We start from the raw sequence: 57,671 nt of genomic DNA, 5'->3' as shown, positions 1-57,671 counted from the left end.
AGGTTTCCTCTGAGCGACAATCATTTCGGAAACGACGGCTACAGCCAATGCGACTTTCTCCGCTGATTGCTGTAACGTCTCATGGAACAGTTCAATATATTGCTCTGTTGGCTGATATTCAACAGGAAGCATCTCGGAATAATGTGTACCGGATTGAATCGCTTCCTCCCGTTCTGCCGTACCTCGCTCCAGTGTAACCGCGCTAAGATCCTTTAACAGAAATGTAACATCTGACGAGGGATAGCTACCCAAGGGAACTGGTGAGGCTATTCTTCTGTTCAAAATCTCTTCTATGCCTGTTCCCTTCATCTCGCTGCATCCTCCACTTCTGGTTCTTTCGGGCTTAACACAATAAGATGTACTTTATGCCCTGCCAGCTTCTTCAGGATATCCGTCATCGGCTCTATTCGCTGCCGTGGAACATCACGCTCAATTAGCACGAATATATCATCATATTGACCAGGATCAACATTATAAATAAAGTTGGTAATTTCCGGGTCTCCTGCAGATGGATAAGCTGCAGCGCTGTGCACACCGTAATCGGATCTACGCTCAGGATGGATTGGACTGCGTGTAGAAGACTGATAAACGATGCCTTCACCCATTTCGGCGGCGACCCGCATCGGCAGATACATAAACTCACCCACACCCATGACCAGCGCCTGTGGCCCTTCACGCAACTCACGCAACTGAGCAGCAATCCTGGTTACACCTTGATCAATCTCCTTATGATCACCTGACTCCAATCCAAAGCGCCCGCTGTATTTCACGTAAGGAGCTTTGTTGATGTCCCCATATGAATCTCTAGAGCTCACTGCCAGCCGCTCTAAGCCATCCTGCACATAAGTAGTCACAACTGGAACATTAGCAGAAGGTGCCGCATCCTGGTTATCTCCAGCCCTTAGAAGAGGTGTGCCCGTCACTTCTATACTGCCCTGGAGCAAGCATAATGAAGTGATGCGGATTCCCAGCTCCTGCTCTAAATCATTATAAGTCTGAACGTTCTTCCCAGTCCTCCAATCAAGAATAGAAGCAACTACATATTCCTGCCTTGGGAACTTGGAGTGGATATCACGGATCGTATTGATTGCTGTATTCCCGGTAGTAATCTCATCATCAACCAATATGATCGGCTCGGTGCCTGATAATAACCCGGGGTTTAGGGCATAACATAAATGATCTACCGCATGAGAGTGCTCTTCTTCAAAACTCACAACCGATTCCAGATCAGGAATGTCTTCACGAGTAGTATGAATATATGATGCACCAGCGGCAAACATGTTGAACATACTGTGACCTAGTGCAGTTGCTGTCTCAGCAAAGCCGATAAAGACAACCGGATGAGGTAGAATCAACTGTGCGGATAATAAATCATGGTACGCTTGCTCAGCCTGATCCGAATGAATCAGCCCGTGTACTGCTTTGTTCAGCAGTTCCTCCATCTGTCCAGTATCTACTGTGTCTTTGTTCATTTCCTGATACAACAGCAGCCCCAAAGCAGCTCCACTTAATAGTGGGGTAAACGGATTTACTGGGATATGCTTGCCGAGCACCTTGCTGACGAACAAAAAGGAGCGCTTCTTATTAATACGTGCCGCCATGGAGAATAACGAATCAAACGGCATATTAAAGGGGTTAAACGTTTCGGTTACAGTAACTTGCAGGTTCTCGACAATGTTATACGTGTGTGTATTCGTTCTCGGGCAATAACCCGACAAAATGCTGTTGTTCATGTAACACCCCGTATATTTGAGATCGTAGTAAAATACGTCTTGCCCAGTTCAAGTGCGGCTTAATTTCATTCATCTTATTATAGTATTGGCTCTTGAACACTCCGCGGCTGCCATCATTGCTCTCTACGATACTTAGGGCGTCAATATACTCCTCGTGCATGACTGTATACATGGCCTGAACAGGTCTGAGGTGAGAAGGGTGTATAATCGTTTTGCCTATAATTCCATTTTCCTTATCCAAAATGACTTCACGAATAAGTCCGTCTATTGCACTGGAAATATAGCTGTTGCGCATCACACGCCCTTCACTCTTACCATAGGTATCCTCGAACGGGGTCTGACGCAACTGCGGACGGAGCACCCGGTGTCCTTTATTCGTGAAATACTCCCAAACCGGTCCAGAGATGACATATCCCTCTTCTACCCGACCAAATATATTAATAATATCCGACATGCAGTCCCGGATAGGGGTCAGATCATAGATACTGATATCAGGACTCCGACGCAATCCGAACAGACTGGAGAAATCCGTAGCGCCAATTCTGACGTTCAGCACATAATCGCGGTAGTCTCCTAGTAAATCACGGATCGCCAACAAGCTCTCCATCCGACTCTCCCGATAAATTATAGAAGCACTTTCCAGAATAGGCATCCCGTAGAGCACTGGAGCCGAATAGCTGCGCGAGCTATTGTAATCGGCAATTGCTTCAAAATACTCCACACCATTCTCTGCTGTAAACTTAGGAAAAACGAAACCGGTCAAGATCGAAATTAAAGAGCCCAGCCGGAAAATCAGCTGCTGTAATTGATATGGATTGCGTACACGAATAAAAAGGAGTGGAAGGCTGTTATCCCCATCCGTATTGTTCTCTGCATATGCGGCCAGAAAGGCAAGATGTCGGACGATAGACTGTTCGGCGTGGTCAACCTCGCCATCTCCAATAGCATCCTCAAGATCAATAATTACGGTTACCAGACCGGAGCTCTTAAGCTTCAGAATATCTTCAGCAACACTGACACGGGTAGCAGGCATATAAAGGGCTGCTCCAACAGCATTGGCCAGCAGCTCCTTGCGAGTGTTATTATCAAACGTTATAGGCAGAGAGTGAAATAAAGATGTTTCTTGCTCTTGTGTCAGGTAATCGAAGTATCTCAAGGCCCTTCCCCCTTATAGTTTTGCGACGCAAAACAAGCGCAGACTCTCTTCATAGAGAGTTGTAGAACCGACTATGCCGTCCTCTCGGGGACGGCATCCGGCTCTCTCAATTACAAGCAAAGGCCTACGCTATAAAATATACGATTAACTTAAGAGGAATCTCCTCTGTAAAGTTCCCCTAAATATTATGCTTTCTTATCGGCCGCTCTTTTCTTCTTTCTGGAGCTGTAGAGAATTGTTCCTACGAAGACAGCAATCAGAATGGCGAAAAATGCAACTTGCGGCAATTCGTATCCAAAAGCACCCGCAAGCATCTTACCGGCAATAATGGCAATAAGTAGGAATGCAGCCTGCTCCAGTTCAGGGAATCGTTCAATGAGTCGCAGGAACAACTGTGCTACTCCTCGCATCATTAGAACACCCAGAATTCCACCCATGAAGAGCACCCAGACCTGATTACTCAATCCAAACGCAGCAATTACACTGTCAATACTGAAAGCAATATCCATTAGTTCAACAAGCAGTACGGTTTTCCAAAAGGAGGTGCCTCTGTTCTTAATTTCTTCTTCGCTGCCGCCTTTAAATAATCCTTTATAAGCGATATAAAAGAGATACAACGCACCCAGAACCTTCACCAAAGTGAATCCAATCAGATAAGTTCCTAATCCAATGGCAATAAATCTGAATATATATGCCCCTAGAATCCCGTAAAAGAGTGCTTTTTTCTGCTGATCCTTAGGCAGATGCTTGACCATAACCGCAAGTACAAGGGCGTTATCCGCAGAGAGCAGACCCTCCAGCAAGATCAGACTTCCGATGATACCCCAGCTGACTGGGTCAGAAAGCGTATTGACAACATCGCTCCATGAGAAAAAATGCCCGTAATTCTCGCTAATACTACTAAAAAAATTAGTCAACCAGTCCATTACAATTCGCGCCTCCGGTAATATAAGTTTATTTACTGCCTGCTACCCAGCGCAGCCCCCACCCGTATGCCTGATCCATCTCCCGATGGCCGCTGAAATATTGTACAAGCCTTTCAATACTGAACGTTTCATTACTCACATTCTGGAATAGGGCAATCGCACACATCCCTTTGTGATTGTTATGCTCGTCCATATGCACAATAATATCCGGCCCTCCACTCTGTTTAATAGTAACCATACCATCAGCTTCCGACCAGTTAGTAACACCTTTATAAATAAAAGCAAAGATCAGAATCCGTTCAATTTCTGCAACCATAGTACCGTTAATACGCAGATTTTCACCCGTTGTTACGGTTCCTGTACGATCATCGCCATCGAGAAAGACGTAAGGAGGCTGACTCAACGAACCAAATGAGTTACCCAGCGCTTGAACTACTCCCTTACTTCCGTTCTTTAGCTCATATAAACAGGCGAGGTCCAAATCCACCCCATTCTTGCGGCCGAATAGGCCTCCACCTTGCTTCTGATTCCAGTTCAGGTTGATCAAGACTTCACCGAGACCACCCGCTGATTTCTTCAGGTTGATGGAATCGCCTTTCTTCTTCAGCTCGATCTTATTCAGATTGAGATTAACTACCGGAGCTGGAGGAATCTCTTCTTGCCTCACGGGCAAAGGAGTAGCTAAGATTCGTGGTGGAATCTGTGGCTTAGGCTCTGGAATAGGCTCCGGCAATTTGGGTATAACCTCAGGATGCGGAGCAGGAGGGACTGGCTCATCGGCAACCTCAATTCCAAAGTTGCTACATAGCTCCTTCAGTCCGCCAGCAAAACCTGCTGCAATGGAGTTGAACTTCCACTCCGTATTGTATCTATATAATTCTCCTACCACAACGGCCGTTTCCACAGAGAAATGATTTCCAAGGTCACATCGGAGGATTTCCACCCCCGTCACCTGATTCAGAATACGAAAATAGGCCTCTTGGACTTGCCCAAAACTTTGGCCCCTCTTCTCCCCATCATAGATTGTCGTCGTAAAGGCGATTTTTATAATGTCAGTTGGAATCTTATCCAGTTCAACTTCGAATTGCTTGAGCCCGATCGTAGCAGGCACATCCTTATATCTGATATAAGGCGTGGATGGATTATTATAGAAGATTAAATCATCATCGTTTCTTACTTTGCCTTGCGAGCCAAGCAGAAAAGCAGAGGTATCTATCTCTAACGTCGCTGGCGATTTCCAGCCGATCTCTACGGTTAGTTGGTTAATTCCCGGGTTTCCTTTGGTTAGGTCAACCTTTTGTCCTTTGACAACTTCAATGCTCATTCTTACGCCACCTTTATGAATGGAGTAATTAAAGGAGCCCTACAAAGTTTGAGACTTCATCCAAACTCCTTGCGGGACTCCAAAATTTTTAGAAAAAGGGCAGAGTCGGTAAAGACCCCGCCCACAGGATGCTATTGCGCGTCCAATCCGTAGTTCTTGGTTAAAGCGCCCAGCCCACCAGCAAAACCACTGCCAATCGCCTGGAACTTCCAATCCGCACCATTGCGATAGAATTCACAGAATACAACGGCCGTTTCCGTAGAGAAATCTTCGCCCAGATCAAAACGCATGACCTCACGGTCGGATGAAGCATCCACGACCCGTACAAAGGCATTGGAGACTTGTCCAAAGTTCTGCGCACGTGCGGCATAATCATAGATCGTTACCGTTATGCCAATGCGTTGAATATGAGCCGGAACTTTGCCGAAATCAACAACGATCTGCTCGTCATCTCCGTCACCTTCACCTGTACGGTTATCTCCCGTATGGGTTACGGAACCGACACCGCCGGTCGGATTGTTGTAGAATACAAAATCATCGGGGCCTTTAGCTTTGCCGTCCTCATGCAACAGAAACGCTGAAGCATCCAGATCAAAATCCTGACCACCGCTATATTTGTTCGTATCCCAGCCCAGTCCTACTACTACCTTCGTCAGACCCGGATTGGTCTTGGTAAGATCAATCCGCTGTCCTTTGGAAAGACTGATCGTCACTGGCGAAACCTTCTTTCATGAGATATTCACATGTTCGTAAAGATACAGAATTAATTCAGTCCGTACTCGCGAGTCAAGCCGCTCAAGCCGTCCTTATAGCCACTGCCAATAGCATTGAATTTCCACTCTGCTCCGTTACGATAAAGTTCACCGACAACAACGCCAGTTTCAATTGAGAAATCCTCACCAAGGTCAAAACGAATCAATTCTTCAGTGCTCTCATCATTTACGATTCGAACATAAGAACGGGATACTTGACCGAAGTTCTGACTTCTAGCCTCAGCTTCATAAATTGTAATAGTAAAGACAACCTTATCAACATCGGCCGGAATGTTCTTCAGATCGATTTCAACCTGCTCATCATCCCCATCGCCTTCACCAGTTCGGTTATCACCCTTATGGACAACGGAAGCGTTCTCGTTCTGCTTGTTATTGAAGAAAATAAAGTTAGTTTCTTTATCTACTTTACCGCTGGCATTGGTCAAGAATAGAGAAACGTCCAAGTCGAAATCTTTACCACCATCATATTTATTGGTATCCCAGCCCAAGCCTACCGTGATTTTGGAAAGACCCGGATTCGTTTTCGTTAAATCGATCTTTTGACCTTTAGATAAATTAATTGCCATGTGTACAGACCTCTCTTCTTCAATTTGAATTAGATATAACGTTCTGCCAATTGACTGATATGTGCTGCGTGACTGCCTTCACCAATAGCGGCGAACTTCCATTCCCCACCATTGCGATAAAGCTCCCCGCAAATTAGTGCCGTAAAGCCTGTGTAATTGTCCGACAGATTGAACTTGATCAATTCATTGTTACCGGCCGCATTCATTACTCGAATATAGGCCGATTTGATCATTCCGAAATCCTGTTTGCGGTTAACGGCATCATAAATGTTAACGACTACCACAATCTTGTGTACATCTGCAGGAACAGCGCTCAAATTGACCGTAATTTGCTCGTCATCTCCATCGCCTTCACCCGTTAGGTTGTCCCCTGAGTGAATAACTGAATTGCAAGGACTTTGTTTGTTTGAGAAGAATATCAAATTACCTTTTTTCGTTAACTTGCCATCCTCGCTCAGCAATAGCGCCGATGCGTCGCAATCAATATTAGCCTGCTTCTTGGCGCCGAAGAAACCCCGCGCTGGTTCGGCAGGGTCCCACCCCAAACCTACGATCACATTGGAAAGTCCTGCATTACCTTTTGTGAGATCAATCTTCTGACCTTTTACCAGATTAATTCCAGCCAAATTCACATACCTCCATCTCCAAAAAGAATCACAACCTGTAAGTCTAACTCTTGGATGTTATACCAGTGATACGATAGAGAAGCAATTATGTTTCAACCGATTTCCGGATAAATGCATACCTTCTATTATAGACTGAATTCGCCCGGGCTTAATCCTAATACACTGCAAATATTTCGTACTACCGCTTTCTCATGCTCGTCAAAGTCACCATCAGCTGCTCCAATAGCAGAACAAACACCCACGATAACACGTCCTACTTCCGGTTTGCCACTAAATTTAGAGATACTCTTCAGCGCCTCTTGCTTACCGATTTCTGGCGAGAAATCAAAATTACTCACGTAGAAGTTGAATTGATTAATGACTTCTTTCATGTCAAATACCTTCAATTCATTGCTTATGTTCATATATCCAGCCATTTTGTTCTTCTCAGCTTCCGTAATTTTACCGTCGGCAGCAGCAACCAGCGCGCAGCCCGCAACCACCGCATTCATGAAATCCTTATTTTTGAATTTCTTTACTTGATCCGTCAATCCACTTTTCGTTGTGTTCAACCAATTTTTAAATGTGCTCATCGTATTCTCCCTCTATCACTGTGATTTATGATAATAAAAGATATCCCAGAGCCTCCTCTCCGCATATCCGACAAATGTTAACATATGGGTTCCATTCATGCTTACTACTCTAATATACCCGATTAAATCACAATATTCTACTTTCCCAGAATTCTACAGTACTTTAGAAAGAAAAGCTTGGGTACGTTCCTGCGTCGGATTCCCAAACAATTGCTCCGGACTGCCTTCCTCCACTATAATTCCCTGTTCCATAAAAAGAACCCGGTCCCCAACCTCACGTGCAAAGCCCATCTCATGTGTAACCACAATCATCGTCATGCCTTCACGGGCCAGGTCCTTCATCACCGCTAGCACCTCACCGACCATTTCCGGGTCCAGTGCAGAAGTCGGCTCATCAAACAGCATAATCTTAGGCTCCATAGCGAGCGCCCGGGCAATCGCTACGCGCTGCGCCTGACCGCCGGATAAGGACGCTGGATACATCTCCGCCTTCTCACTCAAGCCTACTTTTTGCAGCAGTTGCAGCGCTTTTTCCCGTGCTTTTTCCGGAGACCATTTACGGACCTGAATCGGCGCCAGCATGATATTCTCGATAACCTTCTTATGCGGGAACAGGTTGAATTGCTGAAACACCATTCCAAGCTCTGTGCGGATATCGTTAATTTTTGTGCTCTTATTCATCAAGGAAATGCCCTCGATAATGATTTCTCCACTCTGCGGTTGTTCCAGCAAATTCAGACAACGCAGAAAGGTAGATTTCCCCGAACCGGAGGGTCCGATGACCACCACAACCTCTTGGCTATAAATATCAACGTTAATATCGGTCAGCACCGTATTCGCTCCGAACGATTTATGTAAATTTTTTACTGAGATAATAGGTTCCATAGGATGTTTACACCCTCCGTTCGAGATAATTCAGCAGCTTGCTGAGGGAATAGGTAAGAATGAAGTAGATTAATGCAGCCGTCAAATACGGCTCCCAGATCCGCAAATATTGCCCTTTCATGGTGTTGCTCCAATACATAATTTCCGGTGCGGCTACAATAGCCATGAGTGAGGAATCCTTCACCAATACGATAAATTCGTTCCCAAAAGCTGGAACCATCCGTTTGATGGCCTGTGGAAGAATGATAAACCGCATCGCCTGCCTGCTACTCATACCCAGTGAAATAGCCGCTTCCTTCTGCCCCCGATCAATAGACTGAATTCCCGCCCGAAAAATCTCAGCAGAATAGGCAGCAGAATTTAGTGATAGAGCCACTACTCCAGAAATAAGAGCATTGGTCTTGCCGTAAATAGGAGGTACCACGCCGAAATGGACTATCAGAATCTGCACATAAAGCGGTGTCCCGCGGAAGAAGTTAATATATAAATGAAAGGGCCAGCGAAAATACCAACGTGGCGCCATTTTTCCGAAGCCAATGCCTAGTCCGAGAATGGAACCAATTATTATAGAAACGATAGAGAAGCCGATCGTCAGCATTGTTCCTTTAAAAAGGACTGGCAAATAATGAATAATAATGTCGAATTTGAAATCCATAGTACTCTTCCCTTCTCTTCTGCTATTAAAAAAAAGAAGCATGCGCAATAGCTATCATTACGCATGCTTGGTTATTTCTTGGCTTACTGCGCTTTTAGAAGGTTATCCATGTTAGGCTCTTCGCCGAACCATGTTTTGTAGATTTCTGCGTATTTCCCATTCTCCAGCACCTTCTTGATCGCCGGGTCAAGTTTAGCCTTCCATTCACTGCCTTTAGGATACAGAATGCCATAATACTCTGATCCGAAGTTCTCAGTATCCAGAATACCTACCAGTTTCTGATCGGGATTATTCTTCATATATTCGCGTACGATTGCGATATCCGCTACAACGGCATCGGCGCCGCCGCCGTTCAATTCCATTAGTGCTACAGCATTGCTGTCAAAACGTTTCAGATTCGTGTTATCCACACCCATAATGCCACTCATCAGATCATCAGCCGTAGTAGCTCCCTGAATAGCCACGACCTTGTCCTTCAGGTCAAGTGCACTCTTTATGTCGCTGCCTTCTTTAACCATGATCATATTCGTGGATTCAAAATAAGGAATGGAATAGTCATAAGTTTCCTTGCGTTCATCCGTAATCGAGACTGAGGATAATCCGGCTTGATACTCCGTACCTTGCTTCACACTTGTAAGCATTGTATCCCAGCCCGTATTCTTCACTTCATAATCGATACCAGCTTCCTTCATTACTGCAGCGATAAAATCGATATCGAAGCCTTTGATGGTGTCAGTATCCATATATTCCATTGGTGCATAACTAGCATCGCTAGCGAACATAATCTTCTCTGCCCCATTACTTCCACTTGCAGAATTGTCATTATTCGAGCTACAACCCACCATTGCCACTACTAAAAATGCTACTAAAGCTGACATCGCCCATTTTTTTCTACTCTTCATGCTCCAATCCCCCTACTTATTTGTAAATAACTTAAGGAGATTTTAACAGATTAAAGTGATGATGACAATTAACTTTTCCTCAATGTGTCATGTTATATAACATAATATCAATGTATTGTAACATTTATTGTGCAGTCCAGCCTCCATCTACCAAAAGAGTGGTCCCCGTGACCATGTTGCCCGCAGATGAGGCGAGATAAATAACAGCTCCGGCTACATCCTGTATTTCGGCTACCCGATTCGCAGGAATCCGGTTAACCACGTTGCTATAATATTCCGGGTCGTCCAAGCGCTCGGCAGTACCCGGTGTATAAGTATCGGATACGATCGTTCGGTTATATAAATAAACCATTTCGCAAAAAAACGGGTACAGACAAGAGATCGTTAGCATCCTTGGCAGTACCCGTTGTTATTCTGACTAATATTAAACTAAAAGGTTAAGTCCCCATCATAGGAAGAAATCAATCTGTACAGCTCTGGCCGCCGGTCGCGGAAAATTCCCCACTCCAGCCGTCCAACCTCCAAGGCATCGAGATCAAATTCACTCACCAGCACTGTCTGTTCATCACGTCCAGCCTCGACAATCTTATTGCCCTGAGGACCTGCAATGAATGAAGATCCATAGAAATTAATACTGGAGTCTTCATCGATCTCCTCGCCGATCCGATTGGAAGCAACGACTGGTATCAGGTTCGCGGCCGCATGGCCGAGCATACAGGTCTGCCAGTGATCCTTGGAATCAATGGAACCATCCTGCGGCTCTGAACCGATAGCTGTAGGATAGAAGAGGATTTCTGCGCCCATCAGACTCATGACTCTGGCCGCCTCTGGATACCACTGATCCCAGCAGACGCCGACACCAATCTTCGCATAACGGGTATTCCACACCTTAAATCCGGTATCGCCCGGATTGAAATAGAACTTCTCTTCATAACCTGGGCCATCAGGAATATGGCTCTTGCGGTATTTGCCGAGCACCGTTCCGTCAGCATCGATTACAGCCAGCGAGTTATAACGGGCATAATTCTTCTTCTCATAAAAGCTGATGGGCAGCACTACCTGCAGCTCTTTGGCTATGGCTTTGAAATGGTTGACCGCTTTGTTCTGCTCAAGCTCCGTTGCATAGGCGTAATAATCCGCTTTCTCCTTCTGGCAGAAATAAGGGGTCTCGAACAGCTCCTGCAGCAAAATAATCTGCGCCCCCTGGGCCGCTGCTTCTCTGACCAATATTTCGGCCTTGCTGATATTCTCATCTATGTTGCTGGAACAGCTCATTTGTGTCGCAGCTACTTTTACTTTTCTCACGGGTACTGTCCTCCTTGTAAATAGATGTCTGCTCTATAACTTGCCTGCTCGATTATCCCGATTAAATAGAGACTGGCATTTGCTGTGTGGTGCAGTGTACGTTGCCGCCTTCGGTAATGACCGCCATTCCGTTCACCGTACGAATTCTACGGTCTGGGAAGAGATCAGCAAGCACTTGCTCGGCGAGTCTGTCAGTCTTTGCTGCTGTTCCGCCGAACACCGGCAAAATGATACCGCCATTCACAAAGTAAAAATTCAAATAGCTGAGCGTCAGCCGGCCATCCTCTCCATCCACGCGGGGCGGCTGCTGAATCTTAATAATCTCCAGCTTCCGGCCTTGGGCATCGGTGGCATTCTCCAGAATACGCAAATTCTCCGCTGTAATCTCATAGTTCTCGTCCTGTGGATCCTCACAGACCTGAATAATGACTTTACCTGGTGCAGCGAAGCAAGCAATATTGTCGACATGGCCATCGGTTTCATCCCCGCTTAACCCGCGTTTCAGCCAGATGATAGATTCTGTACCCGTATATTTCATTACATAATCTTCAATATCTTCCCGTCCCAGCTCCGGGTTGCGGTTCATATTCAGTAGGCATTCTTCTGTTGTTAACAACGTACCCTCTCCATCCGTATGGATAGAGCCACCTTCCATTACAAGCGGCGCATCAAAACGGGTAATCTGCAGCTGCTCCAGAATCTGTGGAGCTACCTTATCGTCCAGATCCCAAGGCGCATATTTACCACCCCAGGCATTAAACTTCCAGTTCACTCCTGCCACTACACCTTCTTTGTTCACTACAAAAGTAGGTCCGTTATCACGCAGCCAAGCATCACTGTGCTCAATAGGGAGCAGCATTACATTCGTTCCACCGACCAGTGACTCTACGTTCTCCAATTCGTCAGGATTCACAAGCACCGTTACCGGTTCGAACTCAGCCATAGCGGCGATGATGTCAGCATACCCTTGGCATACGGAGACGTGGTTGTCCGGAAAACACATGGAGGATTGCACGGGCCAGGAAATAAAAGTCCGCTGATGTTTGGCCCACTCTGCGGGCATTGTATAGTTCAAATCTTTAGGATACATTCGTTAGCTACCTTTACTGTTATATTTGAAGCCAGCTTGCCTTAAAGCTCCTTACCCATCATACAATAATATGTTGCAGGGCTCAATTCCTTATGGGATCCTGATTAAAGTGTAATATTTCTAATCGTGTTGCCTTCAAAATCCTTAACAGTGAACTCCCCATTCTGCAGGACTGCATAAGAATTCGGGTTGTTCTCTTTAGGGAGTGAGATTGAACCCGGGTTGAGGACATATATCCCTTCTTTAACCTCTGCCACCGGAACATGGGTATGCCCTTGGATGAAGATATCCTTCTCCGAAAGCTGCGGCAAATGCTCCATACTAAAGCCATGCCCGTGCGTTGCATAAATTCGTCTGCCTTCATGCAGAATCAAGACATAATCGCCCATCATCGGGAATTGCAGCAGCATCTGATCCACCTCAGCATCACAATTGCCGCGCACAGCGACGATGGTCCGGTGATTCGCGTTATAATCGTTCAGTCTGCTGGCCACACCCTGCGGGTCATAACCATCCGGCAGCGGATTCCGTGGTCCATGATATAAAAAGTCTCCTAATATAACGAGGCAGTCCGGCTGCTCCTCGGCAACTTTCTCCAACGCCCGGTCCAACCAGTATAACGATCCGTGAATATCGGAAATAAACATCAGCTTCATCGTACATTCTCCCCTTTTCAAATTTACTGCTAGTCTTAATCTACTGCTATCTTAGCTTCCAATGGTCCTATAACGCAAAGCGGACGCCCCTATGGGGCGCCCTGCTCTTCTGAATACTACTTCAATACTTATGGCAAATTCGATGAACCCATGAGGAAGCGATCCACTTCACGAGCGGCCTGACGGCCTTCGTTAATGGCCCACACAACAAGACTTTGTCCGCGGCGCATGTCGCCTGCTGCAAATACAGCTTCTACATTCGTAGCCTGTGCTCCGAATTCCGCCTTGGCGTTAGAGCGTTCATCACGTTCTACTCCAAGCTGTCCCAGCACGGTCTCTTCGGGACCCGTAAAACCCAAAGCCAGCAGTACCAGTTGTGCCTTCAGGATTTCCTCACTGCCCGGAACCTCAACCGGAACGATTCGCCCCTGTTCATTGCGGGTCCATTCTATACGTACAGTATGCAGCTCCTGCACCTGTCCACCATCATTGCCGACAAAACGTTTCGTCGAAACGAGATAACGGCGCGGGTCCTCCTTATATAAGGAAGCCGCCTCTTCCTGACCATAATCAACCTTCAGCACCTTCGGCCATTCAGGCCAAGGATTGCCAGGCTGACGTGTTAATGGAGACTGTGGCATAATCTCCAGCTGGGTCACGCTGCGACAGCCGTGCCGGATCGAGGTTGCTACACAGTCCGTACCCGTATCACCGCCGCCGATGACCACTACATCCTTGCCTGCCGCCGACAGATATTCCCCATCCGCTAGATTGGAATCCAGCAGGCTCTTAGTATTCAGCGTCAGGAATTCCATCGCCTGATGAATGCCCGCCAGCTCACGTCCTTCTATAGGAAGGTCGCGTGCCTGAGTAGATCCGCCGCATAGAACCACTGCATCATGCTCATCCTTGAGTTGTGTTGCGGTAATATCCACTCCGATTTCTGTGCGGGTTACGAAGGTAACGCCTTCAGCCGCAAGCAGATCCACCCGGCGCTGCACCGTTTTCTTATCAAGCTTCATATTCGGTATCCCGTAGGTCAGCAGTCCGCCAATACGGTCCGCCCGCTCATACACGGTTACGCTATGTCCAGCCTTGTTGAGCTGGGCCGCACAGGCAAGACCTGCCGGACCCGAGCCTACTACAGCAATTTTTTTGCCTGTACGGGTCAACGGAGGCTCCGGAATAATCCAGCCCTCTGCAAATCCTCTATCTACAATAGCCTTCTCAATGGATTTAATCGTTACAGGATTACCGTTAAGCCCTACAGTACAAGCGCCTTCACATGGAGCTGGACACACACGTCCTGTAAATTCCGGAAAGTTATTGGTCTTGTGTAGACGTTTCAGTGCAACCTCCCAGTTACCACGATATACCATATCATTCCATTCTGGAATCAGGTTATGCACGGGACAGCCAGAGGCCATACCCGACAGCAGACGCCCTACATGACAAAACGGTGTGCCACAGTCCATGCAGCGAGCGCCTTGCTCCTGTAGCTTCTCTTCATCCATCTTCACTGAAAATTCATTCCAATTCTTAATTCGCTCCAGAGGCTCACACTCTGAAGGCGTTTGCCGTTGATATTCCAAAAATCCTGTTGCTTTACCCATATCTGTCATCCTCCGAGTCTATCTGATTGGCCGCCGAAAAAGTAAGACGGCATTCTTGCCTTAATTCGGCTCCAAAAGACAAATACTCTCTGTTGCCGACTATCATTCTGTCACTGTAAAGCAGCGAAGTGGGAAGCTGCGACAAAGCAACAATTGCCTGCAGTACAACCCCTCCAGCAAGGGTTAATAAGGGGAATAAATGCTTTTATATTAACATCGAATTCCCTGTCCGAACATGAGTAATGTCACCTTTTACAACAAAACACTGGGGTTATACGTGAATATAGATGTGACAACAAGCGCTGTTCTCTTTTAAGTAGAGTATACAATATTCAGACAATGTTGAGGGAGGGTAATATTTATATAATTAGAAAATAATTCATAATTTAAACTTGTATATATTATTAACCGCTGTTATATTTTGTATATTATCGAAAGCTAATATTTTCTTTATTTTGATTCAAAGCGAGAAAGGTGGTTATGACTTGGAACCTACACCTACGATTCTGGCTGAACTGGACAATTACTTAAAAAGAGAAGCTTTGACGATCACACAGTTTGCTGAGCGCTCCGGCCTTCATACGGGAACACTCAGCAATGTGATGCACGGAATCCGTCCCATCGCGATGCAGCAGCTTGACCAGATCACAATGGCGATGGGGCTGGCGGAGGGTTATTTCTATGACTTGTACATAGATAATTACATCATTGACCGTTCTCCGGACTGGAGGCGAGTTGGGCCATTATTGCATCGATGTGCGGAACTCAACAAGCTGGACGCAGTCCAACGTGTCCTTCTGCATATTATGGACAAGCTGATGTATTTACCCTTGCTGTTTGACACAGCGGAAGAGTTATTTGCACAGGGCCGCTCAGCTGCGGCAATCCTGCTCTACGAGAGTGTTGCTGAAGGAGAGAAATCCCAGCATTCCGAACGCTTGGCGCTTTGCCGATATCGATTGTTCACACTGGGTTTGAGTGATGACCAAGACACTAACTTACTGGCTGCAACTCATTTCGAACCCTTCTTAGAGCGGTTGGATGAAGCCTATCAATTGGATGCACTTAATGAATTAATTAATGTGAATGCATCACTTCAACGCTGGAGTAAGGTTGAACAGTTGGCCGAGAAAATGGAGCATAAAGCTACCATACAATACGAACAAGGTAGTAAGCGAGAGAGGGCACCGGGAGAACTGAAAAAGCCACTTATTTTCTACATTCTGTATGCTTATTTAGCACGGGCCAATGCTTGGCGTGAATGCGGAGATTATATGAAGGGATTATATTATGTGTCTTTATATGCCGATGCCAGTTGGGTGAAGAAACCTAGCGAAGAAGAAGAACGGGTTATTAAACAGTTTAGCGAATGGGCCGAAGCCAATCGGTATATGTATCATTTAATGGCCGGACAGGTTGAGGTATTGGTCGATTATGTGAATTATATAGCTGCCAGAGAAAACGAGATTTTTCCAGGGTTATGCAAAATCATCCTGGCAGCCAACAAATATCACATCAATATTGATTCCATTCTTGAACGTTTTGAAAGTTATCTGAGCTTCAAAGAAGAGCAGAGCCAAATTGGAAAAATCAGCCAACAAGTCACAGCAGAACGCTACACACGTGTACTGGCCGAATTGGCAGTCTATTATTTAAACGCAAAGAAATTTAATAGAGGACTTTGTCTAGTATTGGAAAGTTTGGAATCATCTATTAGAATTAACTGTGATAGTGCTATACTCAGATGTATAGGGTTATTTGAACAGTTTCGTCCATTTGCATCTGATCAAGCACTAGAGAGATATAAAATTCTAATCAGAGAGGTGCAAACATTAAATGAAAAGAAAATTGGTTTTTCTACTCGCTACATGTAGTATCGTAGGGGCTATCGCTGCTCCATTTGTGCCAGGCGTTTCATACAGTATCAAAGAACCTGCTGCAATAATAAGCCCCATGGATCATGGGATAGGAAGCTAAAGAACAACCTGATGGCACTCGATTAAATGAGAGGCGTTCCTGGAGTGATCCAGGAGCGCCTCTTTCATTCCCGCAGATTATCTAAAATCCTATTTTTTGTCACCTTATTCTAATATATTACATATAGGAGGTTGTACCACGCAGAGTAATATTAGATGTGACTTTGCTTAGATTTAAAATTCTAATCAGAGAGGTGCAAACATTAAATGAAAAGAAAATTGGTTTTTCTACTCGCTACATGTAGTATCGTAGGGGCTGTCGCTGCCCCAATTATTCCAGGCGTATCATATAGCACCAAAGAACCGGTTGTAATAATAAGCCCCATGAATCATGGTTTTGGAAGCTAAGAATAACCTGATGGCAATTAAAGGAGAGGCGTTCCTGGAGTGATCCAGGAACGCCTTTTTTGCGAATTGCAAATCAGTCAGAAGCTGCGCTTATAGCGTTGCTCTTTTTTTTCGCCGCAGATCATCTCAAATCCTATTTTTTGTCACTTTATTCTAAAATATGACACATAGGAGGTTGTGCCATGCAGAATACTCAAGGTGTGATTTTGCTTTCCGTAGAGAGAGCCCGGCAGAAGCTGTACCGAACTCAGAAAAGGTACGGTGTGCTTAGCCACCCCAAGGTCATTGAGCAATCGAAAATACTGGATGAACTATTAAATCAATACTATTGTAAAAAAGCAGTTTGCCAATAGTGTTATAGATTAGAACCTGGATTAGAACCTGGATGAGACTATGGCTGCACAGCCAAAACGATCATCCCAATGCCGGAGGCCGCAACTTTCCCACCATCCAGCTTCTGCACGAGCTCTTTGCCGAACAATATCTTCCATTCACCCAACTGTGGCAAATCAAGTGTAGTCAGGTCAAGGTTAGCGTTATAAAGAACATATATGGATTGCGCGGGGTCGCCTCCGGCATGGTTCCGAAGTGTATACGCTACCGCACCAGCAGGTGCCTTCTCAAATATTAGATGCTTGCGGATATCTTCGGCATTGCGCAGGCGGAAAGCCGAATGGGCTTTGCGCAGCGAAATCAGCTGTTTCATATAGTCGACATCGTTCTTGTGAACGGCGCATCGTTCCCAATCCATACAGTTGAGCTCAGCTGAAGATTTGAAGCTGTTCTCTACACCTTTTTTGGTACGCATAAATTCTTGACCGGCATGGAGAAAAGGAATTCCCTGACTCGTCAATACCATTGCCGAAGCAAGTCTATGCATGGCGCGCCGCCGTTTCTCTGTCTGTCCTTGGCTGGATAATACAATTTTATCCCAGAGAGTATGATTGTCATGACACTCCACATAGTTCACACATTGTTGTGGCTCGTCAGCAAATTGGCCGATTTCTTGACTGTGAACAATACCTCCGGCGATTCCCGTCTTCACTGCCTGCTCCAGACCAGATTTCCCGCCGATAAAGCCGGGCTGATCATACAGAAACAGATTTCCTTTAATCGCATCCCGAAAGCCATCATTAAAATGTCCGATTCCTGGCAGCACATCCGCATTAGTCTGATTCGCAAGCTGTTCCATCGGCAACTCTGTCTCCATAATCCAACCTTCTCCGATCGTTATAAGCGACGGATTGACTTCGTCCAGACGGCGCCGGATTTCTTTCATTGTGTCAATATCCATAAGTCCCATCAGATCAAAGCGAAAACCATCGATATGATACTCCCTCGCCCAATATAGGACGGATTCCACGATAAAACGGGACATCATCACATGCTCGGTAGCGGTGTCGTTACCGCAACTACTGCCGTTTGAGAGACTCCCATCCCGCTTATAGCGCAAATAATAACCAGGTACGAGCTTCGTAAAATTGATAAGGTAGCCATCATAAACATGGTTATAGACGACATCCATAATGACGCGCAAACCCCGATCATGCAAGGCCTGGACCATTGTTTTGAGCTCCTGAATCCGTAGGCCCGGAACATAAGGATCCGTAGCATAAGAGCCCTCGGGAACATTATAATTCTTCGGGTCATATCCCCAGTTGTAGTGAGGCTCATCCAGCTTGGTCTCATCAACACTTTCTGTTGCATAATCGAAAATAGGCAGCAATTGTACATGGGTAACTCCGAGAGCAGCGATATGATCCAGACCTGTGAGAATTCCTTCAGGCCCACGGGTACCCTCTTCAGCCAAACCGAGATATTGCCCCTTATGGATAATGCCACTTGCCGGATGAATGGACAAATCACGCAGATGAAGCTCATAAATAATGGCATCTACCACGTTATCGAGAGGTGGTTTATCTTCAGTCCACCGCTGCGGGTCCGTCTTGCGCAAATCTATAATTACGCCGCGATCCCCATTCACTCCGACGGCACGTACATAAGGATCGACCGCTTCGTTCCATTTATCACCGATACGCACCCGATATGTATAATATTTGCCTTCCAAATCACCGTCAACCGTCAGTCTCCAAGCCCCGCGAACGTCACGGATCATAGGAACTATATGTGCTTTTTCTGCCTCCCAAGAGGCATACATTGCGACCTCTGCTTCCTGTGCAGTCGGTGCCCATAAACAGAATATGGATTGCGCTTTCGAATAGGTCACCCCAAGATCTTCTCCGTCATAGCTGAACAGGTTGTCAAAATCCTGATCGAATACCGAAATACCGCCAGTAGCAGCCGGATCTCCAAAATAAATTTTGTCTTTCATTTCCTTTTGTACAGACAAAGAAACCTCTCTCCTTTACCCTTTATTAACTGAAATTATAATAGGATTCCATCTTCAGTGCAAACGTTTGAACTAATTATTTTCCCTTCAATTCCCTAGCTTCTATGATATTCAGAGCTACCATCGTAATGATGCCCTTATTAGCAGAAAAGGGGATGCGCCGTTCTTTACTGGGAGCAAAGCCTCCATCCTTATACTTAACACCATTATCAAGAACAATGAGGATAGGATCAGCGCCTTCCACAGATGTCTCATATCCTATTCCTAGCACCCAATGATAATCGTAAGCATATCTCCCTCTCCAGCGAAAAGTGAACCACTTGTCGAATTTGATAGCTACCGGCCGCTCCGCATCAATTTCCGCTATGTATCTGTTCATATCATTGAAGGCAGTTAGCGAAAGCTGGTACCGTTCCTTCGGTGCAGAAGAAGCTCCTATGTAGTCTTTGATTCCTCTTATAAAGCCGTGCACGTTCATTCCCCAAGGAGTTCCCCCGTGTTGACTATACATGTGATTAATATGCTCCGCTTTGGAATAAAAATGACTTTTCCCGCTAATAAAATGCTTTCCCAGACGAGTACTCCAATATTCCATTAACGCCGCCATCGTTGCTGGACCGCAAGCAGAGGCGGGTGAAGCCACACCGGATTCCCATTGCGTGTAAGGTTCTACGGTCAGCTTATGATGGGACTGTCCAGGTTTCATATAGATATCTTCTCCCATCGCTGCTGTAATATCCGTTCAATCTCCGCGGCAAGAAAAGGCTTACTGATAAAATCCTGCATCCCTACTGCCAGACATTGCTCTTGATCTTCACTTCTAGCATACGCTGTCACTGCGACGATAACGGGCTGGCGTTCCTGCGGAACACTATCCCTGATTAGGGCGGCCGCCGTAATTCCACTCATTATCGGCATCTGCAGATCCATAAACACAAGGTCATATGACTCTAACAGAACCGCCTGCAGTGCTTGTTCCCCATTCTCCACTAAGTCTGCCTGATACCCCCACTTCTGCAATATTGTCAGTAGTAGCTTTTGATTAATTGGATGATCCTCAGCAATTAGAATTCGCAGCGGTCCATATTTGGCTGCAGGCGAAGGAAGGCTATCTTTAAGCAAGACTACTTCTAAATCAGTGTCTCTATCTATGATTATATCTGCCGTAGCTGTTACCTCTTCTCCGCAGTCCTCATAGTTACTTGCAGCATGGACTGGCAATGAGAAATAAAAGTTTGAGCCTTTACCTTCCTTACTCTCCACTCCAATCGCTCCACCCATAAGCTCCACGAGCTTTTTGCAGATGGCAAGCCCTAAGCCTGTTCCACCATACTTACGGTTAAGCGACGGATGCAGCTGCGAGAACGACTGAAACAACAGATTCTGCTTCTCGGCTGGAATACCGATCCCTGTATCTCTGACATTAAACTTTAAAGCCTGCTTCTTCATGTAGGGCCAAGGCTCTTTTTCTACGTGAATGCAAACGTTGCCCTGTTCTGTGAACTTGACTGCATTGCTAACAAGATTAACCAGCACTTGGCGCAGCCGCGCTGAATCCCCCCTAATCAGCAGGGGAACGTCGACAGCAATGGTGCAAGATAGCCGAATATTTTTTTCCAACGCTTTTGCCGAGAATAATTCGGTTACACTTTCTAATACCGCTTGCAGACCCACCTGTTCGTGCACAAGCGTCATTTTACCGGCCTCGATTTTACTGAAATCCAGAACCTCGTTCAGAATATACAGCAATGAATTACTGCTCTGACTAATAATATCCGTATACCCGCGCTGTTCTTCATCTAATTTCGTATCTGCCAACAGATCTGTCATACCCATAATTCCGTTCATGGGTGTCCGCAGCTCATGGCTCATAATGGCCAGAAACTCAGATTTAGTCTGGTCGGCCTGTTCCGCAGATTCTTTGGCCCGGATAATTTCTTTCTCGTCCGTTATATCGCGGAACACTACGACTGCACCAATACGCTCTCCTTTATCAAACAGCGGGGTAACCTGACATTCAGCGAGAAAGCTGGCGCCATCTTTACGCCACAGAACAGCATCTTTACTCTGGTAAGAGCTTCCAGCCTGAATGGCCTGTATAAGTGGCGAATCCTCCGGACGGTAATGAATACCGTTATGTGTAGTCTGTTGAATATGATTCAAATAGAGACGACCCATAATTTCGTCATACTCGAAGTCCAGCATGTTCGCTCCCGCCGGATTAATAAAAGTCACCTTACCTTCAATATCGAGACCGAATATGCCCTCTGATACTGCGTTTAAGATCAGCGTATAATCATTGCCTAGCTTTTCAATTTGTTCAGTATATCGTCTGAACTCTGTAATATCTCGGGAAATTCCATATACGCCTACTACTTGGCCGTCCACAATAATCGGAATATTGATGGTATTAATTTCCACCGAATCTCCATTTTTATGAATGAGGGTGAGATCGTAGCTTTGCGGATGCCCTTGCGCTGCCAGCTTAAAATGATCCAGTGTCTTGACCATATCCTTCTCATGCACAACAGGACCAAAATACATACCAATTAGTTCATCCAGAGAATACCCGGTCAACTTCTCCAGATTAGCATTCGCCGTTAAATAGTCCCCTTGTAAATTCATAGAGTACACAGCCGAGGGGTTATATTCGAATAACGATTTATAACGCTGTTCATTCTCTTGAAGCCTCGACTCGAATTGCTTACGCTCTGTAATATCTCGGGCGACAGCAATAATCTCGACGATATTGCCATCTTCATCATAAATATAACGGCTGTTCGTCTCCAACCAGATATAGGTGCCGTTCTTGCGGCGATAACGGAAGGATATAGGCGGAATAAATCCGGATTGTTCGCTTTGTTCCATAAATTTGATCAGCATAATCAAGTCATCCGGGTGAAGGTAAGTGTATGCGCTAGTTCCAAGCATTTCCTCTGGTTCATAACCAAGCAGCGCTCGACTCGCTGGAGAGCAGTACAAGAAAAGACTATCCTCCATTGCAATTCGCGAGATTAAATCCAGCGAATTCTCTGACATTAGTCTAAAATTACGTTCACTCTCCCGCAATTGCTGCTCCATCTGCTGACGCTCTGTCACGTTACGGCCGATGCCCATAATACGTGTAATTTCAAGATTCCTACCTCTTATTACATGAAAAGAAATCTCCAGCCATATATAGTGGCCTTCCTTGTGTCGGAGACGGCGGACTAAGGTATCGTTCGACAAAATAAAGGCAGAATGCTTCATTTCTTCAACGTCTTCAGGGTGGTAATAATCCAGCCGGCTCGTTCCGATCATCTCCTCCGGCGAATATCCAAGCAAAGATAGGCTGGAAGGGGATATAAAGCTGAAGATCCCATCAGGCAGCGTAAACGAAATAATATTTTGATCATCTTTTATAAATAAATCGTACAGATCACGGCTATCCACCGTTAGCTGATCGGCAATTTTGTGGTCTGTAATGTCCTGGGCATACACAATTATATTTGTAAAGGCTTGGCCCGTTTCAACTAATGAGAAAGTAAGTGAAAGCCATACCGGACGTCCTGCCTGATTAATAAAGCGTTGTTCCTTTATGCTGTTAACACCAGGAGAACGCAGTAGATCATCCATTATCTCTTTAAAGGTAAGGCCTCCCTGCTGACCTTGCTGATTATCTTTCCCACAGAAAAGAGTACCACCAAGAAGCCCGGATTCCGTATAACCGATGATATTGCAAAATGCAGGATTAACCTTGACCCATACACCTTCCGATGTTAGTACAGCCATTCCCATCGGAGACTTCATGAACGCTTGATCCAGAATACTATCGTTCTCTGCCAAGTTATCCACTTCTACCAGGCCTCCTTCATGCGCGATCCACTTATTACTTAAGCAGTCTCTTCAACTTTTCATTATCTTAACCCAGTATACGTTAAGAGAAACAAGGAAAGAAATGTGCAAATGCTCTATTAAAGTTCAACAATCAAAATTATAAATATTGACGATTATACGAGGTCGGATTATAGTATAAGCAATATATTATTCGTGACCTGTTACGCTGGAAGCACCCGTAACAAAGGCTTTTTGCCTTTGCTGCGGGTGCTTTTTTTTGTTGCGATGATATGAATGAAGGGGAGGATAGAAATGATTAAATCTAAGACTATTACCATGGTGTTGCTGTCGGTTCTGCTCATGCTGGTATCCCGGGTGCAAGTCCTTGCTTCTTCGTCTAGCATTGAATTAACACCATCTATTAAAGCGGCCTTTGATCTGACTGCGGCAAGTGCAGAGAGCTCTGTAAGGGTCAAGTTAAACGGACTCTACAGCGATTTATCCACGCTAAAGGTACAATATGACAGCCGGGAGGAACAAATCCGGACGCTGCACTACAATAATGAACAGGCTTTGATTATCGTACGTCAGCATATCAAGGAGATTGACTCCTCCAAAGTGAACGGGCTGGAAACAACAGTCAACCATACAAAGCAGCGCTATCAGCCCTTGTTTGATCAATACAGTGCGCTTAGCCGCCGCATTACCATTGCCAAAAGCCTCAAGGACAAAACCTTAAATACCGTGCTGAACGCCCAAGGAGATGCCATGAAGATCCTAGTTCAGCTAGCCCGTGAAGACATTCGTGGCAAGCAAGCCCAGCTAAAGGTAGCCAAAGATGCCCGCACTAAAAAAATCGCCGCCGCTCGTAAAACCTTAAGTGGTATTGAAAGTCCTCAAACGTCGATCAAGTCTCAAAAAAGTATAGTCACTTCACTAAATAAACGGCTTTCTGCCGACTGGAGTGATTTTAAAGCCGCTATTCGCAAGCAAAGTCCAACGTTAACCTCACAATCCCTATCCTCACTCTTGTCCGGTTATGGGCAGATCTCAGCAAGCAAACAAAAAATCATTGAATTAGAGCAAAAAGTTACAATTGTCATTTCAACTACAAGTAAGCAAATTGGCTTATAGAATTATGACTTCTTATTCTGCGCTCGACGGTAAGACATCACTTTACGGTACATGCTCTTATCGGCCAGCTGATTGAAGATGTACGGGTCAGGATTGGTATTCACTTCAATAATCCAGGGAGTCATGGAGCGGTCCAATCCCACATCCACACCAATTTGCTTAAAGCCTGGGTATTTCTTGTGATAGAAACGTCCGGCATCCCGTCCAAGCTTAGCCAGATTTCGGAGTACCTCAGCCTGCTGTGCAGAATTTAAATGGGGCGCTAACAGCTTCTCAACGGCAGTGGGTTTACCACCACTATGATAGTTAGTAACAATCTTGCCCCGCTCCGCTACTCTACCGATCAGGCCCGTTGTTTCCCATTTGCCACGCGGACTAAGTTGGACCATTACACGAATATCGAAACGCTGGCCCCCGTGCTTCAGTAGAGAAATCCCTCTTTGGATCAGGTAACTGCGTCCATGAGTCGATTTCTTTAGCGATTGATAGAAGGCTTCAAAGGCTTCAAAGTTCTTAATCTTGGTACCGCTCTGATACTTGTAGGCTGTCCTGCTCTGCTCTCTGGTCTGTTCGACCCTCATCACTCCATTGCCATAGGTACCGCATTCCGGTTTAACATAGACCATCCCGTATTTAAGGAGCATATTTCTTAAATGGGACTTAGTGAATCTTGTTGTCTCCGGAATCAGCGGCGAAATTTCCGAGCTCTGCATCAATACCTTGGTCTTAATCCATTTACTCATTACTCCTGACTTTGGCTTTGTTCCCAATTGCACTCTCTCCTGTCCCTCAATAAGTGTCTCGACCTCAGTAACCCTTAGTATTTTATGCTTCTGCTGTACTAATGGAATGAGGTGTTCGCCTGCTCCGCGCTCCAGACTGTATCTTCAGCCTAAGAAGCCGCATATGGTGGTAATAGAGAGGGTAACTGAGATCAAGGAGGCATGAGCCATGCATATTTGTATCATTGCACCGGAACAGTTTCCGGTTCCCGGAGATGGTTCAGTAGAAATCTGCATCTGGGCAATTGCCAGAACACTCGCCCATCGGCATAGAGTTACTATTGTAAGCCGGAGAATGCCGGGGCTTCCTGACTCCACTCAGGAGGAGCAAGTAACCATCACCCGTTTGCCTGCGGACAGCCCATCCCGCTATCTATCAGCGGTGTTGAATTACATTCAGGGAGAGCAGTTCGATGTGATTCAAGTAGATAATCGCCCGTTGCTGATGGCAGCTGTTAAGAAACAGCTGCCACATACTCCGGTGCTGTTATTTCTGCATTCATTAACCTTTGTACCGGCTAAAGCCACAATCGCCGGGAGCCTCAGCAGAGCCGATCTGGTTATTGCCAACAGCCGCTCCTTACAGCAAAGGCTAGACCGTCGTTTCCCCCGCTTGAATCTGAAGATCAGCATTGTCCCTCTGGGAGTTGATCTATCCCGATTCGTACCGGCACTAGCTGCGGAGAAGCTGCGATTGCGCAGACTGTATCAGCTCCCGCCAGGTTTTGCAGTATTGTTCGTTGGCCGGGTGATTCCCCGCAAGGGCGTTCCCGTGCTAATTCGGGCTATGCAGCGTCTAAATACACGCCTTCCTGCTCATCTCATCATCGCTGGTAAGGGGAAAGCGCCGTACATCCGGCAGTTGAAGCTAATGGCCCGGCGGCTGGGCGTATCAGTTTCTTTTCTCGGAAACGTAGCCCATGAGGATATTCACGGTCTGTATCAAGCCGCCGATTGTTTCGTCTGCCCCTCCCAAGGACATGAATCCTTCGGGCTGGTTAATGTGGAAGCTATGGCCTCCGGACTACCTGTCATTGCCTCGAGCAATGGTGGGATTCGGGAGATTATCGTCTCTGGGCATAACGGCTATTTGGTACAACGCTACCGTGAGTCTCTACCCTTTGCCAGATGTTTACTGCGCATAGGCCGCAATCCCAAGCTGGCTGCAAAGATTGGGGCGCAGGGCCGGATGGATGCACTGCAGGCCTTCGAGTGGAAGTATACGACTGCACGTTTGGAGACATTGTACTTGTCTCTTTTGCCGCAATCGCAGAGCATGTCTTAATGCTTTACCGCAGCTATGCGACACTCTGTAACATCGAAATTGTGACGATATTCACATGATTCAACACTCAGAAAATTTATACTCATATTGTAAACGTTGCCATTAAGCGCATCTATTCATTTATAATTACACCTATGAAATTGGCAACCCCCATACACATATTCTTCGCTGTAGAAAGGGTGCATCATTATGTTAATGATCAAAGCAATCGTAAGACCCGAGAAAGCTGATGAGGTCATGGCTGAATTAATGCTTGCTGGCTTTCCATCCATTAGTAAGATGGATTTACTGGGTCGTGGGAAACAAAAGGGGATCCAAGTCGGAGACAATCACTATAACCAAATCTCCAAGAAATTGTTGATCATTGTCATACAGGATGATGAGAAAGAGGATGTACTCAGTATTATTATGAGAACTGCAAAAACTGGAGACCATGGCTCATTCGGAGACGGTAAAATATTCGTATTGCCTGTACATGAGGCCTATACCATTAGCAATGGTAAGAATCAGCTGTAGGCCGAATCAAAACATAAATGAGGCAACAAAAAGAAGGCATCAAAACTGTACATGGGAAAACGTCCTCAGGTACACTTCGTTGCCTTCTTTTATTCTCCATGATTAGGTTAATCCTGCATCAGAACAGTTGGACAACCGTAAGAACAAGACCTACAACAAAACCACATAAAGCTCCGTTAACACGAATCCACTGCAAATCCTTGCCCACCTTATCCTCCAGCATGTTCACCAGACTGGCATCATCCATACTATCCAAGTTCTCCTTGACCAGCAGGCCAAGTCTGAAATGGTTAGCCTCTACAAAGTTAATCAACGAAGCACGAATTCTCTCTTCCCAACCCTGAATCCACTGTTCTTCCTTGCTGATACGGCGTACAAGCATGGCATAAAGGCCGAACAGCTTACGTCCACCAGCTGCCTGGTCCGCTTCTACAATGGTGACTGCCTTGTCGCGGATTTGTTCCAATTGCGTTTGCAGAAAGCCAGTGACGGCTTCGCTTTGCAGCTCGTTCAATGCCCATTCCTTCAACGAGGCCAACCTTGTCTCATCGCTCACAAGCTGGAACAGCGCCACCCGGATTTCACGGATGACCTCCTCGCGATATGGACTGTCCTCCTCACGGAAATCACGAATAGCGGATTGCAACATCCCTTGCAGCATTCCACCTAGCATATCGTCATCCGTAAATCCGACAAAAGCCTGAAAAGCCATCCCCTTAAATCCGCCAAGCTTCACCTCAGACAGCTTCTCACTAGCAAGTTTGCCTAACATGGCCTTCGTTTCAGGACGTTCCGTCCACGTGGATACTCCCGCTAATGCATAATCGAGGACGGCTACATCTTTGCCATCATTCATTAATTTAGTCGTAATCTTATCTGCGAATATTCCAAGCTCTGCTTCACGAATGTATTCTGCCGCTGCGGCTTGAATATAAGGCACAGCCTTCTCTAACGGAAGACGAAGCACAAACTCGCTAAGCTGTTGCAGCAGTTCAGCTCTCGCCTTCTTTCTGCTGAAGAACTTTGTCAGTAGTTTGGAACCAAGCGACACTATACGAACCTTACGCAGCTTGTTTTCAATGCTCTCCTTATTCAGCAACTCATTCTCCATGGCGGAGATCAGCGACTGAATGATTTTATCCCGGTTCTTGAGCAGCAGAGAAGTATGCGGAATAGGCAGGCCCAGTGGATGGCGGAATAGCGCCGTAACTGCGAACCAATCGGCAATCCCCCCTACCAAACCGGCTTCAAATCCACCTCTGAGTAGGATAACAGCCAGATTTTCCGGCAAAAAAAGTGTGATCAGAAAGCCAATCGCCATAATGGCGAGTGAAGTCGTGGCTAAATTTCTGGATTTCATGATTATTCCCCCTTACGAATAACAACTACCAAAAAACATTGTACCACGACTGAACTCCATTCTGAAAATGTCGCCAATTAATGATAAGATACAAGGATACTTTTCACTGCCCTTGAAGGGGACAACTTTCACACGACAAGGAGATATCAACATCATGCTGATTGCTTTGGATATGGATGGAACACTTTTGAACGAGAAAGGAAATATCAGCCCCGGTAATCGTGAGGCGATCCTGCAAGCTCAGAAGCTGGGCCATATTGTGGTTATCGCAACGGGACGCTCTTACATGGATGCGGAGCGACAGCTGCGGTTGGTCGATCTGGAATGCCCTGTAATTAGTCTGAACGGGGCAGTCATTACAATGCCTGACAAGACGCTGGTGGCGAGCAAGCCGCTTAACAAGGAAGATATCATTCCAGCTCTGCGCTGGATGAACGAAATTCCGGAATTGTATTATGAGGTCTACACAGAAGATAACGTTTATGCGGAGCTGAACAAGCGAGTAAAGCTGGAGAAATTAGCGGCGCTCAGTGATGAGGAAGTACCGGAGGAGGTTAGCTGGCTGCTAAAAGCCATGATCGACCAGCAATTCCAACAGGCTTCCGTAACCTATGTGGAGAACATGGAGGAAGTGTGGAGTAAAGATGAGAATGTCATTTATAAAGCGCTGGCTTTCTCTCTGAACCGTGAGCTGCTGAAGGAAGCCTCTACTCGATTTGCCGCGATTCCCGGACTGATTATTACAGCATCACATGTAAATAATATTGAGATCAATCATAAGGAGGCCAACAAAGGCTCTGGTGTAGCCCAACTGGCTGCACATTACGGCATCCCACTGGATCATGTAGCCGTAATGGGCGACAGCTATAATGATCTGCCGATGTTCGAGATGGCCACCTATAGAATTGCCATGGCTAATGCAGCGCAGATTCTTAAGGATACTGCCGAATATGTCACTCTCAGTAACGAGGAGGACGGGGTGGCCGCCGGTCTTCAATATCTCTTTAATCAGAAATAAGGCTGCCAAGAAGAAACGGGTGCCGTCCTTTTATGGACGGCACCCGTTTCTTCTTGAAATATAAGGATAAGTTATCGTGTGAAAATTCTTATATTTTGAAAAAAGACCGGAAGTATATGCTTCCAGTCTCACACCACGGCTTGACGAGGTTTCTACCCCTCCCAGTTATCCGCTATACGCACAATATCCTCTGCGGCAGAAGAGAGGGCGATCTCTACGACAATTAATTCTAGCTGTGTCGTTGCCCGTAGGAGATGTCTTGCCCCGGCAAGTACGGTAACCATATCTCCGGCGGTAGCTGGATGAACCATCCCTTCTATGATATATTCCCCACTCCCGGAAAGCACAGACCACATTTCTTGCGCGTCCGGGTGAAAGTGGTAGCTCGTATGCCTTCCGGGCAGCAGCGTGACTTTGGAGGTCGTAATCTCGGTACCTTCGGCTGTATGGGTGCAATCCAGTATGCGGGAGCAACCCCAGCGCTTCTCTTCGATCATCGGCCGCATCACCTGGCCTTCCAGTTCCTCCTTAATCCGCTTCGCCTGCTCTTTGCCAGCAACCAGAATACCATCGGGACCCGCAGCCACAATTAAGCCCGGGGCACCAATGACATGCACCGGACAGGATAGCTCATTGACCAGATGTGTGTCCACTGAATCTGCCGATATCGTTCCTAAACCCGTGACTTCCCCATGCAAAAAAGGAGTTAGTGCATCCCAGCTCCCGATATCCGCCCACTGCCCAGTGTACGGAATGACAACGGCACGTTCCGTTTTCTCCAGCACCTCACGGTCGAAGCTTCGCTCCGACAGCTGAGTATAACGTTCCAACAACTCTTGATACACAGTTGTAAGACCTCTGCCCTCCAGACAAGAGAGCAAGAACCGCAGAGAACAAGAGAACACGCCGCAGTTCCAAAGTCCTCCTTGGGAGATGAGATAATCAGCCCTAGCCTCATCTGGCTTCTCGGAGAACTGCGCAACCTGCAGATATTCCTTACCGCTGGAAGTACCTTTGGGCAGAATATATCCAAATTGTGTGGAGGGGAATTGCGGAGCGGCCCCGAGCAGCGCCAGGTCTGCTCCGGATTCGCCCAGCACCTCGGGAAACCGCTGGAGCCTTTTAAAGAACGAAGCTTCAACATAAGAATCCACCGGAATCACAACTACGATCTCCTCCGACCGGATCTTCCGAACCGAATGCAAATAACTTGCCGCCAGAGCGACGGCCGTGAACGTTCCTCGTTTCAGTGGTTCGGCCAGCACAGGAATATCCCCACCGACAGACTTACGGGTGATTTCGACCTGGCTGCGGTGGGTCACAATACAGCATGAAGTAAGTAGTCCCGCCTCCGCCAGCCCTCTGCATACCCGCTCGATCATGGATTCCACTCCACCACCCTCTTTAGGCAGAAGCTTCAGGAAGGCCTTAGATCTGACCTCGTTCGATAACGGCCACAGCCTTTTGCCTGATCCACCGGACAGGAGTACAACCTGCAAGTCCAATCCCCCCTTACGTAAATGCTAGATTCGCCGCTTCGGTCAAATAGGATATCCTCGACAACCACATCTTCATCCGAACTCTTCACTTCGGCGTTCTGACGTAACCCTTGCGTTTATGAAAAGAAAGCGATCTATACTTCTCCGCCAGCTTGTTGCGCTGCGCCTTGGAGAGCTGGCCTACATTCATGTGGAGCCCCTTATTAAGGGCCTTCCTGATTGCCATTCCGCTACGGTCAGTGGAATACAGGTAATTGCCATAGGTCTCAAATTCGGAGAAGGCAAACTGTTTCGAACGGTCCATGCTATGCAGGATCGCCGAATACCAGGGCATATGATGTTTTGCTTCAATCTCCTTTTTCATCCGGGCCAGCTTGGTGCGCTCAAATAACATATAGTGGGTTACAAAAGAGGATTTAGATGCCGCCTTACGGCCCATCAGCTTCTTATAGGTGGCAAAATACTGAGGCTGGCTCCAGTTGCGGCTGTAAAAAAGTGTCTTCCCCTTTGTACGAAACCGATGCGGAGCAATAAGGACCGTGTCGGCATCAATGACTAGAAAATAGTCAGCCGTACATAGCTTGTCACCGTTCAGCTTCAGCAATTGCTGGAACAGCCAGCCCGAACGTTCCCAGGTCCGGGAGCGGTAATGGATATCTTTTTTGGTCAGGGGCAGAACTGAATTCTCATTAATAAATGTGCAGCCCTTGGCATGACAAAAATCCAGGATTCGTTGCTGCTTGGGAGCGACAATCAGAATACGGCCAATGGGATGTTTAACCTGTGCTCGGACAGCGTCAATAACATAGGGAAGTGTGGCCAAGTCCTTCTCAATTGCCGGGATCAGCAAATCTATAGTGGGCAAAGACATACGTTCATCTCATCTCCAGATTAATGAATTTGCTTTATAGATATGAGCCGGCAGGGTAAAGGGCATGGGCCTTCACAAAAAGAACCTTTTTAACAAGAGGAAACAGCTTCCCCGTCTGTGGTTGCAGCTCTCCTTTCTGGGCAAGATACGCACTTTATTGTGCAGTAAAAGGGCGGGGATGGTATATTGTAGATTGGCTAAATGATCAACATAAGAAATTATTGAAGGTGAATGCATTGAATAAGTTGTTATTTCATAATATCCCCCCGGGCGCGACCGGAGAACAAATACCCAAAGCAAAGATAGCCTCCGCCCAGACCAGTAGAGAACTGGTTCAGCCGGAGGAGAACGATTCGGCATATTTCCGCAGGCTGGAGGAGGGTGGAATTCTACTTAACCTTCCCCAAATTACTGCCGTACGGCACCATAAGGGGCCTCTGCTGACATTAGCAGGGGCTGGCTCCGGCAAAACATCGGTTCTGATCTGCCGAACTGGTTATTTGCTGTCTGTGCGCGGCATCCATGCCAGTCAGTTGCTGCTGCTGACTTTCTCCAGCAAGGCCGCGGCAGAAATGCGCGAACGTATTGCCTTGCTGCCTGGGGTGAGCTCAGGCGACGCTGCCCGACTGCAGGCCCGCACGTTCCACTCTTTTTTCCTGTACTTCCTGCGCAGACAGGGCTTGCAGCAGGAGATTTTCCACGAGACACGCCGGCAGCATATCTTACTGAAGCAGATTATGCGTGAGCTGGGGCTGCCTAAGGACGCCTATCCACCGGAAACCCTTTTGGCGTTGCTCTCCTCCTTCAAAATGAATATGGGCGAGCTGAAAGATCTGCCGGAAGGCACAATGGCCGAGCAAGAGATGAAAGCCATTCTGACACTCTATGAACAATGGAAAATAGATCATTTCAAAATCGACTTCGATGATGTCCTCTTAATCGCCTATCAGATGTTGCGGGAACGGCCGGAGCTATTGCAGGAATTGCAACAACGGTATCAATACGTCATGGTCGATGAATTTCAGGATACGAACGCCCTGCAATACGAGCTGGTTAAGATGATCGCACATCCGCACCATAACCTGATGGTCGTCGGAGACGATGATCAGACGATCTATTCCTTCAACGGCGCACGCAGCGAGTTTATTCTGGAGTTTGAGCAGCTTTATCCGGGAGCAAGGGTGATTACGCTGGATATCAATTACCGCTCCAGTCCCGCTATTGTTGGGCTAGGCAACGGAATTATCCGGCACAATAAGCGGAGGCGCTCCAAAACTCTGCAAGCAGCCAAGCTCGGCGGCAACCAGCCCCAGTACATGCGTCCGCAAACGGCAGACGAAGAAGCCGAGCAAATGGTCGAGCATATTCTGGGCGAAGTAGGCAGTGGCAAACGAGAATATAGTGACTTCGCTATGCTATACCGTGCTTCAAGTAGTAACCGGGCGATTCTGGAGCTGCTGCTCCTGCGCGATATTCCTTATATCGATTATGGTGCAAGCCAATTATTGTACGAGCACTGGCTGATTTCCCCGGTGGTGGACCATTTGCGTCTTTCGGTGAACCGGCGTGATTTTGCCGCTATCGAGAATATCCTACCAACCTTATATATGAACCGTGAAAAAGGCATGGAGCACATCCGCCGGATGGAGACTGCACAGCCGAAGCAAGGGCCCATGATCCATCTGCTATCAATGCCAGGTATGGAGGATTTCAAAGGCGTCAAGCTTAGAGAACGGCTCGATCTTATCAGAAATCTGCATGAATTCACACCCGTGCAAGCCATCCGGCAGATCCGTTCCCAATTCTATGATTATTTCATCGAGGCGAATGGACGCTCTCAGGCGACCCTGCATCGGGAGACTTTAAAAGAAATGCTGGATGAGCTGGAAGCCTCAGCAGAGCGCTTCGACAGCATAACCGCCTTCCTTGATTTCATAGCCAATGTTACGGAGCGAAATGAGCATAACCGCCTGCCTGGAAGCAATGAGCAGGGTAACCGGATTGCGCTGATGACGATTCACAAGTCAAAGGGGCTGGAGTTCCCGGTTGTCTTTCTAATTGGCGCTTCTGAGGGTATTCTTCCGCATAGCTCTGCACTGGAAGGCGATCGTCTGAAGGATCGAAAAAAAGCGATTGGAAGCAGCGGAACTGTGGATATGGCGGCACTGGAGGAAGAACGCAGGCTTGCTTATGTAGCCGTTACGAGAGCTCGGGAGGAGCTATTTATTAGCTCACCTGCACAGCATCGGGGCAAAAAAGTCGAGGTCTCCCGCTTTATGCTATCAGCTTTCCGTTCTGCTGCTTCTGCTACTTCCGAAACACTTGCTTATGGAAGCAGACCTGTCACAGCAAGAACATTGCCAGCCAGCAGAACCTTAGCGGTAAGAACCCATACGGTTCCTGTATGGACATGTACCGGCAAGTCCTGCCCTGGCTGGACGCGTGTCAAAGCGGGCGGGGATGAGGATCATTTATCCGTGAAGCCCTGCCCTCTCTGCAGTTCTCCTATGGAGAAGGACAGTCGAGTAGTCCCGGTATAACCTAAAAACCCCTTACAGCAACAATGCGAAGATTCATGAATCTCGAATCTAAACACTTGCTGCGGTAAGGGGTTTTAGCTAATGCTGTATAGTGTTGATATTAGGCCGGTGTTACTACTTCTGCTGCTGGTGCTGCTACTTCTTCTTCAACTTCTTCTTGTACCAGTTTGATCTGAATCATAACTGTAGTAGGATCAGTCAATACTTCAATACCGTCTACGAACACAAGATCAGAAACGAGCAGTTGTTCGCCGACTTCAAGACCACTAATGTCTACTTCCATCGAAGTTGGCAGTACATCAGGCATACAACGAACTTGTACCTCATAAATTTCTACCTGTTGAACTCCACCTGATTTCAAACCAACGGGTTCTCCAGAGAAATGAAGAGTAACATTACTGTCCATACTAACGGACATGTTCACATATTGAAAATCGATATGCATTAATTTACCTGTGAAAGTATCTTTTTGAATGTTCTGAACAATGATCGGCATTACTTTAGCATCAGATACCTTGCCTTGCAGAATCGCACGCGGATTTTTCTTAAGCATGTCCAACATTGCTTTTTCGTTAACTTCTAAAGTAAGCGTATCTTTACCAACACCATATAATACAGCTGGAATACGTCCTTCTTTTCTAGCTAGTTTCATGTCGGACTTTGTTCCAGCAACACGTTCATTTAATTGTAATAATTTACTCATTTCTTAGTTCCCGCTCTCTTTGACCATAGATTCTTGTCAATCTAATTATAACATGACCATAGAATCTAGTCAAATCAGCCACTCTCAAGCTTCATATTCGCAAAAAGGATCGGGGATCTCAATTTGGTAAGCCTCAGCATCACTAACGCCCACAGATAGCACCGCCCGGCCATTCCCCGAACGAACCAATCCACCGCTAAAAACAACATCATTAAGGTCTGGCCGTTTGCCAGGACCGATGGGAAAGTCACCTCTTGTGGCAATAATCTTGATCGGAGTAGTCTCAAAGGTCTCAGGATTCAGCGAAAAAACCATGGAGTAATAGTGCTTTTGAGCATTATGATCCAGACAAGCTATATGCCCCAGAACGCCTATATGGCCATTGCTCAATAGATGGGCTTCGTTCGCTCCTCCCCACTCCTCAGACACAAATTGATCTTGTAGCACCTCTGCCTCAATGAAGGTCTGCTCATTTAACTCATCAAGCGAAGGGATGATGGTAAAACCAATCTGCCCTCTCCCACCTCGTACACCCTGCGGTCTTGTGAATACCCCTACTCGTCCATCCCCAAGCTCGATTAGTCGTATATCCTTCATCGTACCCGGCCCAGACGAGAAGTGAATTAAGGAATCAATCTCGAATCCGCGATAAAATTGAGTAACCCATGACACAATCTTATCCGGATTATCAGTGTCCGTAATAACTTCGACTCCACCCACAATTAATTCACCCTTAATGAGGGTCATACATGGATCTTGCAGGTTGTATGTATGTGTATGTATACGGGGGCTCCACACCTCATCCTCACAGGTGAAAAAGAAGACTTGAGAGAACTCGCTATCCCGCTCTTCAACTCTGCCTAGGATGACTTCCTCCCCGCTATATTGAAACGGGGCTGTTATATTATAGACATCCCGGTTTCCAACTCCGGAGAAGGTTAGCTTCTTCACCGTCGTTTCGCGCAGGTTCGCAAAAAATGTGTCCAAAAGCTGCTCACAGGTTGCCGGCTTCAGTAGATTCGTTGTCATTGTTGTCCTCCTGACGATCGCCTGTTTCCTCTATTGTACAATCACTATCTTCATCCGCTTCGACTCTAATGAGCTCCCCTGGCTGAACATCAAAATATAAACAAAGCTTCAGCAGCAAATCACGGGGATATTGTACCATCTCATTTTTATACATCCGACGCACGGAATCGAAATGATAATTAACATCTTTCGCAAGTTTTCTTATGGATAGTTTTGGATCATGATTCAACATGACCTCATTCAGTTTACTCTTTATTACTGGCATACTTGCACCTCCAACATCAATATATATATAGAATACAAGAGAGTCAATGAAATTGACAAGAAAAAACGGTCATGATATAGTAATAAAAGGAAAACAATTGCATTTTTATCAAAAATTTTAAACAAAACCTTTCCCTAGAAAATAAAGTCCTCTTTATTTTCTTTTTTTTCTCCAAAAAATGGATTCATAGGGAGGCTCTTTGAATGGATAACATAAGTTGCAATCGTAATATCGTTTTTTTGGGCACCAGTCTGCCAAGAGAATGTGGCATTGCTACGTTCACACAAGATTTATTAGATCAATTCGCACAGATTAAGGGCTTCAACCAACCGCGTATTATTGCTATCAATAACAACAATGCATCCTATCACTATGGGGAACAAGTCCTTAGAGAGATTGACCAGGAAAATCAGGCGGATTATACAGAAACTGCCCAATATCTCAACTCTTCAAACGTGGATCTGCTTGTTATCCAGCATGAATTCGGTATTTATGGGGGCGAAAGCGGCGAGTATTTAATTCCATTCATTGAGAAACTCCGTATTCCCTATATCGCCATTTTCCATACCGTGTTAACAAAACCATCTGTCAAACAACGCTTTATCATTAATAAAGTTGCGGAACTCGCTGTTAAAGTTGTAACAATGGCGCAGTCTACCGTCAAGGACTTGACCTCTATTTATGGAATTGACACCCAAAAAATTGCCTTCATCCATCATGGCGTGCCTTATGTCCAAAGCGAATCCAGAGCAAAACTTAAAGAACAATATGGCTTTGCAGATCGTAAGATCTTGTCCACTTTTGGCTTTTTAAGTCCTGGCAAGGGAATTGAGTACGGCATTGAGGCCATGCGCGGAGTAGTCAAACAGCATCCCGAGGCTCTCTATATCATTTGGGGCAAAACACATCCGGTTGTCAAACTGGAAACCGGCGAGGTATATAGACAAAAACTGATTGATCTCGTGGAAGAATTGGATCTGCAGCAGAACGTTCTCTTCGTCGACAAGCTATTGACACAAGAAGAAGTCATTCATTCACTTGTCATGTCAGATATCTATATGACTCCTTATCTAGGTAAAGATCAGGCCGTTAGTGGTACTTTGGCATATGGAGTAGGTTATGGACGGGTCATTATTTCCACTCCTTACCGATATGCTGAGGAAATGCTGGCCGAAGGCAGAGGATTGCTGGCACAATTTCGTGACTCCATTTCCCTAGAAGCTTGTATCCTACAATTACTGAATAACCCTGCTATAGTGAAGGAAATGGAAGCCCGTACGCTTGAACTGGGAAAAACCATGATGTGGAGTGAAATTGCCAAAACCTATGCTGCTCTGTTTCAGGAAAAAATCGCGATCTCCGAGTTAGCCAATAGGAGCGTGATTTAATGAAAACCCCAACGATTCAACAGTTCAGATCCGATTATCTATACAGAATAACCGATGATACTGGAATTTTTCAGCATACGAAATTTGGCGTTGCTGACCGTTCCAAGGGCTACACCACAGATGATAATGCCCGGGCTTTAATCGCAGCCGTTCTGTTATATAGCCGTACCCAGGATTCAGCGGCGCTGGACCTGATTCATACTTATATTTCTTTCATCCATCACGCACAGAATACTGCTGGGAACTTCAGAAATTTCATGGATTATAACCGTTCCTTCATGGAGGATAATGGCTCTGAGGATTGCCAAGGACGCACGTTATGGGCGCTAGGATTCGCACTCTCACATGCAGACTCCCTGCCTGATAATTTAATGAACACCTGCCGTTACTTAATTAACCAAGCCTTACCGCATCTTGAAGCGCTTGTCTCTCCCCGTGCTCGTGCCTATGCTCTTGTCGGCCTAAGTTATTTGATAGAGACGCCTGATGCCTTAAGTTATGCTTTTCCATACCGCCACAAGACAAATACAGCGGAAGAACAAGCCTTCCTGCCCAAAGCATTTATCCTCAGCCTAATCGAGAATATTGCAGTCCGTCTGCACGAATCCTATAGCCGCAACAAAGGGAAGGGTTGGAATTGGTTCGAAGACAGCCTTACGTACGGAAATTCGATGCTGCCTTGGGCTCTCTTAAAGGCCTTCCGCATTTCAGGCAACGTTCTATTGAAGGACACTGCCAAGGAAAGCTTGGACTTTCTAGCATCGCAGACCTTTTCTATAGAAGGATATTATAAGCCGATTGGCAGCCATGGCTGGTTGCTAAGAGATGGAGAAGCCGCTCCTTATGATGAACAGCCGATTGAAGCCTGCGAAATGCTGCTTGCTTGCCAAGAAGCCGCCATTGTTCTCCAAGATCCTGCTTACCTGAAGCAGGCTGAGTTATGCTACAAATGGTATCTAGGACATAACTCTTTGAATATTTCTCTAATTGATCCACAAACCGGCGCTTGTTATGACGGCATCCATTCGACAGGATTGAACCTTAATCAAGGTTCGGAAAGTATCATTTCCTACTCTATTGCCCATTTGGTGATGCATCATGAATAGATTCGCTACCATCCTAGCTGGCGGGGGCGGAACACGCTTCTGGCCATTGTCCAGACAAGAAACACCGAAACAGCTACTCAATATCAGCGGCAACGATATTATGTTAAACGATACGATCGAACGCTTCAAAGGGATTATCCCTCAGGAGAATACGGTTATCGTGACAAATCGTTCTCAGGCCGTATTAATGGAGAGCATCATGCATAGCAGTGTGTCCAGAAAAAACATACTGATCGAACCTGTGGCGCGAAATACGGCAGCAAGCATCCTGTTCGCGGCATTCTCCATTGATAAGGCGCACGGTGACTCTTTAATGGTTGTCTTGCCTTCCGATCATTATATAACTGATGAGGACCAATTCCGTCTGACGCTGGATGAAGCCTGCACGGTTGCCATGGAGTCAGACAAAATTGTAACGATCGGCATTAAGCCTACCTTCCCCTCAACAGGATACGGCTATATCGCCTTTGATAAAGAACCTCTTTCTACGAATCCTGTCGCCATCTATGAGGTTGCGGAATTTGTGGAGAAACCGAGCTTCAAGAAAGCGCAGGGTTATCTCACATCAGGCAACTATTTATGGAATAGCGGGATCTTCATTTGGAAAACATCTGTGGTTATCGATAATTTCAAGCGTTACCTGCCTCGTCTGTATAAGACTATGCTGCCAATCAGGGATTGCTTGGGTACTGAACAGGAAGAAGAAGTGATTAACCAGATTTATCCAACGCTGCAAAGCATTTCGATTGATTATGGTATCCTGGAACGTTCTGATGATGTCGTTGTGCTGTCTGGTCAATTTGGCTGGAATGATATCGGCAGTTGGGATGCACTGGGGGCAATCTTCCCTCCGGATGAAGCAGGCAACATTATCAAAGCGAATCATGTGGGTATCGATACACATAATTCGATCATCTACGGAAACGGCCGACTGATTACAACCTTTGGCGTAGATGGGTTTATTATTGCAGACACCGAGGATGCACTCTTGATTTGCCCCAAGGACAAGGCGCAGTCTGTTAAGGAGATCGTCGATCTGCTGAAGGAACGTGGAATGACCGAATATATTTAAGGCATAAATAAGTTGAACTTAAGATTTTCCTAAATCGGTTTTAATCGTACCTGCGGTGAATGTTTGGACTTCCGGCCGCTGTTGTCTCCAGATTTCTTGATTTATTCCGCTCTTTGCGGATGAAATCCGGAGACAAAGGCGGTCGCTATCGCTCCTACAGTTCCAAAATTCCCCTCCGTTACTTTTACCTTTTCTTAAGTTTTTAGTTCAACTTATCTAGAAATAAAAAAACAGATCATCGCGGTTACGCTAATGATCTGTTTTTTTACGTCCAGGCCCACAGAAACCCATCCCGATCCCAAGCAATCTTGCCGCCATGCAGCTTTCGGAAAACCTTCTTCACATCTTTGGATAGCGAAGCATTGCCATTCTCATTCACAAATACAAATTGCTCCCCGAAATTCTCCTTAACATATTCAATCGCGGCCGTCTGATACAAAGTGCCGGTAAAGCGAATCTCCTTAACCATCCATTCTGCTACTTCTTGTGCAGTTACTTCCATTACGATACGTCTCCTTTTATTGCGCTCTAAAATGTTTCCTCATTATAACATGAATACAGCCCGATTCGGAAAACGACCGAATCGGGCTGTATAGTAATCTACCTCGGACTGTAGCTAGTCCTTAGGCCTGATATGTATTATTTCTTGCTTGACGAGGCTTCTGTGCTCCATATACTAATGATTATACAAAATCATCTTGGCTTTAGATATACATTTTTTTCGTATTTAGACATAATAATTGTATATCTCCCAGCCTATTTCGACCTATAATTGCACTGCCTCATCTTCCTCTTGGCGTGACACCGCTGGTACAAACGGAGGCAACCCCTCCTTGCTCATCGCGGCCGCAGGCTCCAGACCCAAACAATGGCACATTAGCGGAGCGAGCCGCAGCTGGGGCAGCGCTTGCACCTCTTTTTCCGGTGACAGCACACCGTCTCCAAACGTATATAATGGCACATGCCGCTCTGCAGGAGTAACTCCCCCGTGATAACCGCTCAAGGTCATTCCATGATCTGCCGTGACCAGAATTTTATAGCCCTGCTCCATCCACAACGGTAATACAGTCGCAAGCAAACCGTCTACTTTACGTACAGAATATTCGTATTCCTTGCTCTCCCCGCCATAATGATGTCCAGCATCATCAATGTTCATGGAGTGGATATACAAAAAATGCGGATCAAACGCTTGCCGTAAATACTCGGCATCTGCAAACACATGACTGTCCGGGTATTGATCCTCAAAATAAAAGCTGCCATGCTGAATCGGCTTAGTTACATTGTGCTGATGACGATCCGTAAACGGATTGAATGGCGCAGAACTGTACAGCTCACTGACCCAATGATAAGCAGCCGCGGCTGTGCGCAGATTGGCGGCAACGGCCAGATGGAAGACGCTCTGTTCATGGCTCAGCCTAACGATATGATTCGCCGTGATGCCGTTCTTCGCCACTGGTGTGCCTGTCAACAACACTTCATAAAGAGGGCGTGACAGGCTGGGCAATTCCGACTGGACTTTATAACATGATAATATCCCCTGCTCCACGAGATGCTCCATATAGCCCATATATTTACGGGCTGCATCATATCTGAGTCCGTCCAACACTACAACGATGAGCTTGTTCGTTATTTCCGTCATTGTTGTCCTGCCTCCTCTACTTTATTAAATATATTTATGCGCCTTCTCGTTCTAGATGCAGCAACTGTGAAGGGTCCAGAACCAAGGTAACTTTATCTTGTTCTCCTATTCGCAGAAAGCGCCCATCATTCAGAGAATCGACAGTCAACAAGATGCCTGCTGTATCGACTGTATAACGGATAATATTGCCCAGTACAGACACCGAATGAATGATTCCACTCACCAAAACTTTACCGTCTGCTACATCCAGGTAACCTTCGCCCTCCAGCAACAGGGATACTGCTTCTGGGCGAATGGCGAAGCTTTCGGAGGTACTCTCCACTCCGCGGAACAACGCCATAACTTCGCTTCGGGTCAAAACATTATAGCTGCCCATGAAGCGGGCGACGAACTCCGTACGCGGCGCTGTATACAACCCCTCCGGTGAGCCATCCTGAACAATCCGTCCGCCATTCATAATGCAGATCCGGTCGGAGAGAATGAGTGCTTCTTCCTGATCATGGGTGACGAATACCGTCGTCATGTTCAACCGCTTCTGAATATCACGGATTTCCGTCCGCAGGTTCTTGCGGATCTTGGCATCCAGTGCGCTTAACGGTTCATCAAGCAGCAGTACCTTAGGCTGGACTGCCAGCGAGCGGGCTAGTGCGACACGCTGCTGTTGCCCACCCGAGAGCGACTGTGGATAATCATCCCGTTTAGCTTCCAGATCGACCATTGCCAGCAGTTCCTCACAGCGGTTGCGGCGTGCGGTCTTGGATAACCCGCGCATTTTCATCCCATACTCAATATTCTGGCTCACACTCAGATTGGGAAACAGTGCATAGGATTGGAACACCATCCCCACCTCTCTGTTGCGGGGAGGAAGCTTCGCCAAATCCTTGTTCTCCAGAACAATCCTGCCCCCATCAAGCTCCGTAAGGCCTGCAATACAGCGGAGCAGCGTACTTTTTCCGCAGCCGGAAGGCCCGAGCAGCGTCACTAACTCTCCTTCACGAATCTCCAAATCCACATCGTCCAGTACACATGAATTCCCGAACATTTTGCGCACACTCTGCAGCTTCAAATAATCCTTCATCCCTGCACCCCTCCCCCCATTTTTTTACCAAGCTTCATTAGTACCATTGACAGGACCAGAATAAATACAAAATAGGAGATGGCAATCGCACTCGCCAAATGTCCGCTTTCTCCAACGCGTTGATACAAATACACTTGGATGGTCTTAATATGACCGCCGACCAGCATGTTGGTAAGCACAAATTCACCAAACAGGACGGAGAACGATAACAGTGTAGAGACGATAACCCCCGGCCAAATATTAGGCAGAATTACATTTACAAAAGCCGTTCTACGGCGGGCACCCAGCAGTTCAGCTGCATTCAGCAGTTCTACCGCAGAAACTGTTAACAGACTGTTGCGGATGCCTTGATACATATAGGGGAGAATGACTACAAAATAAGCGCCGATCAGCAGATAGGCCGTTCCGGCAATATTCAGCGGTCCCGAGGAATAGGTACGAATAAGCCCAACTGCGGCGACTACGCCCGGCACGGCATAGGGCAGCACAACAATGCCTTTCATAAAGCTCTCCCAGCGCGGAAAATAGAGGGTAATCACAAAGACAGCCGGCAGCATCACGGCCAGACTTAGCGCCACACTGATAAAGCATAAATAGAGCGACGTCCACAACGCCTCCAGAAAGCGGATATCCTTGAACATTTCGCTGAACCAATTCAGCGTCCAGCTCTTAGGCAGCAAACTATTTTGCCAGTCCTGCGCAAAGGCATACAGACCAGTGGCTAGCAGGGGAAGCAATAAATAAACCATCAGCAGCAGTATAAAGGTACGCGGTGCAAAGCCCGCTTTTCGTGTATTCATGGTTACATCTCCTCTCTGGCCGCAGGCCGGAGGCGCTGCACAGTATTGCCTTTGGGCTGCGGTTTCCCGAGCAGACCGCTGCCGCCGAATCGCTGTGCGCGCCGAAGCATCCGGTGATTGAGATACACAGCCAGCAGGGTTGTCAGCGCAAGCAGAATAGCAAGCGTGCTGCCCATCTGCGGCTGAGTGACGACATCACCGGCGACCAGCGATCCAATTCTTACGGCGAGCAAATTATAATTGCCGCCAACCAGTGCATACGCCGTTGCATAAGCGCCCATCGCATTGGCGAACAGAATGCCAAGTGTGCCGAAGATGGCCGGAGCCAGAATCGGCAGGCCGATGGTTTTCCAAAACTGCCAAGGTCCTGCCCCCAACAAGGAGGCGGCTTCTCTCCACTGCTCTCTAATCCCATAAAACGATGGATACAAGAGCAACAACGCTAGGGGAACCTGAAAATATACATAGACCAGTATCAGCCCCGACCAGCTGTACAGGTTGAAATCCGAGAACACACTCCAGCCCCACTGTTTGAACAACAGCGTAAACACGCCATTATTCCCCAGCAAAATAATATAAGCGAAGGCCAGTGGAACTCCTGCAAAATTCGAGGTCATATTGGACAGCATCAATAGTCGGTCCCGCACAGCTGGAGTAAAACGGGTGATGCAATAGGCGCATACCAACCCAATCACTATTCCGAGTAGACTGGAGGAAATGGAGATCAGCAGGCTGTTCTTGATCGCCTGCATATAATAGGCGCTCTGCAGCGCATGCAAATAATTCCCCAGCGTAAAACCTGTTCCGTCCTCGTTGCGAAAGCTGCTTGTCAGCATAGACAATATAGGTACAAGCTGAAACGCCAGCACCATCAGTGCGAATGGGATTAGTGCTAGAATCACGCCGCGTTTTCTCTGTTTCATCTTGGTTTCGCTCCTTACATGGAAATAAAAAGCGGGCGCTTCATCGCAAACCTGACGAAGGCGCCCCAATATTTACAATTCACTTCATTTAGAAATAACTAGTTCAAGTGGACAAGTACACGCTCCTGCCACAGCTGTGGAATGCTCTTGGCTGTTTCTTCCCAAACCTTATAATCACCAACAGGCTTAGCGTTGACATATTCATCTGCTGGCAGTAATTTTGCAGCCACATCGTCCGGCAGAATAACGCTATCACGGATAGGACGGGCATATCCTTTAGCCAGATTAATCTGTCCGGCATCGCTGAGGATGTATTCCCGGGTCAACTTAGCGGCATTAGGATGTGGAGCCCATTTGTTGATGATCGTTGCATAACCACTCACAACACTGCCTTCCTTCGGAATAGCAACGTTGAAACCATCCTTGTTGATCTGGTCTCTGTAGTTCAGTGCGTTGAAATCCCATAACAGCGTTACTTCAACTTCACCCTTTTCAATATTGGCAGGCGAAGCTTCGGCATTGGAGAGACGACCCTTTTTTGCTAAATCCTCAAAAAAAGCAATTCCCGGTTCAATGTTCGACTCATCGCCACCAAAGGCAATCGCTGCAGCCAACACGGCCATCTGCGCTTGTGCTGCTTTGGTTACATCGCCAACAATAATTTTGTAGTTGCCATTCTTCAGATCTTCCCAACTTTGGGGTGGGTCGGCGACAATTTTAGTGTTAGTTAAAAAGGCAATAGTACCTTGATAGCCGACAATCCATTGTCCATCCTTGTCCTTAGCCCAAGCTGGAATTTCGTCCCAGTAGGAGGTTTTGTAAGGCTGCGTTACCCCTTTATCTACCGCAACGGGTCCAAAAGCGATCCCAACATCGCCGATATCTGCGGTTGGCTTATCTTTTTCTGCATCGAACTTGGCAACTTCCTCTGCGCTCGACATATCTGTATCTGCATGTGTAACTCCATATTTCCCAGTAATATCAGTCCATGTATCCTTCCAATTGGCCCAAGTATCCGGCATACCTACGCTGACCACGCTGCCTTCTTTCTTGGCTGCAGCTTCAAGCTCAGGCAGGCTTAACTCTTTAACCCCCGCATTTCCGTTCGTGTTATCAGCATTGGCTTCCGAATTTGCACAAGCAGCAAGCAACAGGACGAGCAAGGACAGCATTAAACCCAGCAACCATTGTTTCTTGATCCCTTTTTTCATGATTTCCCTTTCACTCCTATTTCTTTATTTGCGGGCTTCTCTCTATTCCAAGCTGTTCTCTACCCTCCTGCAGTATAGAGGGCTACTATTTCCGTGGCATTAAACCAGATAGGCACATTTGTAAAAGACTGGTTAACTCTCAAGTCTACTCTTGAACCAATCCAGCATCTCCGGAAATACTTCATCTAAATAATTCATAGTACAGTGCTCTCCATCTTCAAAGTATCGAAGTGTCTTTTCACCCTTAGCCCAGCTCATGATTTTATCTGCGTGAGTTCTGGGCGAGGGCATCACTTCGTCTTTTCCTGCATGATAAAATAACAAGGGCGAGCGAAGAGCAGGTTCTTGTGCAATATCATAATCAAAGGACTGAACAGCCTCTTCCAGCGTTTCGCAGCCCGTCATATACGTAACCCCTCGCTGCCAAATGGGATTGAGTCGTTGAAGTCCATGAAGTCCGCCGATATAGGTCAATCCGCTGTTGCCAACCGTGCACTTCACCCGGGGATCATGCGCAGCTGCGACAGGTGCTAAATAACCGCCTAAGCTGAAACCTACCAAACCTATTCGGTTCATATCGATTTCACAAAGCTGCTGCTGCTCGAACCAGTCCATAATCGCCGATACCGATTTATGATATTCCCGGGCATCAAACTTCAACTCTTTCCAGAGTTCACCTTGACCCGGTCCATCAAATGTAAAAAAATTAAACCCCTGCTGGTTAAATAGCGAACCAAAGTGATGCCCTTCCGCTTCCTTAATATTGTCCATGCCATTCACGAAAATGATCAGAGGTTGGTTGGGAGTGCTTGATCTCCTTAAATAACCTGGAATCCTCACACCATTGAACGGTATCTCGACTCTTAGCGGTCGATCTGTCTCATTATATAAAGAGATTGCTTTACGATAGCTCATTCTCGCTTTTTCCTGCGTTCTTTCTTTTTGCTGGCTATCGATAAAGAAGATATGTTGACCCGCATGATAGCAGGCAACAGCCTCATGAAATAAGGCTCTGGCCGTACACAGGTTGCCCTCCGCCAAAGCAAATTCTGCTTTTTTGTATACAACATCGCCTTCCATTGTCCATTCCCTGCACCATTGCTGCCAATGTGCGACTCTAGCCACTACCCTTCTCAATCTCCCGTAATCCGTTCCAAATAACAGGAATCTTCCGTACCATTTGTGATAAACCCTCTTCTCGCTAAAAATAAACCGGAATGCGAATCTTTCTTGCCAAGACAGCTTTACCATCACGATCTCCACCTCTCTGAATGAAATTTTCGTTGCTATAATTATAATAGCTATAACAACTATTTATGCAAGAAGAAACGGCTTCGCCGTCCTTTTATGGACGGTACCCGCTTCTTCGAGAAATATAAGGATAAGTTATCGTGTGAAACCTATAAAGTCTTATATTTCAAAAAAAATCACTCGGCATTCTTGCATATCTTCTCTAATACCTTCTGGAACATTACAAGTTCCTCATCCGAAATGCCTTCTCTAAATTGTTCATTGAACAATTGAACATCGGGAATAAGATCGCTAAACATCTCTTTTCCTGAATCGGTGAGATAAATGCAATAGCTCCTTCTATCTTTATCATGTTCCTCGCGTGCAATATATCCCTTCTTGGAGAGCACATCCAGTATACGAGTCACATTGGTTTTGTCTTTAAAGGTTCTTAGGGCAATTTCGCTTTGAATTAATCCAGGTTCAGCATAGAGCACATTTAGTACTGTCCATTGTTCAAAAGTAAGATCATAACCCTTTTCCATAAAAACGCCAAGCAGCTTTCTTTTAATTAAGACCTCGCCTTTAATAATGGCATATCCAATCAACTCGGTATGTTCATAAGGTTTCTCCAAAACAATCACACATCCTCAACATAGTTGTTACATCTATGATAGTTGCAACAACTATCATCGTCAAGGATCTTTCATCTAATTATTACCCCTAATACCTTCCTACCTTCTTCGCGCCCCCACACTGACCACGCCATATCTGTACAACACTCTTTTGCCGAACCAGCCGAACAGCCGGTCTGTGAAGAAGCCCATAAATCCAAGGCAAAAGAGGCCAACAAAGATCCAATCCGTGCGAAAGAACAAACGTGAGTTCCAGATCAGATATCCTACACCTTCGTTGGAAGCGATCATTTCTGCGCCGATAATAGCCATGTAGGAGGTACCCATCGCCAGCCGTACACCTGTGAAAATATAAGGGATGGTAGCCGGAACGATCACATGCAGCAGGATTTGCCACTCATTCGCCCCCATGCTGCGGGCTGAGCGGATTTTGTCCTCCTCCACCGACATTACACCTGTTAAAGTATTCAGCACCACGATAAAAAAGGTCGCGTACATAATCAGCGCAATCTTCGACTGCTCACCGATCCCGAACCAGACCAGAAACAGTGTGATGAAGGCAATGGGCGGAATAAAGCGGATAAAGTTCAGGAACGGCTCGGCAAAGATCCGGATCACATTTACTTTTCCGATGATAAGCCCCACTGGAATGGCGACTAGACTGCCTAGAACCCAGCCTATCAGCACGCGGTAAAAGCTTATGCCGATATATTGCAGCAAGGTGCCATCCTCCAGCAGTTCTTGCCCACCCTTCAGAGTACTCCAGGGTCCGGGAATAACATCTACACCGTAGATAAATGCTCCGAGCTGCCAAATGCCAAGGATGGCAATCCACAATAAGGATACGGAAATCCATTTCTTCTCGATCCATTTCATCATATATCCCACCTAATCCTGTTCTTCAAAATGTCGCTGAATCTGGTTGTATAGCGAGTAGAACTCCGGCGAGGCTACATCCCGAGGATAGGTCAGCGTGTTCTCATAAATGTCGGTGATATTGGAGGAAGGGCCTACAGACATAATGCCAATGCGCTCTCCCAGCAGCAGGGCTTCCTGAATATCATGGGTCACGAAAATAACCGTATTATGTGTCTCCCGCCAAATATTCACCAGCTCCTTCTGCATCGTTCGGCGGGTCATCGCATCCAAAGCTCCAAACGGTTCGTCCATCAGCAGAATGGCCGGTTCATTCGCCAGCACCCGTGCCAGCTGGACACGCTGCTTCATGCCTCCCGATAGCTCCTTGGGGAACTTTTCTTCATGCCCATTCAGCCCTACAAGTGCGATATAGCGGTCTGAGATACTGCGCCGCTCCGTTTTCGCTGTCTTCTTCATCCGCAGACCAAACTCCACATTCTCACGAACAGTCAACCAAGGAAACAAAGAAGAGTCTGCCTGCTGAAAAACAACCGCCCTATCTCTGCCCGGCTTATTCACCTCAACATTATCCACCCGCAGGTTGCCGCCGGATTTGGAAACAAAGCCGGCGATCATATTCAGCAGCGTCGATTTTCCGCAGCCGCTCGGGCCCAGCAGCACGAAGAATTCTCCGCCTTTAATGACAAGGTTTACGTCTTTAATAATGTAATGAAGCTCTCCGGCTGCTGGCTCACTGTAGCTTTTGCGGAGCTGCTCGATATGAATCGTATTCTGCTTGGCAGGTAAAGACATGTTAAGACACCTCCTGAAAGTTTTGTGAGTATAGACATCTTGGAATAGCATCGTACAAAACTCGCTTCGTAAGCATACGCATAGTTTTGTGTGCATACTTTCATAAACTATTTCTCGTACGTAACTGCCTCTGGCAGCGCCTGCTTCAGCGGCTCCAGACTCAGCTTACTGCCCAGATCGAAATCATTTTCAATAATGCCGGTATCGACCATATATTTCTTTTGATTGGCCAAACTGTCATAGGCCGCCTGTGTAAATCCAACTTTCCAAGGGTTAGTCGGCAAGTCCTTCAGCGTAGATTCCTTCGGCTGCTTCACTTCTTTGAACATAATGTCAGCAGCCTCATCCGGATTGGCCTGGGCATAGGTAGCCGCTTCATCAACCGCCGCGAGGAAATTGGCGATCCCCTCAGGATTCTGCTTCGCAAAATCATTGGATGTCACAATTCCCATGCCTAGCCGAACCGTCGTCTTAGACATGTCCGTAAGTTCATGCACCCCTTCAAGGGCATTCAGCTTATCACTAAGCGCAGAACCACTAAACCAAGCTGCGTCCACATCGCCTTGCTTTAGGGCGATATAGGCTTCATCAAAAGCTCCTTGTCCCGTCAAGATCACATCACCAAGGGCAATATGGTTCTCCTTCAAATATTCGTCCCACAGGTAGGGCAGAAATGTGCCCCGCATAAAGCTTAAGTTCTTGCCCTTCAAATCCTCCGGCTGCTGAATAGCATCCCTAACGAACAATTTCCACGTTGCAGCTGCTGCATCTGTTGCCAGACCGGCTGAGGCAATAATAGAATAATCCCCTTTGGCTACTGCATTCAGTACAGGGAAATCAGCACCATAAGCAACATCCACTTGTTTAATGAATAGTGCATTTACACCTTCCGCAGGTGTACCAAAGTTTATTAATTCAGCATCAATCCCATGTTTGGCAAAAATCCCTTTGTCCACAGCCACACGAAACGTCGCATTCGTATTGATATCAGCAATTTTGATCTTCAAAGTCGCTGGTTTGTCACCCGTTGTTCCTTCAGACGCAACTGCGTCTCCTTTGGAGCTGCAGCCTGACAAGAGCAGGACTAGTGATAGGGATAAGAGCAGAAAACCTGAACCAAACCATGATTTTTTCAAGTGTACGCACCTCTTTATAATAGAATAGTCTACTTGGCTGTCCGGCTGCTGCTCTCATCTGTAGTGGCTACGCAAGCAGCACCATCCATGAACGGTAGGGTAGTTGCAACGCTCACTATAGAATCTGAGCCCTTTGGCGCTGCCCCCGGTACTCGGAAGCTGGATACATCTATCGGCTCGATGGCGATTTCCTCTGGCTTATTAAGCTGTGGTATCCATTCATACGGCACACGATAGGAACGGTAGACCATATTCGTATTTCTCCGGTTGGTATATGGTGAAATATATTCCCAGACCAGCTCATGCTCAGGCGTAACTTCAAATAGTCGGCCATTAGAACCTTCGGTAATGAGCGTATTACCATTAAATAGGCGTTGTGCGGAGCTGATATAAGGACTGTAGAATTTATATGAATCGGTCGGAACAGAAAACCCGGCCTCGGCAGCGGTATACTGCCATTCGATTTCCAGCGTCACCGGGTTAATCTCCAGAATCCGTGAGTGGTCGCGGAGCGCATTCTTTTGTCCAATGGGTGAGGAAGGATTGGGAAGGCCATAACCGCCCCAGCCGCCGTTATCAAACACGAGCAAATTACCTGCTCCTGGCAAGCCCTGCGGAATAATGTGCGCGTGATGTTGGCCGATAATCCAGTCAATATGCTTCACTTCCGGCAGTGAATAGTCTGGTCCAAGTCTCCAGACGATGGCACCACTGCTCTTTTCTGTAATGGCGATGATGTTCGCTTCCCGGGCATCCCAGATAATGTTATCCGGATGGAAACGCTGGTCGCCTGCATCATAAAATTTATTAGGACCCACATAAGAGGCCGAGTTAATATGCAGCCAATCGCCAACCCCGCCGCCAAGATCCCCGAAGGACCGCGTGTTCGGATCACGAAACAGCACGTTTTTGGCCGCTTCATCAAAGCCCAGTTCGGCAAAATGGTCACTGGCGGCCCACTCCCAAACTATCTTCCCTTCCCAATCCACCTCGATAATGGTGTCGTCTAACAGCTGTTTGTCAGAGATTTCGTGGTTATAGAGGTTCTTGTGAGCCAGGATAAGGGTCTTTCCACTATCCACCTTCGGCTCAAGCCCTGGTGCGTAGTAACCTACCGGATTGCCTTCCCGCTGATAATCATGATGCTGACGTGCGTACCATAACGGCTCATAGCCCGGGTCCTCGATATGCTCGTAGCTATTATATTTCCAGACGATATTACCGTCCCAATCGACCTGTACCAAGTCTACATTATCTTGAATGCCGAACTTGGGATCTCGTCTGCCCGTGCTTCCCAGCACATAACCACCCGGGAGTATTTTGGCAGGAAAGCCGATCAAGCCTTTCCACAGATGTACCTCTTTGCCGTTCATATCGATCAAGACGACGCCTTCATCTCCTGCCTGATATACGGTGTACCCACTCCAAGCCTTACCCTTGTTATATAGTGTTGCTCCTGTTGGATAAACGGTTGAATGTCCCATTGATTCATGTCTCCTCTGCTCTTTTAGTAGCTTAGATAATTACTCTTCTTCGTGCTTCCCTGCGGCTTCTGTTCAGGAGCTGACGGGATGAAGGTTTCAGCATTCTGCTGCACCAGTTCCAAAAGAGCATCCGAGAAGCCCTCCAGATTGCTGATGATCCGCTCATAGAAGCGGCTTTGCAGAGCCAGTTCCTCCTCCGTAAAACCCTCGAACAGAAGCGTAATACATCGGGCCCCGATGTTGCCGTTTCGTTCATACATTTCCCGGCCCTTATCCGTAATGTCCAGCAACACCGTCCTACGGTCATCCTCTTTGCGCCTGCGCACCGTATATCCGCCTGCCTCCAGCTTGTCGCTTATTGCGGTGATAGCACCAGAGGTGAAATCCAGTTGCTCCGCCAAAGAACCCAGCTTCTGCTCACCTTCACGGATGATTTTGTGTAGAATCAGCATCCCCGGCAATGTTATCCCCTCCACCGAAACCCGATCCCGTTCCTTCACGAACCTTCGGACCATTTTGCGAAACAACCAATCCGCCTGCTCCAACTGCTCCCAGTGTTCCTCGCTCATCTATTCCTCCGCATTTCCGCCTCTGTCCGAACACAAAAAGACTCCCGGCACATCATCCTCTCTTAGGAAATGTGCGGGAGCCTTTGGCTGTCCAATCGGCTCAATATATTATTTTACTGTTCATTTAATTAGTGGTGAAGTATTTGTGATATCATATACCCCTTTAATCATACCTGTCAAGTATGTTTTAATAAGGCAATAAAAAAGATACCCTCGAAGGATGTCTTCTGTTGCTTTAGCTTTTCTAAGATAACGTAATCACGTATGCCATAAACTGATAGGCATTGTCCTTCAGGACCGATGTGGAGGTTAAGAGCTTCTTGCCCGAAGGGCTCCAGCGCAGCTTGTCTGAGGCCTGCATATCGTTGGAAATCGGAGTTTGCTCTCCTGTCTCTACTTCGGTGATAAACAACCGGTTCTCGTTGCCATTCTCGGAAGTGGTAGTATAGGCTATCTTACTGCCGTCGGGAGACCAGCTGGTGCCGAACACTTGCGTGCCGGAAGCCAGTGTGGAAAGTTCATTGCCTGCGGTATCGCAGAGGGACAGCGTCATTTCCGTAGGTGCAGTCCGCTTCACCAGCGCCAGCTTAGCCCCGTCCGGTGAAGGGATGGCCCACATGACCCCTTTAGCAATAACTTCCGATTGTTTAGTTCCCGTATCATAGGCGATCAGTTGGCTGTCCTCATGGGCAATGTAATAGATGATCGAACCCGCTTGCACCACGTTATGCACATAACCCACTCCGGTCTTGACTGCAATCTCACTCTTACCGGTCACATCGGCTCTAACAATATTACCTTCCATATTCGGAAAAATAACATGCTCGTTATCCGCCCACTCGCCCTCTGTAGTCATGAATTCCGCATCACCTGTCTTTACGGACACACCAGTCTCCATATCCATAATGTAGCCGATCCCCGTAGCCTCATACACCTCTTTATAGAACACATGTTTCTTGTCAGGCGACAGCAGCGCGAAACCAAGGCTCTGCTCGCCTTCCTTCAGCGGTGTTTCCTTGCCGGAGGCCAAGTCACGCAGATAGAAATTATGCGGATAACGCTGCTGACCTTCAACAGTGACCGGGGTCTGTTCTTTGTTTTCTTTGTCCACAACCAGCATGTCCTCACTAACCCAATCCATTCCCCGCACGCCCTCCAGCTTATCAATGCTCGTAAGTTTGAGCTTCGTATAGACGGATTGGGTAGTGTTATCCATCACGGTGATCTTTTTCCCCGACTGCTCAATGACTTTCCGGGCTTCTGTCTCTCCAGTGCCGCAAGCAGCAATGGACAGCAAGCTAACTGTACTAAGCAGAATTAGCACTGTTTTGCCGAGCTTATTGTTAATGATCTTCTGCATGAATGCTGTCCCCTCTCGAAATCACATTGTACACCACTGCTTCGGAAGCTGATTTATTGCTCCAAGCATACTAGAGGAATATTTCCAAACCATCACAGGATGTTTCCAAGTTGTAAACATTGGCGCACATCTACCGTTAAAGCCGATACATCTCCTCAGGATATCGCCGGAAAAGATAGCTGGAACGCCGATCCTTCCCCTTCTGTCTCCAATAGAGCAATACTTCCATTCTGCTTCTCCACCAGATTGCGCACCAGTGACAGACCTAAGCCCGTGCCCCCGGATTGTCTGGACCGGTCCCGGTTGACCGTGTAGAACGGCTCAAATATTTTGTCCCTTGCTTCCTCGGGAATGCCAATACCGGAATCTCGAATAGTCAGCCATACCCGGCCTTCTCTGGTTTCACAATGAATATGAATCGTCCCTTCCGGGACATTGTATTTGATCGCATTATCCAGCAGATTGATAAAAATATGCATAAAGCTTTCTCGATCAATCCAGATATGAGCAAGCTCCACATCGAGGGTAATGACCAGGCCGTACCGTTCTGCCTTGCCGCTCATGCGTCCACAAATATCACGCAGGGCTTCCGACACCTCCAGCAACTCTGCCTGTGACTCAAAATCATATTTCTCCAGCGCAGTTAGCTCTAGTACCTTCTCGACCATTTCGTACAGTCGTTGTGTTTCTTTGGCAATGTTGACCTTGGCATCCAGCAGCAGCTTGGGATCATCATCATACATATTAAGCAGATCCACATAGGCTTTAATGGCGGTCAGCGGTGTTTTGAATTCATGGCTGATGTTGCCGATATACTGCTTCTGCTGCTGTTCCAGCGCCTGCAGCTTATTCACAGCCAGCTGCAATTTACGCTGCTCCTCATCCTTGGCTGCGATATTGGTCTCAATTTCCTTACTCATGAAGTAGATGCCTTCAGCCAGCTCTCCCAGTTCATCCTTACGCCGAAACGGAGGGGCTGCGATATAATTGGCACGGCGAATATCCTCCGCCGCTTTCTTTAGCCGTCTAATCGCTGCTGCCGCTCGGTTGAAATACAAATATCCAAGGATAAAGCTAAGGACTAGCACGGCAATCCCCGTACTCAGGAACAAATTCTGCAATGTTCGCTGAAAGCTTTGGGAGCTTTTCAGTGAATATTGTAATTGGACTACCCCCATCTGCTCATCCGGCCCCTGCAGCGGCGCTAAATATAAGAGCGATTCTCCCACACTCTCATAAGCAATTTTATTCTGCAGTGCATAGGCTAGCACTTCCTTCACATCCGGAGTGCCGGACCCCGGATTGCCTTGAATCGAGGAACCCACCAGCAGTCCCGACGCATCATAAAGTGTCACCTCAAGTCCGGTGAATCCAGCCAGTTCTATCGCCAGCTCTCGGCCCCGCTGCTGCATGAACGCCTGCGGCTCCAGACGCACACCTGTATAAAAAGTCTGCTTCACCCGCAGATTGACGGTTTTAACATGCTGGGCCAGATACCCTTCCGTCTGGGTCAGCTGATTCCGCTCCACTCCGCGCAGAACGACATAACTTAACACGCTTACAGCCAGAATCAGCAGCACTGCCAGAAACAGGCTGAATTTCAGTTTTATACTCACTCTCATGAATAATTCCTCGCCTCCGGCACAGCCTTGTATCCAATACCATAAACGGTTTGCAGTATATTTTGGTACGGATCACCCAGTTTTTTACGCAGGCGCTGCATATGGATATCCACCGTACGTGTACCTCCTGCATAATCCATATCCCATACCTGCTCCAACAGTTCATCCCGCATATACACACGCTGAGGATGGGATAGCAATAGTAGCAGAAGATCGAACTCCTTCGGGGTTAATTCCAGCAACACTTCGCCAAGCTGAGCCGTGCGATGATCCGGGTGAACCCGCAGCTCGCCATATTGGATAAGCTCTGTCTTGACCTCGCCTGTATTCTTATCCAGCCTGCGCAGCAACGCCTTTACGCGGGCCAGCAGCTCGCGGATTTCGAATGGCTTGGTCATATAATCATCCGCTCCAAGCTCCAAACCGACGATTTTATCGACAATATCATTCTTAACGGTCAGCAGAATAATTCCAATATCATCGCGATGCTCCAGCTTCCGGCAGACATCGTAGCCGCTCATCTTGGGCATCATCACATCCAATACCATGACGTTCGGATGAAAAGTCAGCGCCTTGCTGAGTGCCTCTTCGCCGTCACCGGCTGTATCCACTTCATATCCTTCACGCCGGAGTGCATAAGCAATTGCGCTTACGATACCCGGCTCATCATCGACTACCAGTACTTTTTTACTCATCAGTGGTTCACCTTTTCACTTGGGATTTAGGTTGTATCCTCTTGAGTGTAGTATAGCGTTGTTTGCGTATCAGGCCAAAGAATTGAATCTTTAGGTTATTTTAAAGTGCGCTTAAGGTTGTTATCAGGTTGCTCCTTTAGAATGAATTTTAGCAAGAGATCTACAACACATCCATTAACGGTATTTCAAAACAAGAAAAGAGGATTTCAATGAATATAAAACGCGTGATGATTGTCGGAACCATGGTTGTTGCCATGTCCTTCGGAGGGATTAACTGGAACAATACTACTGCAAACGCAAGCCCGGTCGCCAAATGGTCAACAACAGGTGTTGCAGATAAAGATGAATTACTGGAGGGCCTAAAACAAGTGTCAGACGAAGAGTTATATGAAGCTTTATATGATGGCAAGTCGCTGCATGATATTGCTGCAGACAATGATGGTAATATTGGAAGTGTGATTAATTTGCAAATTTCTCAGCTCACCAAGCAGCTCGATTTGCGACTAGCTAAAGGAAATATTACAGCACAACAATATACCGCACACAAAGCAGAGTTGAGAGAGATCGTTACTCAGAGCACCTTTACCACCTTTGGCTAACAGAGATGCATATTACAAACAGCCTCTATATAACACCAAAAACCCCGGCCTATATGGAGGCCACTGAAAAAGTCCTTCAGGATCTCAAATAGACATTCTCCTCATTTTTTTGAGGAGAATGTCTATTTTTTTCGGTATACTTAAAGTATCAAATCAAAGGCTGGTGGTCTCCATGCTCCCTGAGCAGCAGAATTTTATCTTGAGCCCGTATATCGAACTTTACAATATACTGATTCCTAAGGATAACTTGCTACGGCGAATGGACGAGCTGGTGGACTTTAGCTTTGTTTATGAGAAACTGAACGAAACCTATTGCCACGATAACGGTCGAACCGCGGTGGACCCGGTCCGAATGTTTAAATATCTACTGCTCAAATCCATCTTTGACTTGTCCGACGTCGATCTGGTGGAACGCTCTAAAACCGACCTGTCGTTCAAGTTTTTCCTACATATGGCTCCGGAGGAAGGGGTCATTGACCCCAGTCTGTTGACCAAGTTTCGCAAGCTGCGACTGAAAGATATGAAGTTACTCGATCTGCTCATTGGCAAAACAGTGGAATTCGCCATTGAAAAAGGCGTCATTCGCAGTAAAACCATTATTGTGGACTCGACTCATACCAAAGCGCGCTATACCCAAAAGACCCCGCAAGAAGTGCTTCGAGAACGCTCCAAAAAGGTACGTAAAGTGATCTACAGTATAGAAGAGTCAATGAAAAATGTTTTTCCGTCCAAGCCGGCTACGGATGTCCTTGAGGATGAAATCGAATATTGCCAGCGGTTGGTTGCGGTGATTGAGCAGGATGGACGGTTTACGGGACTTCCCAAGGTAAGCGAGCCTTTAAACCTGCTGAAAGAAACGGTCGCCGATGATGTGGAGCATCTACAAACCTCGACCGATCCGGATGCCAAAGTGGGACACAAAAGTGCAGACTCTTCTTTTTTCGGATACAAAACCCATATCGCCATGAGTGAAGAACGAATTATTACAGCAGCGACGGTTACGACGGGCGAACAAAATGACGGGAAACAGCTCCAAACGCTGATTGAAAAAAGTAAGGCTACAGGAATGCAGGTTGAAACCGTAATTGGAGATACGGCCTATTCGGAAAAAGACAATCTGTCCTACAGTGCTCAAAACGAAATCGAGCTCGTCTCCAAATTAAACCCTTTGATTACGCA

The 57,671-nt window shown here is 46.7% G+C and carries 55 protein-coding genes (1 of these 55 running past the window's edge); 12 read left to right on the top strand and 43 right to left on the bottom strand.

The features are described 5' to 3' along the window. From GJB61_RS20140 to GJB61_RS20060, 17 genes are all read right to left on the bottom strand, one after another. Positions 1-309: the 5' end (the start) of a cysteine protease StiP family protein gene (locus GJB61_RS20140; protein WP_154120827.1), read on the bottom strand. Its footprint begins 843 nt before the window's first position; 309 of the gene's 1,152 nt are visible here — the first part of the coding sequence; the start codon lies at positions 307-309; its stop codon lies beyond the left edge, outside the window. Further along, entirely contained in the window at positions 306-1,601 is a 1,296-nt protein-coding gene (locus GJB61_RS20135; protein WP_154120944.1) for a phosphoribosyltransferase family protein, read from the bottom strand. The genes GJB61_RS20140 and GJB61_RS20135 overlap by 4 nt, the downstream gene beginning before the upstream one ends. Before the next feature lie 76 nt (positions 1,602-1,677). Then, entirely contained in the window at positions 1,678-2,889 is a 1,212-nt protein-coding gene (locus GJB61_RS20130; protein ID WP_154120826.1) for an HpcH/HpaI aldolase/citrate lyase family protein, read from the bottom strand. A gap of 185 nt (positions 2,890-3,074) precedes the next feature. Beyond that, entirely contained in the window at positions 3,075-3,815 is a 741-nt protein-coding gene (locus GJB61_RS20125; protein WP_154120825.1) for a TerC family protein, read from the bottom strand. Positions 3,816-3,843: 28 nt separating this feature from the next. Further along, positions 3,844-5,139 (bottom strand): TerD family protein, encoded by a 1,296-nt coding sequence (locus tag GJB61_RS20120; RefSeq protein ID WP_154120824.1) that lies wholly within the window; start codon positions 5,137-5,139, stop codon positions 3,844-3,846. A 131-nt stretch (positions 5,140-5,270) separates the two neighbouring features. Continuing rightward, a complete protein-coding gene (locus tag GJB61_RS20115) occupies positions 5,271-5,852 on the bottom strand; it encodes a TerD family protein (RefSeq protein WP_338115980.1) in 582 nt (193 codons plus the stop codon). Between the two features lie 50 nt (positions 5,853-5,902). Beyond that, positions 5,903-6,478: a TerD family protein gene (locus tag GJB61_RS20110; protein ID WP_154120823.1), complete on the bottom strand. Its 576-nt coding sequence runs from the start codon at positions 6,476-6,478 to the stop codon at positions 5,903-5,905. 29 nt (positions 6,479-6,507) lie between these two features. After that, the gene (locus GJB61_RS20105) at positions 6,508-7,104 is read right to left on the bottom strand and encodes a TerD family protein (RefSeq protein ID WP_154120822.1); all 597 of its coding nucleotides are present in this window, start codon (positions 7,102-7,104) and stop codon (positions 6,508-6,510) included. Between the two features lie 125 nt (positions 7,105-7,229). After that, a complete protein-coding gene (locus GJB61_RS20100; protein ID WP_154120821.1) occupies positions 7,230-7,676 on the bottom strand; it encodes a tellurite resistance TerB family protein in 447 nt (148 codons plus the stop codon). 153 nt (positions 7,677-7,829) lie between these two features. Further along, positions 7,830-8,552: an amino acid ABC transporter ATP-binding protein gene (locus tag GJB61_RS20095; protein WP_338115995.1), complete on the bottom strand. Its 723-nt coding sequence runs from the start codon at positions 8,550-8,552 to the stop codon at positions 7,830-7,832. 16 nt (positions 8,553-8,568) lie between these two features. Further along, complete coding sequence (locus GJB61_RS20090; protein WP_154120819.1) at positions 8,569-9,216, bottom strand: amino acid ABC transporter permease; 648 nt, start codon at positions 9,214-9,216, stop codon at positions 8,569-8,571. A gap of 83 nt (positions 9,217-9,299) precedes the next feature. Continuing rightward, on the bottom strand, positions 9,300-10,118 hold the full coding sequence (locus GJB61_RS20085) for a transporter substrate-binding domain-containing protein (protein WP_154120818.1): 819 nt from the start codon (positions 10,116-10,118) through the stop codon (positions 9,300-9,302). A 124-nt stretch (positions 10,119-10,242) separates the two neighbouring features. Continuing rightward, the gene (locus GJB61_RS20080) at positions 10,243-10,470 is read right to left on the bottom strand and encodes an SDR family oxidoreductase (RefSeq protein ID WP_229522098.1); all 228 of its coding nucleotides are present in this window, start codon (positions 10,468-10,470) and stop codon (positions 10,243-10,245) included. 77 nt (positions 10,471-10,547) lie between these two features. Beyond that, the gene (aguB, locus tag GJB61_RS20075; RefSeq protein ID WP_338115979.1) at positions 10,548-11,423 is read right to left on the bottom strand and encodes an N-carbamoylputrescine amidase; all 876 of its coding nucleotides are present in this window, start codon (positions 11,421-11,423) and stop codon (positions 10,548-10,550) included. A 61-nt stretch (positions 11,424-11,484) separates the two neighbouring features. Then, a complete protein-coding gene (locus GJB61_RS20070; protein WP_154120816.1) occupies positions 11,485-12,513 on the bottom strand; it encodes an agmatine deiminase family protein in 1,029 nt (342 codons plus the stop codon). Between the two features lie 104 nt (positions 12,514-12,617). Then, complete coding sequence (gene yfcE, locus GJB61_RS20065) at positions 12,618-13,169, bottom strand: phosphodiesterase (protein WP_154120815.1); 552 nt, start codon at positions 13,167-13,169, stop codon at positions 12,618-12,620. Positions 13,170-13,297: 128 nt separating this feature from the next. Next, positions 13,298-14,782 (bottom strand): glutamate synthase subunit beta, encoded by a 1,485-nt coding sequence (locus GJB61_RS20060; RefSeq protein WP_154120814.1) that lies wholly within the window; start codon positions 14,780-14,782, stop codon positions 13,298-13,300. 485 nt (positions 14,783-15,267) lie between these two features. Between GJB61_RS20060 and GJB61_RS20055 the strand changes: the two genes are divergently transcribed. After that, entirely contained in the window at positions 15,268-16,656 is a 1,389-nt protein-coding gene (locus GJB61_RS20055; protein WP_154120813.1) for a transcriptional regulator, read from the top strand. Positions 16,657-17,288: 632 nt separating this feature from the next. Next, positions 17,289-17,459 (top strand): aspartyl-phosphate phosphatase Spo0E family protein, encoded by a 171-nt coding sequence (locus tag GJB61_RS20050; protein ID WP_154120812.1) that lies wholly within the window; start codon positions 17,289-17,291, stop codon positions 17,457-17,459. Between the two features lie 38 nt (positions 17,460-17,497). Here GJB61_RS20050 and pulA read toward each other — a convergent pair whose 3' ends face one another. From pulA to GJB61_RS20035, 3 genes are all read right to left on the bottom strand, one after another. Beyond that, the gene (gene pulA, locus GJB61_RS20045) at positions 17,498-19,456 is read right to left on the bottom strand and encodes a type I pullulanase (RefSeq protein ID WP_154120811.1); all 1,959 of its coding nucleotides are present in this window, start codon (positions 19,454-19,456) and stop codon (positions 17,498-17,500) included. Between the two features lie 76 nt (positions 19,457-19,532). Next, positions 19,533-20,162 carry a C39 family peptidase gene (locus GJB61_RS20040; RefSeq protein WP_195724412.1) on the bottom strand — a complete coding sequence of 210 codons (630 nt, stop codon included), beginning with the start codon at positions 20,160-20,162 and terminating at the stop codon, positions 19,533-19,535. Then, positions 20,159-23,290 carry a PAS domain S-box protein gene (locus GJB61_RS20035; protein ID WP_195724411.1) on the bottom strand — a complete coding sequence of 1,044 codons (3,132 nt, stop codon included), beginning with the start codon at positions 23,288-23,290 and terminating at the stop codon, positions 20,159-20,161. Before GJB61_RS20035 ends, GJB61_RS20040 begins: the two co-directional genes overlap by 4 nt. 294 nt (positions 23,291-23,584) lie before the next feature. Between GJB61_RS20035 and GJB61_RS20030 the strand changes: the two genes are divergently transcribed. Next, complete coding sequence (locus GJB61_RS20030) at positions 23,585-24,406, top strand: hypothetical protein (protein ID WP_154120809.1); 822 nt, start codon at positions 23,585-23,587, stop codon at positions 24,404-24,406. A 2-nt stretch (positions 24,407-24,408) separates the two neighbouring features. Here the strand turns inward: GJB61_RS20030 and GJB61_RS20025 are convergent, their stop codons facing one another. Continuing rightward, entirely contained in the window at positions 24,409-25,149 is a 741-nt protein-coding gene (locus GJB61_RS20025; RefSeq protein WP_154120942.1) for a YheC/YheD family protein, read from the bottom strand. A 208-nt stretch (positions 25,150-25,357) separates the two neighbouring features. Here GJB61_RS20025 and GJB61_RS20020 point away from each other — a divergent pair, with 208 nt between their 5' ends. Together GJB61_RS20020 and GJB61_RS20015 are read left to right on the top strand one after the other, a co-directional pair. Further along, positions 25,358-26,473, top strand: a complete 1,116-nt coding sequence (locus tag GJB61_RS20020) for a glycosyltransferase family 4 protein (protein ID WP_154120808.1) — start codon at positions 25,358-25,360, stop codon at positions 26,471-26,473. A gap of 189 nt (positions 26,474-26,662) precedes the next feature. Further along, positions 26,663-26,989, top strand: a complete 327-nt coding sequence (locus tag GJB61_RS20015; protein ID WP_154120807.1) for a P-II family nitrogen regulator — start codon at positions 26,663-26,665, stop codon at positions 26,987-26,989. A 118-nt stretch (positions 26,990-27,107) separates the two neighbouring features. On the opposite strand, the gene GJB61_RS20010 is transcribed toward GJB61_RS20015, so the two are convergent. Then, complete coding sequence (locus GJB61_RS20010; protein WP_154120806.1) at positions 27,108-28,349, bottom strand: DUF445 domain-containing protein; 1,242 nt, start codon at positions 28,347-28,349, stop codon at positions 27,108-27,110. Between the two features lie 154 nt (positions 28,350-28,503). On the opposite strand from GJB61_RS20010, the gene GJB61_RS20005 reads away from it, so the two are divergent. Next, positions 28,504-29,367, top strand: coding sequence for a Cof-type HAD-IIB family hydrolase (locus GJB61_RS20005; RefSeq protein ID WP_154120805.1), 864 nt, complete (start codon positions 28,504-28,506; stop codon positions 29,365-29,367). A gap of 152 nt (positions 29,368-29,519) precedes the next feature. On the opposite strand, the gene GJB61_RS20000 is transcribed toward GJB61_RS20005, so the two are convergent. After that, positions 29,520-30,866 (bottom strand): sugar phosphate nucleotidyltransferase, encoded by a 1,347-nt coding sequence (locus GJB61_RS20000; protein WP_195724410.1) that lies wholly within the window; start codon positions 30,864-30,866, stop codon positions 29,520-29,522. 85 nt (positions 30,867-30,951) lie between these two features. Further along, positions 30,952-31,737 carry a DUF6492 family protein gene (locus GJB61_RS19995; RefSeq protein WP_154120803.1) on the bottom strand — a complete coding sequence of 262 codons (786 nt, stop codon included), beginning with the start codon at positions 31,735-31,737 and terminating at the stop codon, positions 30,952-30,954. Between the two features lie 236 nt (positions 31,738-31,973). Here GJB61_RS19995 and GJB61_RS19990 point away from each other — a divergent pair, with 236 nt between their 5' ends. Then, the gene (locus GJB61_RS19990; RefSeq protein WP_154120802.1) at positions 31,974-34,277 is read left to right on the top strand and encodes a UvrD-helicase domain-containing protein; all 2,304 of its coding nucleotides are present in this window, start codon (positions 31,974-31,976) and stop codon (positions 34,275-34,277) included. Positions 34,278-34,377: 100 nt separating this feature from the next. Here the strand turns inward: GJB61_RS19990 and GJB61_RS19985 are convergent, their stop codons facing one another. The 3 genes from GJB61_RS19985 to GJB61_RS19975 all read right to left on the bottom strand — a co-directional run bounded on the left by GJB61_RS19985 (position 34,378) and on the right by GJB61_RS19975 (position 36,274). Beyond that, on the bottom strand, positions 34,378-34,980 hold the full coding sequence (locus GJB61_RS19985) for a 50S ribosomal protein L25 (protein ID WP_154120801.1): 603 nt from the start codon (positions 34,978-34,980) through the stop codon (positions 34,378-34,380). Between the two features lie 84 nt (positions 34,981-35,064). Then, entirely contained in the window at positions 35,065-36,009 is a 945-nt protein-coding gene (locus GJB61_RS19980; RefSeq protein WP_154120800.1) for a DUF1861 family protein, read from the bottom strand. Then, positions 35,975-36,274, bottom strand: coding sequence for a helix-turn-helix domain-containing protein (locus tag GJB61_RS19975; protein WP_229522096.1), 300 nt, complete (start codon positions 36,272-36,274; stop codon positions 35,975-35,977). The genes GJB61_RS19980 and GJB61_RS19975 overlap by 35 nt, the downstream gene beginning before the upstream one ends. A gap of 203 nt (positions 36,275-36,477) precedes the next feature. On the opposite strand from GJB61_RS19975, the gene GJB61_RS19970 reads away from it, so the two are divergent. The 3 genes from GJB61_RS19970 to GJB61_RS19960 are packed head-to-tail and all read left to right on the top strand — an operon-like array spanning position 36,478 to position 39,840. Continuing rightward, a complete protein-coding gene (locus GJB61_RS19970; RefSeq protein WP_154120799.1) occupies positions 36,478-37,662 on the top strand; it encodes a glycosyltransferase family 4 protein in 1,185 nt (394 codons plus the stop codon). Further along, positions 37,662-38,768, top strand: a complete 1,107-nt coding sequence (locus GJB61_RS19965; protein WP_154120798.1) for a glycosyltransferase — start codon at positions 37,662-37,664, stop codon at positions 38,766-38,768. The genes GJB61_RS19970 and GJB61_RS19965 overlap by 1 nt, the downstream gene beginning before the upstream one ends. Beyond that, a complete protein-coding gene (locus tag GJB61_RS19960) occupies positions 38,761-39,840 on the top strand; it encodes a mannose-1-phosphate guanylyltransferase (protein ID WP_154120797.1) in 1,080 nt (359 codons plus the stop codon). Before GJB61_RS19965 ends, GJB61_RS19960 begins: the two co-directional genes overlap by 8 nt. A 265-nt stretch (positions 39,841-40,105) precedes the next feature. Here the strand turns inward: GJB61_RS19960 and GJB61_RS19955 are convergent, their stop codons facing one another. From GJB61_RS19955 to GJB61_RS19880, 16 genes are all read right to left on the bottom strand, one after another. Beyond that, positions 40,106-40,342, bottom strand: a complete 237-nt coding sequence (locus GJB61_RS19955) for a DUF6953 family protein (protein WP_154120796.1) — start codon at positions 40,340-40,342, stop codon at positions 40,106-40,108. Positions 40,343-40,606: 264 nt separating this feature from the next. After that, positions 40,607-41,479, bottom strand: coding sequence for an alkaline phosphatase family protein (locus GJB61_RS19950; RefSeq protein ID WP_154120795.1), 873 nt, complete (start codon positions 41,477-41,479; stop codon positions 40,607-40,609). Positions 41,480-41,513: 34 nt separating this feature from the next. After that, entirely contained in the window at positions 41,514-42,557 is a 1,044-nt protein-coding gene (locus tag GJB61_RS19945) for an ABC transporter ATP-binding protein (RefSeq protein ID WP_154120794.1), read from the bottom strand. Then, on the bottom strand, positions 42,554-43,357 hold the full coding sequence (locus GJB61_RS19940; protein WP_154120793.1) for an ABC transporter permease: 804 nt from the start codon (positions 43,355-43,357) through the stop codon (positions 42,554-42,556). Before GJB61_RS19940 ends, GJB61_RS19945 begins: the two co-directional genes overlap by 4 nt. Positions 43,358-43,359: 2 nt before the next feature. Then, positions 43,360-44,280: an ABC transporter permease gene (locus GJB61_RS19935; protein WP_154120792.1), complete on the bottom strand. Its 921-nt coding sequence runs from the start codon at positions 44,278-44,280 to the stop codon at positions 43,360-43,362. Between the two features lie 98 nt (positions 44,281-44,378). Next, the gene (locus GJB61_RS19930) at positions 44,379-45,491 is read right to left on the bottom strand and encodes an ABC transporter substrate-binding protein (RefSeq protein ID WP_154120791.1); all 1,113 of its coding nucleotides are present in this window, start codon (positions 45,489-45,491) and stop codon (positions 44,379-44,381) included. A gap of 132 nt (positions 45,492-45,623) precedes the next feature. After that, a complete protein-coding gene (locus GJB61_RS19925; RefSeq protein WP_338115978.1) occupies positions 45,624-46,616 on the bottom strand; it encodes an alpha/beta hydrolase family protein in 993 nt (330 codons plus the stop codon). 302 nt (positions 46,617-46,918) lie between these two features. After that, positions 46,919-47,356 carry a MarR family winged helix-turn-helix transcriptional regulator gene (locus GJB61_RS19920; RefSeq protein ID WP_154120789.1) on the bottom strand — a complete coding sequence of 146 codons (438 nt, stop codon included), beginning with the start codon at positions 47,354-47,356 and terminating at the stop codon, positions 46,919-46,921. 99 nt (positions 47,357-47,455) lie between these two features. After that, the gene (locus tag GJB61_RS19915) at positions 47,456-48,232 is read right to left on the bottom strand and encodes an ABC transporter permease (RefSeq protein WP_154120940.1); all 777 of its coding nucleotides are present in this window, start codon (positions 48,230-48,232) and stop codon (positions 47,456-47,458) included. A 12-nt stretch (positions 48,233-48,244) separates the two neighbouring features. Continuing rightward, complete coding sequence (locus GJB61_RS19910; RefSeq protein WP_154120788.1) at positions 48,245-49,027, bottom strand: ABC transporter ATP-binding protein; 783 nt, start codon at positions 49,025-49,027, stop codon at positions 48,245-48,247. 107 nt (positions 49,028-49,134) lie between these two features. Beyond that, positions 49,135-50,163 (bottom strand): ABC transporter substrate-binding protein, encoded by a 1,029-nt coding sequence (locus GJB61_RS19905; protein WP_154120787.1) that lies wholly within the window; start codon positions 50,161-50,163, stop codon positions 49,135-49,137. 29 nt (positions 50,164-50,192) lie between these two features. Continuing rightward, positions 50,193-51,647, bottom strand: a complete 1,455-nt coding sequence (locus tag GJB61_RS19900; RefSeq protein ID WP_154120786.1) for an aryl-sulfate sulfotransferase — start codon at positions 51,645-51,647, stop codon at positions 50,193-50,195. Positions 51,648-51,670: 23 nt separating this feature from the next. Beyond that, complete coding sequence (locus tag GJB61_RS19895; RefSeq protein ID WP_154120785.1) at positions 51,671-52,216, bottom strand: MarR family winged helix-turn-helix transcriptional regulator; 546 nt, start codon at positions 52,214-52,216, stop codon at positions 51,671-51,673. A gap of 244 nt (positions 52,217-52,460) precedes the next feature. Beyond that, positions 52,461-53,576: a PD40 domain-containing protein gene (locus tag GJB61_RS19890; protein ID WP_154120784.1), complete on the bottom strand. Its 1,116-nt coding sequence runs from the start codon at positions 53,574-53,576 to the stop codon at positions 52,461-52,463. A gap of 155 nt (positions 53,577-53,731) precedes the next feature. Then, positions 53,732-55,198 (bottom strand): sensor histidine kinase, encoded by a 1,467-nt coding sequence (locus GJB61_RS19885; protein WP_154120783.1) that lies wholly within the window; start codon positions 55,196-55,198, stop codon positions 53,732-53,734. After that, complete coding sequence (locus GJB61_RS19880; RefSeq protein ID WP_154120782.1) at positions 55,195-55,893, bottom strand: response regulator transcription factor; 699 nt, start codon at positions 55,891-55,893, stop codon at positions 55,195-55,197. The genes GJB61_RS19885 and GJB61_RS19880 overlap by 4 nt, the downstream gene beginning before the upstream one ends. 209 nt (positions 55,894-56,102) lie before the next feature. Between GJB61_RS19880 and GJB61_RS19875 the strand changes: the two genes are divergently transcribed. Then, positions 56,103-56,492, top strand: a complete 390-nt coding sequence (locus GJB61_RS19875) for a hypothetical protein (RefSeq protein ID WP_154120781.1) — start codon at positions 56,103-56,105, stop codon at positions 56,490-56,492. A 172-nt stretch (positions 56,493-56,664) separates the two neighbouring features. Continuing rightward, on the top strand, positions 56,665-57,671 hold a 1,007-nt coding region (locus tag GJB61_RS19870), incomplete at its 3' end, for a transposase (RefSeq protein WP_154120939.1).

This window comes from Paenibacillus monticola (assembly GCF_009664975.1).
Lineage (GTDB): Bacteria > Bacillota > Bacilli > Paenibacillales > Paenibacillaceae > Paenibacillus_AQ > Paenibacillus_AQ monticola.
Note: the sequence above shows the minus strand (reverse complement) of the source record. Positions and strands in the feature narration are given on the sequence as shown.

Excerpts from the sequence above, each read along its gene's own strand:
- GJB61_RS19930 (WP_154120791.1), bottom strand. The coding sequence starts at position 45,491 with ATGAAAAAAGGGATCAAGAAACAATGGTTGCTGGGTTTAATGCTGTCC.
- GJB61_RS19970 (WP_154120799.1), top strand. The coding sequence starts at position 36,478 with ATGGATAACATAAGTTGCAATCGTAATATCGTTTTTTTGGGCACCAGT.
- GJB61_RS20015 (WP_154120807.1), top strand. The coding sequence starts at position 26,663 with ATGTTAATGATCAAAGCAATCGTAAGACCCGAGAAAGCTGATGAGGTC.
- GJB61_RS19900 (WP_154120786.1), bottom strand. The coding sequence starts at position 51,647 with ATGGGACATTCAACCGTTTATCCAACAGGAGCAACACTATATAACAAG.
- GJB61_RS20060 (WP_154120814.1), bottom strand. The coding sequence starts at position 14,782 with ATGGGTAAAGCAACAGGATTTTTGGAATATCAACGGCAAACGCCTTCA.
- GJB61_RS20040 (WP_195724412.1), bottom strand. The coding sequence starts at position 20,162 with ATGAAACCTGGACAGTCCCATCATAAGCTGACCGTAGAACCTTACACG.
- GJB61_RS20085 (WP_154120818.1), bottom strand. The coding sequence starts at position 10,118 with ATGAAGAGTAGAAAAAAATGGGCGATGTCAGCTTTAGTAGCATTTTTA.
- GJB61_RS19915 (WP_154120940.1), bottom strand. The coding sequence starts at position 48,232 with ATGAAATGGATCGAGAAGAAATGGATTTCCGTATCCTTATTGTGGATT.
- GJB61_RS19955 (WP_154120796.1), bottom strand. The coding sequence starts at position 40,342 with ATGGAAGTAACTGCACAAGAAGTAGCAGAATGGATGGTTAAGGAGATT.
- GJB61_RS19875 (WP_154120781.1), top strand. The coding sequence starts at position 56,103 with ATGAATATAAAACGCGTGATGATTGTCGGAACCATGGTTGTTGCCATG.
- GJB61_RS20070 (WP_154120816.1), bottom strand. The coding sequence starts at position 12,513 with ATGTATCCTAAAGATTTGAACTATACAATGCCCGCAGAGTGGGCCAAA.
- GJB61_RS20120 (WP_154120824.1), bottom strand. The coding sequence starts at position 5,139 with ATGAGCATTGAAGTTGTCAAAGGACAAAAGGTTGACCTAACCAAAGGA.
- GJB61_RS20010 (WP_154120806.1), bottom strand. The coding sequence starts at position 28,349 with ATGAAATCCAGAAATTTAGCCACGACTTCACTCGCCATTATGGCGATT.
- GJB61_RS19940 (WP_154120793.1), bottom strand. The coding sequence starts at position 43,357 with ATGAATACACGAAAAGCGGGCTTTGCACCGCGTACCTTTATACTGCTG.
- GJB61_RS19885 (WP_154120783.1), bottom strand. The coding sequence starts at position 55,198 with ATGAGAGTGAGTATAAAACTGAAATTCAGCCTGTTTCTGGCAGTGCTG.
- GJB61_RS20110 (WP_154120823.1), bottom strand. The coding sequence starts at position 6,478 with ATGGCAATTAATTTATCTAAAGGTCAAAAGATCGATTTAACGAAAACG.
- GJB61_RS19960 (WP_154120797.1), top strand. The coding sequence starts at position 38,761 with ATGAATAGATTCGCTACCATCCTAGCTGGCGGGGGCGGAACACGCTTC.
- GJB61_RS19980 (WP_154120800.1), bottom strand. The coding sequence starts at position 36,009 with ATGACAACGAATCTACTGAAGCCGGCAACCTGTGAGCAGCTTTTGGAC.
- GJB61_RS20020 (WP_154120808.1), top strand. The coding sequence starts at position 25,358 with ATGCATATTTGTATCATTGCACCGGAACAGTTTCCGGTTCCCGGAGAT.
- GJB61_RS19890 (WP_154120784.1), bottom strand. The coding sequence starts at position 53,576 with ATGCAGAAGATCATTAACAATAAGCTCGGCAAAACAGTGCTAATTCTG.
- GJB61_RS19995 (WP_154120803.1), bottom strand. The coding sequence starts at position 31,737 with ATGTCTTTGCCCACTATAGATTTGCTGATCCCGGCAATTGAGAAGGAC.
- GJB61_RS19910 (WP_154120788.1), bottom strand. The coding sequence starts at position 49,027 with ATGTCTTTACCTGCCAAGCAGAATACGATTCATATCGAGCAGCTCCGC.
- GJB61_RS19965 (WP_154120798.1), top strand. The coding sequence starts at position 37,662 with ATGAAAACCCCAACGATTCAACAGTTCAGATCCGATTATCTATACAGA.
- GJB61_RS19895 (WP_154120785.1), bottom strand. The coding sequence starts at position 52,216 with ATGAGCGAGGAACACTGGGAGCAGTTGGAGCAGGCGGATTGGTTGTTT.
- GJB61_RS19880 (WP_154120782.1), bottom strand. The coding sequence starts at position 55,893 with ATGAGTAAAAAAGTACTGGTAGTCGATGATGAGCCGGGTATCGTAAGC.
- GJB61_RS20125 (WP_154120825.1), bottom strand. The coding sequence starts at position 3,815 with ATGGACTGGTTGACTAATTTTTTTAGTAGTATTAGCGAGAATTACGGG.
- GJB61_RS20080 (WP_229522098.1), bottom strand. The coding sequence starts at position 10,470 with ATGGTTTATTTATATAACCGAACGATCGTATCCGATACTTATACACCG.
- GJB61_RS20090 (WP_154120819.1), bottom strand. The coding sequence starts at position 9,216 with ATGGATTTCAAATTCGACATTATTATTCATTATTTGCCAGTCCTTTTT.
- GJB61_RS20030 (WP_154120809.1), top strand. The coding sequence starts at position 23,585 with ATGATTAAATCTAAGACTATTACCATGGTGTTGCTGTCGGTTCTGCTC.
- GJB61_RS19985 (WP_154120801.1), bottom strand. The coding sequence starts at position 34,980 with ATGAGTAAATTATTACAATTAAATGAACGTGTTGCTGGAACAAAGTCC.
- yfcE (WP_154120815.1), bottom strand. The coding sequence starts at position 13,169 with ATGAAGCTGATGTTTATTTCCGATATTCACGGATCGTTATACTGGTTG.
- GJB61_RS19945 (WP_154120794.1), bottom strand. The coding sequence starts at position 42,557 with ATGAAGGATTATTTGAAGCTGCAGAGTGTGCGCAAAATGTTCGGGAAT.
- GJB61_RS20100 (WP_154120821.1), bottom strand. The coding sequence starts at position 7,676 with ATGAGCACATTTAAAAATTGGTTGAACACAACGAAAAGTGGATTGACG.
- GJB61_RS19975 (WP_229522096.1), bottom strand. The coding sequence starts at position 36,274 with ATGCCAGTAATAAAGAGTAAACTGAATGAGGTCATGTTGAATCATGAT.
- GJB61_RS20135 (WP_154120944.1), bottom strand. The coding sequence starts at position 1,601 with ATGGCGGCACGTATTAATAAGAAGCGCTCCTTTTTGTTCGTCAGCAAG.
- GJB61_RS20005 (WP_154120805.1), top strand. The coding sequence starts at position 28,504 with ATGCTGATTGCTTTGGATATGGATGGAACACTTTTGAACGAGAAAGGA.
- GJB61_RS20025 (WP_154120942.1), bottom strand. The coding sequence starts at position 25,149 with ATGAGTAAATGGATTAAGACCAAGGTATTGATGCAGAGCTCGGAAATT.
- GJB61_RS19935 (WP_154120792.1), bottom strand. The coding sequence starts at position 44,280 with ATGAAACAGAGAAAACGCGGCGTGATTCTAGCACTAATCCCATTCGCA.
- GJB61_RS19950 (WP_154120795.1), bottom strand. The coding sequence starts at position 41,479 with ATGACGGAAATAACGAACAAGCTCATCGTTGTAGTGTTGGACGGACTC.
- GJB61_RS20050 (WP_154120812.1), top strand. The coding sequence starts at position 17,289 with ATGCAGAATACTCAAGGTGTGATTTTGCTTTCCGTAGAGAGAGCCCGG.